Below are 57,113 nucleotides of genomic sequence, written 5' to 3'. Positions count from 1 at the left end.
TCACGAAGATCACCGCATTCACGCCCGAGAACGGAATGTGCTGAACCTGCGCCAGCACGATCAGCGCAATCCCCATCGCACCGATGAACGCACTGCCGACCCACGAATGCTCGATGGTTTGCGCAACGCTCAGCTTGCCTTCGGGGCGCTTGCGCACCGGGGCGTCGGGATGCTTGTCGGTGTCGAGCACGACGGCGTCCTCGTCGCGCGGCTTGAGCCACGTGAGCACGAAGGGCATGACGACGAGCATCACGAGCGTCGGCACGAGGTTGAAGCGCGTGAACACCGTCTCGCCGAACGGCAGGACCGCGCCCGTCAGCTTCTGCACAACGTTCATCGCGCTGCCCGGCGTCGATTGCGCCAGCGCGATGGAACTCGAAATGCCGCTGGCCCACACGACCCAGCCGGAGAAGCCGGCCGCGACGATCCACGCGAAGTCCACGCGCAGGCGCTTGGCCACTTCACGCGCGAGCAGCGCCGCGACGACCAGCCCCATGCCCCAGTTGAAGAACGAGGTCACGGCCACCAGCACGAAGGTCAGCGTGGCGGCCTGCGCGGGCGTGCGCGCGACCGACACGAGCGCCTTGAAGAGACGCTGCACCGGCGGAGCGTGCGCAAACGCATGGCCCGTGACGAGCACGAGCGTGATCTGGAACGCGAACGTGAAGATGCCGAAGAAGCCCTTGTACCAGCCGCCGATCATGCCCGGCACGGACGCATGCGGCGCGAAGATCAGCGAAAGCGCCGCGACGATCGCGGTGATCAGGATCGCGAGCACGAACGGATCGGGAATGGTGCGCTCGAAAAGCCGGATGGTGGCTTCGGTGAAGCGGGTCTTGCGCACGGGCGTCGGCGCGGCGGTGGATTTCATGCGGTGTCTCCTGTAAGTCTTGTTCTTTTTAGATTGCGAAGCCGTACAACACGGCGGGATTGGTTTCGAGAATGCGTTCCCGCGTGCTCTCGTCCTCGGCCCATTCACCGAGCAGATCGAGCAGCATGGCGTCGTCGGGCTTGTGCGTTTCGGTCACGTGCGGCCAGTCGCTGCCCCATACGAGACGTTCGGGCAAGGCATCGACCCAGGCGCGCGCCATCGGCGTGATGTCGGCGTAGCGTTGCTCCAGGCCCGCCGCCGAATCCAGATAAGGACCCGACAGCTTGATCCAGGCGCGGCCCGCGTCGGCGAGATCGCGCACGATGTCGAAGGCCGCGTGGCGCACGCCGTCAGTGAGCGGCAGACGCGCGCGATGATCGAACACCATCGTCGCGGGCAGGCTGCGCAACAGCGCTTCGTGCTCGACGATCTGTTCCGCGGTCCAATGCAACTGCACGTGCCAGCCGAGTTCGGCGACGCGTCGCGCAAGCGGCTCGACCATCTCGAAGCCAACCGCCGCATTCGCCGCCGTATAGAGCGTGAAGCGGATGCCGCGAATGCCGCCCTGGTCGAGCGCGGCGAGTTCGTCGTCGGTCACGTCCGGATGCAGCACGGCAATGCCGCGCGCATGCTCGATGCCGAGCTGGCGGATGGCATCCACGGTGACGGCGTTGTCGGTGCCGTACACGCGCGGCGTCACGATCACGACCCGCTCCGTGCCAATGCGCGCCTGCACCTTGCGGTATGCGGCGACATCGGCGTCGGCGACGAAACCTTGCGCGTCCGGCTGCTTCAGGAACGCGCGGTCATAGATGTGGATGTGGGAATCGCATTTCATCGCGGCGGGTCTCCGTTTACAGCACGGCGCGCTTCGCACGCAATGCTTCGATGTCCGTTTCGCTCAGGCCGGCTTCGCGCAGCAGCGCATCGCTGTGCTGGCCAAAGGCGGGCGCGGCGAACGGCTCGGGCAGGGGCGTCGCGCCGAAGCGCACCGGATGCCTGAAGCCGCGATAGCCGCCCAGACCCGGATGCTCGAAATGCGTGACCATTTCTTCGGCAAGGACTTGAGGATCGTCGAACATGTCTTCCACGCTGCGCGCAGCGGCGCACGGCACCGCGTCGCCGAAGCGCGCTTCCCATTCGAGCGCGCTACGTTGCGCGAGCGCCGCATGCAATTGCGGCACGATCTCATCGCGATGGATCGCACGCTTGCGCACGCTGTCGTAACGTTCGTCGGCGGCGAGCGCGTCGAGGCCGGTCAGCTCGCACAGCGACTTCCAGAAATGCGGCGTGTTCGCGGAGAGATAGAGATAGCCTTCGCGCGTCGGATGAATGCCCGTGATGCCGCCCGAACGCATGTCGCGGCCTACGTCCTTCGGCTCGCCGTCGGCCCAGATGAGACGCGCGGACTGCATCGTCAATGCGCTGCGCAGCAGCGACACGCCCACGTACTGTCCTTCACCGCTCTTCTCGCGTGCGAACAACGCCGACGCCACGCTCGACGCCACCAGCGCCGCCGCATAGTAATCCACCACCGAGCCGTACAGCACTTCGGGCGGCCCGTCGGCCGGGCCTTGCAGCGTGCACATGCCGGTCATCGTCTGAAGGACCTGGTCGTAGCCCGCCTTGTCCCTGTTCGGACCGGTTTCGCCATAGCCCGTGACCGCGCAATAAACGAGTCGCGGATTCACTTCGCGCAGCTGCTCGTAGGCAATGCCGAGCCGCGCCGGCACGCTCGGGCGGAAGTTATGCACGAGCACGTCGGCCTGCTTCACGAGCGCGAGCAACACGTCGAGCGCTTCCGGCTGCTTCAGGTCGAGCGCGAGGCCGCGCTTGCCCCGGTTCACGCCGAGAAACGCGCGGCTTTCCGCTTCGAGCGTCGACGGATACTTGCGCAGGTTGTCGCCCGTGGGCGGCTCGATCTTGATGACTTCCGCGCCCTGGTCGGCCAGCAGCGTGCAGCCATAGGGACCGGCGATATAGGCGCTCAGATCGAGCACGCGCACGCCGGAGAGCGGTCCGCCGCGTCCAGTGTTCTGTTCCATAAACCTTCTCCTTTCAAATTCCGGCAAGGGCGCGTTGCTCATCGGAGAGCAGGCCGAGCCGCGCGGCGTCGTTGACCAGCACGCGCGCGCGTTCGACGAACGGCGGATCGATCATCCGGCCATCGACGACATACGCGCCGACACCGTTCGCATCCGCTTCGCGCGCGGCAACGACGACCCGCACCGCGTGCGCGATGTCTTCGTCGGAAGGGCGGAAGACATCGTTCGCAATCGCGATCTGGCTCGGGTGAATGCAGCTCTTGCCGATAAAGCCGAACGCGCGTGCCAGTTGCGCCTCCGCGCGAAAACCGTCCGCGTCCTTGATGTTGGCGAAGGCGCTGTCATAGGCGAAGACATTCGCTTCGCCCGCCGCGATGCGCAGCGCGAACATCGCCTGTTCGATGGCCGCGTTCTCGCGCCGCGCAATGCCGAGCGGCTCGAACAGGTCGCCGAGCCCCAATTGCAGGCCCGCGACGCGCGGATGCGCGGCGGCCAGTTCGGCGGCGTGACGCAATGCGCGCGGCGACTCGACGTTGAGCAGCAAGCCGATCGGCGTACTCACGCCGTTGGCGCGTTCGGCCGCTTCCAGCGCGGCGGCGGCGGCCAATACGTCGTCGGCCTGTTCGGGCTTCGGCAGGTTGACGAGGGAAACGCCGTTGCGCGCGACGGCGTCGATGTCGGCGGCGAAATGCGGCGTGGACAGCGCGTTGACGCGAACAATCAACGTCTTGTCGCTCGCCAGGGCATCTCTGCTTTCGAGCAGCACGCGCAAGTCCGCGCGCGCCTGCGGCTTGCGCTCGCGCGTCACGCTGTCTTCGAGGTCGAACGAGAGGGCGTCGGCGGCGCTGGCCAGCGCCTTGGCAAAGAGTTCCGGGCGCGATGCCGGCACGAAGAGCTTGCTTCTCATGTGTCTCCCAACTGTTCTGAACTGTATTTGCTTTGCCAAACAGTCTACGCAGGCTCAGGTTTTAGATAAACTATCCGTGTCTATCTTCAAACAAAAGCAAATCTACGCAATGGAGTCCGCCTTTCTTTCAAATCTGCTGCTCGTCGTCGACACTGGCTCGATGGCGGAAGCGGCGCGGCGCGTCGGCGTGACGCCGGCGGCCATTGCGCAGCAAATGGCATCGCTCGAACGCGAACTCGGCATCACGCTGTTCGTGCGCTCGGGCCGCACGGTGATTCCGACCGAGGCAGGGCATCGCGTGATCGAGCGGGCGCGCGGCCTGGTGGCCGATATCGCGGACCTCAAGGCGCACGCGCTGGAAGGCGAGCCGACCGGTGAGCTGCGGATCGGCACCATCACGACGGCGCTGCTGAGTCTGCTGCCCGACGTGCTGGCCAACTTCGCCCGGGCCTTTCCGCGCGCCAAGGTGCTGATTCGCGCGGGCACCTCGATGGAGTTGTACGACACGCTGCAACGCGGCGATCTCGATGTCGCCATTTGTCTGCATCCTTCGTTTGCGCTGCCGAAGGCGTATGACTGGCATTTGCTGCGGGAGGAACCGCTTGTCGTGCTGGCGCCCGGACGGCTGGCTCGCGAGGACCCGCATGAATTGTTGCGGCGCGAACCGTTCGTCCGCTATGACCGAACGCTCGGCGGCGGCAAGCAGGCCGACAACTATCTGCGCGCTGCACGCATCGTGCCGCGCGAACTGTTCGAATTGAATTCGCTGATGGCCATCGCGATGATGGTCGATCGCGGACTGGGCGTCTCGCTCGTGCCGGATATCGTCTCGCCGATGACTGCCGCGCTGTCCATCGCGCGGCTTACCTTGCCGATGCAAGTGGAGCCGCGCCGCTTCGGCATGGTGTGGCAACGTTCCTCGCCGCGCGCGCGGCTGATTCAGGGCTTGCTGCGCTGCGCGGACGAGGCGGTCGCGGCGAGTGTCGCGCAGGGTTGAGCGCAGGGTTGCGAAGAATCAGCGCAGCGATGAGCCATGAAGATTCGCCGTAGGAGAACGTCTTGTCATAGAGACGTCAAGGCAGCAACAATCCGCATGCATACTTTGACTAACTATCGAATGATGCGCGGCATAATGCAGATAATCCGTTTCCGGATTGATAACTGAGCGAGCGCTATCATGAGCGAACCAAAAATAAAGCGAGACCCGGAGGGAACACGGCGGCGCATTCTGGAGGCGGCCACCGAACAGTTCACCCGGTTCGGACTGGCCGGCGCGCGAGTCGACGCCATTGCTACCGCGGCCGAAACCAATGAGCGCATGCTCTATTACTATTTTGCGAGCAAGGAAGGCTTGTACGTTTCGGTTCTCGAAACAATGTACGGGCGCTTCGGAGAGCGTGAAGTCAGTCTGGATCTGACGGGTCTGCCGCCGTCCGAGGCCGTGCGCAAGCTGGCGGAGTCCATCTGGGATCATCTGCGTGAAAACCCCCAATGGCTGAGCCTCATCAATAACGAAAATCTGCATGAAGGACGATACCTGGAGCGTTCGAGCACGCTGCGCGAAACTATCTCCCCGGTCATCGCCATCATGCGCGAGATTCTCGAGCGCGGCATGGCGTCGGGTGAGTTCCGGCCGGGCATCGATCCGCTCGACTTTTACATCACGGTGGTAGGCATGGGCTACTACGTGGTGTCGAACCGGTTCTCGATCAGTGCGTTCACCGGGCGCAACTACAGCGAGCAGCCGCGTCACGAAGCCATCGCCGCGATGCATACCGATATGCTGCTGGCCTATCTCACTTCGCACAAGAAGGCGCAATAAGCTTTGCCGGGGCGATCGCCGTCACGCCTTCTGACGTGATGAATCAGGCGACGCGATGTCGTCGCCCCAGGCCTTGGCGGCCGCCACCGCGCGCCGCCAGTCCTTCAGGTTGGCCGCCACGCATGCGGGCTGCATCGACGGGTTGAAGCGCCGGTCTTGCTGCCACTGCTGCTGCACCGTTTCAATGTCAGGCCAGAATCCCGTCGCCAATCCCGCCAGACAGGCCGCGCCGAGCGCGGTCGTCTCGATGATGCGCGGGCGCACTGCATCGATGCCGAGCAGGTCGGACTGAAACTGCATCAGCAGATCATTTGCGCAGGCGCCGCCATCCACGCGCAGTTCTTCGATGTGCATGCCCGAGTCGGCTTCCATGGCCTTGAGGACATCCGCCGATTGATACGCAATCGAATCCAGCGCCGCGCGCGCGATATGTGCCGAGGTTGTTCCGCGCGTCGCGCCGAACAGCGTGCCGCGCGCGCGGGCGCTCCAGTGCGGCGCACCGAGTCCCGCGAAAGCCGGCACGAAGTAGACGCCGTCGGAGTCCGGAACGCTGCGCGCGAGCGCCTCGACTTCGGCCGCGCTGCGGATGATGCCCAGGCCGTCGCGCAGCCATTGCACCACCGCGCCCGCGATGAAGATGCTGCCTTCCAGCGCGTAATGGACTTCGTCGCCGAGCTTCCATGCAATGGTCGTGACGAGACTGTTCTTCGATTCGATCGGCTGTGTCCCGGTGTTCATCATCAGGAAGCAGCCGGTGCCGTAAGTGTTCTTTGCCATCCCGGAACGTGTACACATCTGGCCGAACAGTGCGGCATGCTGATCGCCGGCGACTCCGGCCAGCGGCACTTCGGCGGTCAGCACGCCGGTTGCCGTGCGGCCCACGCATTCCGATGACGCACGCACGTCGGGCAGCATGTTGCGCGGGATGTCGAAGGCGTCGAGCAAGTCGTCGTCCCAGTCGAGCGTATGGATGTTGAAGAGCATCGTGCGGGACGCGTTGGTGATGTCCGTGACGTGCAGCGCGCCCTTCGTGAAATTCCAGATGAGCCAGCTGTCTACCGTGCCGAATGCGAGCTTGCCGCGCGCCGCCTGCTCGCGCGCGCCCTCGACGTTGTCGAGGATCCAGCGGATCTTGGTCGCGGCGAAATACGCGTCGATGGGCAAGCCGGTCTTCGCGCGCACCGTCGCCGACAAACCGTCCGCCCTGAGCGTGTCGCACAGGTCGGCGGTGCGGCGGTCCTGCCACACGATGGCGTTATGGATGGGCTTGCCGGTCTCCCGATCCCACACGACGGTCGTCTCGCGCTGGTTGGTGATGCCGATCGCCTCGATATCGCCGGCCTCCGCGCCGCCTCGCAACAACGCTTCGGCAGCGACGCCCGACTGGGTCGACCAGAGTTCCCACGGATCGTGTTCCACCCAGCCGGGGCGCGGATAGATCTGCGTGAACTCCTTCTGCGCCGATGACACCAGTCGCCCCTGGACGTCGAACAGCATCGCGCGCGAACTGGTGGTGCCCTGGTCGAGGCTCAGGATGAAGCGCTGTTTCATCGTCCGTCTCCGTATATTGTTCTTGGATCACGCGTGCGCTCTAGGCCGCGTGTTCCGGCGACGGTCCCGCCACGCCGGTCGCCGCTGCGTCCTGTTGGGCGAACCAGGCGTCGATACGGGCGGCGACTGTATCGCGCGAATCCGGCGCGATGTGCAAGCCCAGTTTCGAGCGGCGCCACAGGACGTCTTCCGAGATCCTGGCCCATTCGACGTCGCGCAGATAGCGCAATTCGGCTTCGTGAAGACCGAGGCCCGGCGCGAGTGACGGCCCGAGATCGTCGAGACTGCGCGCCACGCCGATGAGCGTGTCCGCGCGCGTTCCATAGGCGTGCGCGTAACGTAGCGCCAGTGACTCCGGCAGCCATGGATGACGCGATCGAAGCGCCGCGCTGAACGCGTGTATGTCCGCATGAGGCAGGTCGCCGCCCGGCAGCGGCACAGCGGCGGTCCAGGTTCGGCTGTCGTGCCGAAGCGCGCCGCACAGCGTATCCACGGCCTCCTCCGCCAGCTTCCGATACGTCGTGATCTTGCCGCCGAAGACCGAGAGCAACGGCGCTTCGCTATCGGGATGATCGGCTTCGAGCCGGTAGTCGCGCGTTACGGCGGAAGCGTTCTGCGCGTGCTCGTCCTCCAGCAGTGGACGCACGCCCGAGTAACTCCAGACAACATCCGCTGGCGCGATCTTCTGCTTGAAATAGCGGTTGATGGAGTCGCACAGATAGCGCACTTCCTCGGCGTCGATGGTCACGCGCGCCGGGTCGCCATGAAACTCCAGGTCCGTCGTGCCGATCAGCGTGAAGTCGCGCTCGTAGGGAATCGCGAAGATGATGCGCTTGTCCGGGTTCTGGAAGATGTACGCGTCAGCGTGAGAGAAGAGACGGCGCACCACGATATGACTTCCCTTCACCAGTCGCACGCGATGCTGCGGCTTCTCGCGAGTGTGGATGCCGTCGCGCAGCAGCTCGCCGACCCACGGACCCGCCGCGTTGACGATCGCACGCGCCCGCACGGTCGTTTGCGGACCGTTGCCGCCTAAGCGCGCATGCCACACGCCTTCCTGCCGCGACGCGCTGGCGAGGCGCGTTCGCGTCAGCACAGTCGCACCGCGCTCGCGTGCATCGAGGGCATTCAGCACGACAAGCCGGGCATCGTCGACCCAGCCATCGGAGTAGATGAACCCGCGCTCGATGCTGTCGACCAGCGGCGCCCCGGCCGGGTGGCGGCGCATGTCGATGCCGCTCGACCCCTGCAGCAGTTCGCGTTTTGCCAGATGATCGTAGAGAAACAGCCCGGCGCGGATCAGCCAGGCCGGGCGTAGTTCTGGCATGTGCGGCATGACGAAGCGCAGCGGCGAGATGATGTGCGGCGCCGAGCGCAGCAAGGTTTCGCGCTCCTGCAAGGCCTTGCGGACCAGGCGGAACTCGCGGTATTCAAGGTAACGCAGACCGCCGTGAATGAGCTTCGTGCTCGACGACGACGTGTGCGACGCCAGATCGTCCTGTTCGACCAGCAAGACCGAGAGCCCGCGTCCGGCAGCGTCGCGTGCGATTCCCACTCCGTTGATGCCGCCGCCCGCCACGAGCAGGTCGTAGATCAAGGCTTGCATGGTCTCTTTACTCTCAAGTGTTGTCCGGCACGAAATGGATGCGAACGAACCGAAATGTTCGTTTGCGAAAATTTATCGAATATCGGGTCAAAAGTAAAGGGGCCTGCCTGTAGGCTACATTCACGCGAAAGAAGCAAGGAAGGCGCAAAAAATAGAAGCCTGTTCAGCGTATACCCTCACCAAACTTTTCGAAAGTGAACTTTCCGTTTTCGAAAATGTTCCTTATAGTTCGGCTTGTACTTAAAAACCGGGTGCGCCCTGCGCCCGCCAAGGCAAACCACGGCACAAAGGAGACAGCGCCATGCAGGAGCGCACGCAACTCGGACAGGTGGTGTACAGGCAAGGGCCCGACTGGCCCGGCTATGCGCGGCGCGTACTGTTCTGGAACTGGTTCACGTGGCTGCTCAACTTCGCAGACCGCGGGCTCATCGGGCCGTTGCTGCCGCTCATCATCGCGGAGTTCGGCATCTCTTATGCGACGGCTGGCGGTCTCGTGTCGTTCTTCTTCGTCGGCTATCTCTCGACCTTCTTCGGCGGCCTGCTTGCTGACCGCTACGGCCGCAAGCCGATGACCGTGCTCTCCGTGTTCGGTTTCGGCGCGGCCACCTGCCTCACCGGTCTTGTCACCGGCGTCAAGTCCTTCGCCGCCGTGCGCGTGATGACCGGCATCTTCGAGGGACTCCAGTATCCTGCCGCCGCCGCCTGGGTCAGCGAGAGCTTCCCGTACAAGCAGCGCGGCCGTGCGCTGGCCATCTGGGAAACGGGCTACAGCCTCGGCACGCTGGCCGGCATCGCGGCAGCGACCGTCGTCGGCGCGCACATGGGCTGGCGCGCGGTCTGGCCGATCTGCGGCGTCATCACGTTGCTGTCGGGCGTCCTGTTCATGCGCCGTATCAAGGAGCGTCCGCGCACCGAGACGCCGGGCCACGACGAAGCCGTCGCACTGCACATCGAGAAGGGCGGCGCGCGCATCCGCGACGTCATCCGCATGCGCAACGTCTGGGTCGTCTTCGTTATGCACGGGCTCTATAACTTCACCTTCTGGATGGCCGCCACCTGGGTTCCGGCGTACGCGATCAAGGTGCATCACATGTCCTTCCTCAGCGGCGGACTGATGTCGGCGACGCTGTTCGGTGGTGTCTCGATCGGCCTCGTGCTGAGCGGCTTCCTCGCGGACCGCATCGGCCGCAAGCGCACCATCAGCCTGCTCACGCCGGTTTCGGCCATCTGTTTGTGGGGCTTTACGCAGGCGCAAAGCGCACCGATGCTGTTCACGCTGATGGTGCTCGGCGGCGTGTTCGGGGCCTACATCTCCACGGCCATTGCGCTGGTGATGGATTCAACCGATCCGCGTCTCGCCGGCATGGCCTTCGGCGTCGCGCTGTTCGGCGGCGAAGTGGGCGCGGTGCTCGGGCCGCTGTCGGGCGGTATTCTCGCGCAGGAACTCGGCTTGCAGAGCGCCATTCTCGCGCTGCCGGTCTCGCTGATCGTTGCTGCCGTGTTCGTATGGTTCGCGCATGAACCGCAACGCGACGCGCACGGCGCGCTGAAGACCAACCTGAACTCACAGACCTGAAACGGCTTCGCGACAGCGGTGCGGGGACCGACGAACCCGCGCACCTTCATTCATTTCTCGCACCGGGACCAGCATGGCAAGCAAACCGAACATCATCCTGATTCTGAACGACGACATGGGCTACTCCGACATCGGCTGCTATGGCGGAGAAATCGATACTCCGAACCTCAACCGGCTCGCCCGGAACGGCCTGCGCTATTCGCAGTTCTATAACACCGCACGTTGCAGCCCGTCGCGCGCGTCCTTGCTGACGGGGCTGCATCCGCATCAGACGGGCATCGGCGTGCTGACCTACGACTACGGTCCCGAAGGTTACGCGGGCAATCTGAACAAGCAGTGCGTGACCATTCCGGAAGTGCTGAAGACCAACGACTATCGCACCTACATGAGCGGCAAATGGCATGTGGCGAGCAGTCTCGACGAACCCACCGATACCTGGCCGATGCAGCGTGGCTTCGACGCGTTCTACGGCACGATCATCGGCGCGGGCAGCTTCTACGATCCGAACACGCTCACGCGCGGCAACACCAATATCGAGCACGAGGCGAAGGAGCAGGACGACTTCTTCTATACCGATGCCATCAGCGACGAAGCGGTCTCGTTCATCGAGCAACATGTCGCCGAACATGCCGACACGCCGTTCTTCCAGTACGTCGCGTACACGGCGCCGCATTGGCCGCTGCATGCGCATGAGGAAGACATCGCCAAGTACAAGGGCCGTTTCGACGCGGGCTGGGACGCGCTGCGCGAAGAGCGCCTGAAGCGGCTCGTCGATGACGGCATCCTGCGCGACATCTGGCGTCTCAGCGACCGCGACCCGACGCAGCCCGAATGGAGCGAAGCCGATCACAAGGCCTGGCGGCTGCGCTGCATGGAAGTGTATGCGGCGCAGATCGACCGGATGGATCAGGGCATCGGGCGCATCGTCGCGGCGCTCGAACGCACGGGGCAGCTCGACAACACTGTCATCATCTTTCTGTCGGACAACGGCGCGTGCGCCGAGGACATTCCGGAAGGCGTCACGGTCGATGATCTCGTCAACAATCTCAAGATCGCCAAATCGCACACGCGCAAGGGCGCCGAAGTCCAGTTCGGCAATAACCCGGCGCTGATGCCGGGCGGCGAAGACACGTACCAGAGCTACGGCACGGCCTGGGCGAATCTCTCGAACGCGCCGTTCCGGCTCTACAAGCACTGGATTCATGAAGGCGGCATCTCGACGCCGTTCATCGTGCACTGGCCGGACGGCATCGAGGCGAAGGGCGAGATCCGTCACTCGCCGGGCTATTTGCCCGACGTCATGGCGACGGTGCTCGACATCACTCGCACGGACTATCCGCAGCAGCATGGCGGCAACGCCATTGCGCCGCTCGAAGGTCACTCGTTGCGGGCGTCGTTCGAGGAGAAGAGTGTGGAAGCCCGTCCGCCGATGTTCTGGGAGCACGAAGGCAACGCGGCGGTGCGTATCGGACCATGGAAGCTGGTGAGGCGCTATCCGAATCCGTGGGAGCTCTACGACATGGACGCGGACCGCACGGAGTTGAACGATCTCGCGGGCCAGCATCCGGATCGCGTGAAGGACATGGCGGCGCGTTATGACGAATGGGCCGCGCGCTGCGGCGTGATTCCGCGCGAGAAGATCCTGGCGTTGATGGCGGAGCAGGACGAGCCCGCATTCTGGGAAAAGGAAGAGGACAAGTGATGGAGACGCCGGGCTTGCGCGAGGGCGGCACGAAGCGGGCGTGCTGCACGCCGCAGCGTGCTGTTCATGTGGAGTCGCCAGCGCAGGACATCGCGCGGACCGGCGAGCCTGACGCGTTGGTGCAAGTTCGCGGCGGCGAGTTCGAGATGGGCACTGATCTCGCCGAAGGTTTCGCCGACGATGGCGAAGGCCCCGCGCGCCGCGTGCGTGTGAGTGACTTCGCGCTCGAGGCGACCACCGTGACGAACGGCGAATTCAGCGCGTTCGTGCGGGCGACGGGCTACATCACCACCGCCGAGCAACTCGGCACGTCGTTCGTGTTCTATCTCCAGGTGCCGGAAGCGCGGCGCGCCGGGATGCGTCGCGTGGCGCCCGGCCTGCACTGGTGGCTGGATGTCGAAGGCGCCTGCTGGCAACGGCCCGAAGGGCCTGGCTCGCACATTCGCGACCGGGCGCGGCATCCCGTGGTGCATATGTCGTGGGACGATGCGCACGCCTACTGCGTCTGGAAAGGTGGCCGCCTGCCGACCGAAGCCGAATGGGAATTCGCCGCGCGCGGCGGTCTCGAGGGCAAGCGCTATCCATGGGGCGACGAACTCGAACCGGACGGACAGCCCCGCTGCAACATCTGGCAGGGCGATTTTCCGCTCATTACCGCGCCCGGCGGGAACGCCGGTCCGCTGCGCGTCGATGCCTTCGAGCCTAACGGCCTCGGCTTCTACAACATGTGCGGCAACGTCTGGGAATGGTGCGCAGACTGGTACACACCGGGCTATCACGTCGCGAGCAGCGCATTCGATCCGCGCTTCGATACGCCTACGGGCAAGCGCTCGATGCGCGGTGGCTCATTCCTCTGTCACGATTCGTATTGCAACCGCTATCGCGTTGCTGCGCGCAGTTCGAACGTGCCGGGGACGTCGGCGAGCAATATCGGCTTCCGGATCGCGGCGGATGGCGCACAGCGTCAACCCGCCGCCTTCGACCCCGCGAGATAGCCGTCATCCCTGCGACGCATGCATCAGCATATAGCCCGCGACCAGCACGATCACGCCGGCGAATACGCGGTTGAGCGTGCCGCGCCGATGCGCGAGGCGTCCGGCCGCGCGCGCGCCCATCCAGCCGCCGACCGTGCCGCCCAGCACGAACACCGCGGCCACGGGCCAGTCGACGTCGCCGGAAATCGAGTAGTTGATTGCAGTGGTGAGGCCAAAGCTGCCGACCGCAAACAGTGACGTGCCGATAGCCTCGACAATCTGCATCTGCGCGGCGAACATCAGTCCCGGCACGATCAGAAAGCCGCCGCCGATGCCGAAGAATCCTGACAGTCCGCCCGCGCCCAGCCCCGTGCCGCACAGTTGCGGATAGCGTCGCGAGGCGCCGGCGCGCGAGGCTTCTGCGTCAGAGGGTGTGCTGCGCAGCATCAGCACGGCCACGATGCACATGAGACCGGCGAAGTAGTCGAGCAGCCGATGACCGTCGACGAGTTTGCCCAGGCTCGAACCCAGCGCCGCGCCCAGCACGCCGCTCGCCGCGAAGGTGAAGGCCGCGTCCCAGCGCACGCGTCCGGCGCGCGCATGGGGAATCATGTTGAGATAAGCGCTTGCGGCCACGGCGAGCGCCGCCGTGCCGATGGCGGCATGCGCGTTGTGCAGGCCGACCACATAGAGCAGCAGCGGGATGGCGAGGATGGACCCGCCGCCGCCGATCATGCCGAGCATGAAACTGACGAAACCACCGCACAGCAAAGCAAGAAGGATCTGGATGAAAGACGGTTCGGGCATGCGTTCAACCCTGCCGTCGCGGTGTGGACGCGGGCTGGCCGCAGGTCAGGTTCGCGGGCACGGCCACGTCCATCATCTTCGGATAAGGCAGGTCGAGCGACGCCATGATGTGCGCATACTCGTCCTCGGTCTTGCCCGCGATGCGTGGATTCCAGCGCTGTTCCTCGCCGATGCTCGACGCGCTCATGCCCTTGTAGTCGTGCGCCGGATAGACGATCGTAGGCTCGGGCAGACGGAACAGCCGGTTGACGATCGAGTCCCACGAACGGCGCGCATCGCCGCCCTGGAAGTCGGTGCGGCCGCTGCCGCGGATTAGCAGTACGTCGCCGGTGAACACGGCGCGCGGCGCGTCGGGTTCCAGCACGAAGCTGAACGACTCGTCGGTATGGCCGGGCGTATAGAGCGCGCCCAGCGTGATGCCGTCCACGTCGATACGCTCGCCGTCGCGCACATGGCGCGTCACGCATTCGGCGCGCGTGCGTTCGCCCATGATCGTCGTGCAATGCAGCGCGTCGCGTAAATCGCCGAGCGCGGTGATGTGATCGGCGTGCGTATGCGTATCGATGGCATGCACGAGTTCCACGCCGAGTTCCTCGATCAGTTGCAGATACTGGTCGAGCCGTTCCTTCACGGGGTCGATGATCAGCGCCTCGCCGCCCGGCCGCGAGGCGAGCAGGTAGGTGTAGGTGCACGAGGCACTGTCGAAGAGTTGTCGGAAGATCATGGCGTGCTCAGTCCTTCTGTAGCGCCTGGGCGAAGCGCGCGATGAAGTCGCCGACATTCCCGAACTTTTCGAAGCCCAGCACGCTCTTCACGATGCCGTCAACTTGCGCTGCCTCCAGTCGCTCGCCCAATAGCGAACCGGCCTTCGCGCTCAGGTTGCGTTCCTGTCGCGCGAGATCCTGTTCGGGACGGCTGGTGTTGATGTGCTGTTCGAGACGCGTGCCGTCCTTCAGCAGGATCGCGACATCGGCGCTTGCGCGCGGCTGCTGCGGATTCGGCGTGATCGTCACACGCTGACGCAGCCGTCCGACCTGCGCGTCGTCGAGCGCGGCGGGGCCGTACGATGCAGCATCCACGGTGCTCCAGCCCGCGAGCGTCAGCGCGACCATCTGCGCGATGCTGAACTTCGCTTCCAGTCCGTTGGTCGGCGATGGAATGCAGCATACCGAGAGATATTGCGGCTCGACCCGGATCTCGATGCGCTCGATGTCGTCGAGACGCGCGCCCAGTCGCTCGCGCAACAGCTTGGACGCTTCGATCGAACCCTGCGTGCCATAGCACGACGCGTTGTACTTGAAGAGAATCGTGCGCGCCTGATAGTCCGGCGCAGCGGCGAGCGCGCGTGCAATCGCGTCGTTGTCGCGCGCGCTGGCATACAGCTCGATGAAACCGGCCTCGCATTCGAGCATGTCGGTCTGGCTGGTGAAACCGCGCTTTGCGAGACTCGCGGCAAGCACGCCGCTCGCGGCCGCGTGGCCCGCATGCAGCGGCTTGCACATGGTGCCGAAGGCCGCGCGCAGCCCGGCCGATTGCGTCGCGGCAATGCCGAGCGCGTGCTGCGTCTGGGCAAGCGTGAGATCGAGCAGCGTGGCGCTGGCGAGCGCCGCGCCGAACATGCCGAAGGTCGCCGTGTTGTGCCAGCCGCGCTTGTAGTGCTCCTCGCCCATGACGAGCGCGATGCGGCTCTGCATCTCCACGCCCACGACGAAAGCCGCGAGCGCGCGTTGACCGCTCAGGCCGTCGCGTTCGCAGATCGCGAGAATCGCCGACCACAGCGGCACCGACGGATGCACGCGCGAACCCAGATGCACGTCGTCAAAATCGAGCACGTGCGACGCCATGCCGTTGACCAGCGCCGCGTTGCGCACGCTGGTCCGCGCGCCGCTGCCGAGTAGCGTCGCGCGCGGCGCGGCTTCTTCCGCGCGGATCTCGGCCTCGAGCATGCCTACCGATGGGTCTGCCCACCCGGAAGTCAGCGTGCCCAGCCAGTCGAGCAGCGAGTGCTTTGCGATCTCGGTGACTTCGGCCGGCAGCGGGTCGCGAGCGCGCGCGAGACAGGTCTCGGCGAGTTCGCGTGTGAGGGGAAAGCGGGCGCTCGAAGCTTCGCTCATGAAAGGTCTCCGTGGAATGCTGTGACTGGGATGGCGGCGGGTGGCTCAGGTTCGCCGCTCGAATGCCGCCGGATTGACGAGGTTGCGCGGCGTTCCGGCCTGCCAGGCGAGCACGTCGCGAAACGCCGCATCGAAGAGCGTTTCGTAGTTTTCTTTCTGCACGTAACCGAGATGCGGCGTGCAGACGACGTTGGGCATCTGCACGAAGGCATCGCGCAGCGCGGGTTCCTCGTCGAAGACATCGAGTGCGGCGAGGCCCGGCCGCCCGCGCGCCAGCGCTTCGGCGAGCGCGCCCGGCTGCACCAGGCCCGCGCGGCTCGTGTTGACAAAGAGCGCGTCGGGCTTCATCGCCAGAAGGTGATCCAGCGTGACCATGCCGCGCGTGACGTCGTTCTGGCGCACCTGCAAGGTCAGCACGTCGGACCGGGCGAAGAGGTCGTGCGCGTCGGCGGCGAGTTCATGACCGTGCTTCGCCGCGAGCGCGAGCGACTCCGGCCGGCTCCAGACCAGAACGCGCATGCCGAAGGCCGTCGCGTAGTGCGCCAGACGCCGGCCGATGCGCCCATAACCCCAGATGCCGAGCGTGCGGTGCTCCAGCGCGACGCCGAGTCCGTGGCCGCAGGGTGTCGCGTCGTTTTCGAGGCCGCTGCGCTGCCACACGCCCGCCTTCAGATTCGCCGCGTATTGCGGGATGCGCCGCGCCGCCGCGAGCATCAGCCCCCACACGAGTTCCGCCGTGGCGACGCCGGAGAAGCGGCTCTCCGTTACCGGAATGCCGAGTTCCGTCGCCGCATCCAGGTCGATATGCGCACTCGCCTTGCCGGTCTGCGCGATGAAGCGCAGGTTCGGCAGCTTCTCCAGCAGCGCGCGCGGCATCGGCGTGCGTTCGCGGATCAGCACCAGCACTTCCGCATCGGCGATGCGCGCGGCCAGCGTGTCGAGGTCCTTGATGGTGTCGTGCAGCACCTGGACATCGTGACCGTCGAGCAGCCGGAAGCAGTCGAGCTTGCGGACGGCGTCCTGATGGTCGTCGAGGATGGCGATCTTCATCGCGGCCGCGCGCGCCGGTTAAGCCTGTGCGCCGGTGGCGACCGGCGCGCCCTGGCGCGAACTCCACTCGCTCCACGAGCCCGGATAGAGCGCCGCGCCGCGCATGCCCGCAATCTCCATCGCCAGCAGGTTGTGACAGGCGGTCACGCCGGAACCGCACTGGCCGATCAGCGCCGCGCCGTCCGTCGTGCCCGCAATCGCGCCGATTTCCTCTCGCAGCGTTGCTGCCGGCTTGAAGCGGCCGCCGGCGTCGAGGTTGTCGCGGAAGAAGCGGTTGCGTGCCTTCGGAATATGGCCGCCCACTGCGTCGAGCGTTTCGTTCTCGCCGCGATAACGGTCGGCCGCGCGGGCGTCGAGCACCACGCGTTCACCGCTGTCGATGTTGGCGCGCACGGCGTCGAAATCGACCGTCGTGACGAGCGGCGTGCGGACCGTGAAGCTGCCCGGCGCGGATGTCTTGCGCTCGCCGCTTTCCACCGCGTGACCCGCGCCGCGCCAGGCGGGCAGGCCGCCGTCGAGCACCGCGACATCGCGATGACCGGCCCAGCGCGCCAGCCACCACAGACGCGCCGCGTACATGCCGCCCGCGCTGTCGTAGCAGACGATCTGTGTGGCGTCGCTCGCGCCGGCGCGCGCCATCGCGGCGGCGAAGGCCTCGACGGACGGCAGCGGATGTCGGCCGTTCTGGCCGGTTTTCGGGCCGCTCAGTTCGGATTCCAGATGCAGATGCACCGCGCCCGGCACGTGCGCTTCGCGATAGCTCGCGAGGCCCGCGTCCGGGTTGGTCAGGTCGAAGCTGCAATCGCAGACCAGCACGTTGGCCGAGTCATCGGCGAGCAGCGAGGCGAGTTGTTCGGGGGACATCAGCGTGTCGAAGCGCATGGGGTTCCTGTTGCTTGAGAGAATGGAATTGAAGGTTTCGCTCGCGGTGCGTTCAGTGATTGAGCGGCTTGACCACGGCGCGGTAATCCGCGATATCGCTTTCGATGAACTTCGTGAAGGCGTCGCCCGAGGTGTTGGTCAGCACCGCGCCGTTCATCGTCAATAGCTTGACGACGTCGGGCTGCTTGAGGATCTGCTGGATGTTCTGGTTCAGCTTCGCGACCACGTCGGGCGGCGTGCCCGCCGGCGCGGCGACGCCGTACCACTGCGTCGTGCCCACGGCCCAGCCGAGTTCGTGGAAGGTCGGCACGTCCGGGTAAGCAGGATTGCGCTGGGCACCGCTGGTCGCGAGCAGGCGCATGCCGTCGTCGGTCAGTTGCCCGGAGAGCGGTGTATAAGGCGCGAAGAAGCTGTCCACCTGACCGCCGAGCAGCGCCGTGGTCGCCGGACCCGAGCCGGTGAAGGGCACGTTGAGGATGTCGAGGCCCGCCTTCTTCTTGAAGATCTCCATCGTCGATTGCGCTGCGCCGCCCGTGCCGGTGGACGCGTAAGTGAGCTTGCCGCCCTTGGCCGCCGCCACGTAGTCCTGGATCGTCTTGTACTTCGACTTCGCGCTGACCATCAGGCCGAACGGCGTCTCGACCACCATTGAAATGGGCGCGAAGCTGTCCGGCACCTTGTAGCGCAGGTCCGGATGCACCACCGGCGCGACCGAGAAGTTGCCGCTCATCGCCAGCAGCAGCGTGTAGCCATCAGGCTTTGAGTGAGCGACGATATCCGCCGCGATGTTGCCGCCCGCGCCGGGACGGTTCTCGACCACGACAGGATTGTCGAGACTCTTCGACAGCGCGGTAGCGACGACGCGCGCATACGTATCGCCGCCGCCGCCCGGCGGAAAACCGACCAGCAGCTTGATCGGGCCGTCCGGATAGCCGCCCGCGTGCGCCGCCGGCATGGCCGCCATGCCGATACCCAGGCCCAGCACACAGGCCGACAGGGCGCGCAGCAGACGCGCCGGAACTTCGTTCTTCGCATTTCGGGTTGAACGCATGCTTGTCTCCGTTGTTATCGATGGCCTGCTACGCAAGGGCGCGGCGTCACTGCGTCATTGCAGCAACTGCATGTGCCCCTTCTGCACGGTCTGCCGATAGCGGCCGATATCCTCGACGATGTACTTCGAGAACGCGTCGCCGGTGAGCGTGCCCGGCACCACGCCTTCGCGGTCGAACAGTTCCTTCACGGTCGGCGCGGCGAGGGCCTGCATGGTCGCCTCCTCGAGCTTCGCGACGACCGGCGCGGGCGTGCCGGCGGGCGCGGCGAGGCCGTACCACTGGGTCAGCGTCATGTTCACGCCGGCTTCCTTCATCGTCGGCACGTCCGGCATCTGCGCATTGCGCTTCTCGGCCGTGCTTGCCAGCAGACGCAACTGGCCGCCCTTGATCTGGCCGGCGAGCGGCGGATAAGTGGCGAAGAAGGCGTCGACGCGGCCGCTGATCAGGTCGTTGATCGCCGGGCCCGAGCCTTTGTACGGCACGTGCAGCACGTCCACCCCCGCGGCCTGCTTGAACATCTCCATGCCGAGCTGCGCGGCAGAGCCGGTGCCCGTCGACGCATAGCTCAGCTTGCCGGCCTTGGCCGCGTTGATGAAATCGGCGAGCGTGTGATATTTCGATTTCGCCGACACCATCAGCCCTTGCGGCGCCTCGGCCACCAGCGCGATGGGCGCGAAGCTCTCGGGCACCTTGTACGGCAGCCGCTTGCGGATGGCGGGCGCGGTCGCGAGATTGCCGCTCATCGCGAGCAGCAGCGTGTAGCCGTCCGGTTTCGCGTGCGCGACTGTTTCAGCCGCGATGATGCCGCCCGCGCCGGGCCGGTTGTCGACGATCACGGTCTGATGGAGGATCGGGGCGAGCGCCGCCGCGAGCGCGCGGCCGTACAGGTCGCCGCCGCCGCCCGGCGGGAAGCCGACCACGAGGTGGATGGTTTGGGTCGGATAGCCGTCGTCGGCGTGGCTGGTGACCGGCAGGATCGCGCAACAGGCGAGGCCGATTGCGCCGAGCAGGCGGGTGAGTTTCATGCGAGTCGTCTCCGTCCGGTTAGTTTTGTCAGAGCGGCGCACGACCGGCACGCACGCCGCTTTTCTGCACGGCAAGGGTGTTTATTTGCGCGGCTCGGCGCCGCTGCGCGCGCGCGCGCCGCCATTGCGTGCCGCACGGCGCGGGAGCGTCGGCGCGGTATCGGCGGCCAGTTTTTCGAGTGCCTGCACCACGGCATCGCCGAAACGTTCGACCTGCGCCGCCGAGCGTTCCGCGTGCGCCGGCACGACGCGCCAGATGCACGGACGCGGCGAGAAGTCGTCGAGATCGACGGCTTCGAGATCGTCCACATAGGCGCTCGCGGCCAGCATGCAGTCCGGCACGAAGCCGAGGCCCACGCCATGCGCGACAAGTCCCAGTTTCTGCTCCGCGCCGAACGCGCCCACGTTTACCTGCAGCGGCATGCCGCGCTCGCGGAACGCGCTGAAGAGGCCGTCGCGGAAGCCGCAGCCTTCCGGGTTCAGCACCCAGCCCATGCCGCCGAGATCGGCGAGATGCAGCGTATGGGCTGGCATTGCGCCCTTGCGCGCCACCACGACCATGTGCAGCTCGCCCAGGCGCGTGGCGCTCAGGCCCGGATCGAACTGGGTCGTGCCCGGCAACACGACGATGGCGCCGTCGAGTTCATTGGCCTGGAGGCGGGCGATCACGTCGGTGCTCCAGCCCGACGAAATCTGGATGGACAGCCCCGGCGTCTCTTCCATCTGCCGGGGCATGGCGTCGAGCAGCGCGAGTTCGGCAATCACTTCCGACACCCCGACGCGCAGCGTCCCGCCCGGCGGTGAGTCGCCCCGCACCAGGTCGTCGATCGACGCCACCTCGCGCAGCACCGCCTCGCAGCGCTCATACACGCGGCGGCCGAGCGGCGTGGGCCGGGGCGGCTTGGTATGGCGGTCGAGCAGTTCCACGCCGAGATCGCGTTCGAGATTCTGCACGCGCCGGCTGATGAGCGGCTGGCGCGTCAGCAGCGCCTCCGCGGCGCCGGTGACGGATTCGTAGCGGACCACCGCCACGAATGCATTGATGTCTTCGAGTTTCATGCCGAAAAAAGGAGGAGTCAGTCGTTCATCCAGCCCGCCGCCTGTTGAGCGGCGAGCGTCCGGTCGATGCTCGCGCCGGTCTGGCCGAGATAGCCGGCCGGATCGGTCAGGCGCACGATGTCGTTCTCGTCGAGCACCTTCGCGAGACCTTCGTGGGTGCGCATGGCATCGGCGAAATCGAGCTTGTTGGCGATGCCGTGCATCGACGCTTCATACAGCCAGTGATGCGCCGTCTGCTTGCCGACGCGTTCGCCCAGCTCGATCATCACGCGCTCGGTCAGCAGATAGCCGCGCATCTTGTCGAGATTGTGCGACATCGCGTCCGCATCGACACGCAGGCCGGCCAGCAGCTTCGTGGTTTGTTCCAGCAGCGCGCCGGAGATCAGGCAGCATTCCGGCAGCGCCTTCCATTCGGTCTTCCACGCGATGCCGTCGCGCTCGTGTTCCTGCACCATTGCTTCGGTCATCATCGCGGCGTTGTAGCGCAGCGCGCGCGACAGCCCGGCGATGTTCTCGGCGGCAGTCGGATTGCGCTTGTGCGGCATGGTGGAGGAGGCCAGCTTGCCGTCGGAGAACTGCTCTTCCACTTCGCCGAACTCGTTGCGCTGCATGTTGAACAGCTCGTTGCCGATCTTCGACATGGTCGCGCCGATCATCGCCAGCAGGTTCGCGTATTCGGTGACGCGGTCGCGCGACGGGCCCCAGCTGATGGTCGGCACGGCGAGGCCGAGTGCTTCGAGCGTGCGCGTTTCCACCTCGCGCGCCTGGGGTCCGAGCGAGGCCTGCGTGCCCACGGCGCCGATCAGCATGCCGACGAACACGCGCTTCTCGCATTCCTCCATGCGCTGATAGTGACGCGACACTTCGTCGAGCCAGATTGCGCATTTGTGTCCGAAGGTGATCGGCAGCGCCTGGACGCCGTGCGTGCGGCCGACCATCACCGTATCGCGATGTTGCTTCGCGAGACGCGCCAGTTCCCGGCCGATCGCGCGCAACTCGTGCATGAACACCTGGTGCGCGTCCTTCAGTTGCAGGATGGTGCCGGTATCGAGCACGTCCTGCGTGGTCGCGCCGTAGTGCACCCATTCGCCTTCCTTGCCGGCGTGGGCCTGCAACTGCTTGAGCAGCGGCACGAGCGAATGCTTGATGCGGCGGATCTCGCTTGCCATCAGCGGAATGTCGATCTTCTCGACCTTCGCGTTCTCCGCGATGGCCTGCGCCGCCGCCTTCGGAATGATGCCCAGCGCCGCCTGCGCGTTGGCAAGCGCGGCCTCGAAATCGAGCCACTTCTGGATGCGCTGTTCCTCCGAATAGATCTGCCGCAGCCTTTCGCTGCTCCACAGATGTTGCAGCGCAAGCATGTCGAATACGGAAACGCTCATGGATATCTCCTTTACTTTTTGTCGGCGGGCAGCATGCGGCCCGGATTGAACAGAGTGTCGGGGTCGAAGGCGCGCTTCACGCGCGTCATCAGGTCGAGGGCGACCGGGTCTTTGTAGTGCATCAGCGCGTTCTGTTTCAGACGGCCGATGCCGTGTTCCGCCGAGATCGAGCCGCTCAACTTCGCGACTTGCTCGTGCACGATCTCGTGCACCCGCTCGATTTGCGCGCGGAACCCGGCGTCGCTCTGTGCAGCGGGCTTGCTCTGGTTGTAGTGCAGGTTGCCGTCGCCGACATGGCCGAAGGTAATCAGGCGGATGCCGGGAAACGCTGCTTCGAGCGCGGCGCCGGTTTCCTCGATGAAGCGCGGAATCTGCGAGATCGGCACGGACAGATCGTGCTTGATCGACGGGCCGTCGCGGCGCTGCGCCTCCGGCACGTGATCGCGGATATGCCACAGCGCGTGCGCCTGTTCCGACGACTGCGCGATCATCACGTCGCGCACGAGGCCGCGTTCGAAGGCATCGCCGAGCGCGGCTTCGAAGCGTTCGGCCAGTTGCGCGTCGCGCGCGGCTTCCGAGACTTCGACCAGCACGGACCAGGGCGTCGCTTCGGTAAGCGGCGCGCGCGTGTTCTCGATATGCGCGAGCACCTGATCCAGCGTCTTGCTGCCGATCAGTTCGAAGGAAGTCACGCAATCGCCGAGCGTTTCGCGCAGCAGCATCAACACGTCGATGGCCTGTTGCGGCGTGTCGAGCCCGAGCCATGCGGTGGCTTGCTGGCGCGGCAGCGGAAACAGCTTCAGCGAGGCGGCCGTGATGACGCCGAGCGTGCCTTCGCTGCCGATGAAAAGATGCTTGAGGTCGTAGCCCGTGTTGTCCTTGCGCAGCGGCGAGAGGCCGTTCCAGATGCGGCCGTCAGGCAGGACGACTTCGAGGCCCAGGGTGAGATCGCGCGCGTTGCCGTAGCGCAGCACTTGCTCGCCGCCGGCATTGCTCGCCAGATTCCCGCCGATGGTCGCGCTGCCCTCGGCCGCGAGCGACAGCGGGAACAGCCGATTGTGGCGCGCCGCTTCTTCCTGCACGTTCTGCAGGATGCAGCCGGCCTCGACGATCATCGCGTGATCTTCCAGCGACACGCTGCGCACCCGGTTCATGCGCGTGAGGCTCAACACCACTTCGCGGCCCGACTCATCCGGCGACGATCCGCCCGCGAGTCCCGTATTGCCGCCCTGCGGCACCACCGGCACGCGCTCTTGCGCACACAGACGGACCACCGCTGCAACCTGTTCAGTCGTCGACGGACGCACCACGGCGCGCGCGCGGCCCGGGAAATTGCCGCGCCAGTCGCGCTCGTAACGTTCGAGATCGGCGGTTTCGGTCACGACGCCCTGCACGCCGACGATCTCGCGCAGCCCGCTCAGGAAAGCGTCCGCGGTGGAAGTAGAGGAAGTTTCAGCGTGCGGGTCACGAAGCATCAAGGCCACTCGGTTGGTTCGACGATGACCGAACGATATCCCAACTTCCGAAGATTAGCCACTATCGGAATAATCTATTGCATGTTCATCTAATTTGTAGATAATCAATCCTCGTGATCGCGGCGCATCGCAGCGTGACGCGAATCGCACAATCCCTTCACATAAGAACCAGGAGTTTTGAGATGACATCCCATTACTACGACAAGGAAGACAGCGCGCACCGCATGGGCATGGCCAAGGCCGCGCCGGAAGAGTTCAAGGCGTGGGCGAACCTGAACAACATCGTCGGCCGCGAAGACGGCGCGATTCCGTTGAAGTACCGCGAACTGATCGCCATTGCCGTCGCGCACGCCACGGGCTGCCCGTACTGCATCGAATCGCACGCGAAAAAGGGCAAGGCCGCGGGCATGACGAAGGAAGAAATGAGCGAAGCCATCCTGCTGTCGGCGGCACTGTGCGCGGGCGCGGCCGCGGCGCACGGCGGCCTCGCCATGAAGTTCTTCGACGCTGCCTGAGAGCGGCGCGAAACCGGCATCGATCGGGACGCGCCAGCCGCGTTCCTGATCGACAGCCAGCGGGCGCGCACGGCGCGCAATGCCGTCGGCACAGACGGACATGAAAGGAGACAGACGTGGTTGAACAGCATCCAGCAGCGTCGACACAGCGACGCGACTATTACGCGGGCGGGCTGATGATTCTGCTCGGCCTGGGCGCGATCTTCAAAGGCTCGAGCTACGACATCGGCAGCCTGCGCGAAATGGGTCCGGGCTTTTTCCCGGTGGCGGTCGGCGCGATCATGGCGCTGTCGGGGCTGGGCATCGCATTGACCAGCGTGGCCGTCGAACCGGCCGCCGACAAGCAGAAGCCCGAATGGCGCGGCTGGATCTGCATTCTGCTGGGCATCGTCGCGTTCATCGTGCTCGGCAATCACGGCGGCCTGGTGCCCGCCACCTTTGCGACGGTGTTCATCGCCGCGCTCGGCGACCGCAAGAACACCCTGCGCGATGCCTTCCTGCTAGCCGCCGCCATGTGCGTGGTTGCGGTGGTGGTGTTCTGGTGGTTGCTGCAAGTGCAACTGCCGCTGTTCCAGTGGAGCTGAGCCATGATCGGACAATCGCTGGCTGATCTGTGGCATGGCTTCGGCGTCGCGCTGGAGATGCACAACCTGATGTGGTCGTTTGTCGGCGTGCTGGTCGGCAATCTGATCGGCGTTTTGCCCGGCATGGGCGCGCTGTCGGCCATTTCCATTCTTCTGCCGCTCACCTATTCGATGGGCCCCGTGCCCGCCGTGCTGATGCTGGCCGGCATCTTCTACGGCTCGCAGTATGGCGGCGCGATCGGCGCGATCCTGCTGAACCTGCCGTGCCATCCGCCGCATGCGGTCACCTGTCTCGACGGTTATCCGCTCGCCAAGCAGGGCCGGGGCGGGACGGCGCTTGGCATCACGATGGTGGCGTCGTTCTTCGCGGCGTCGTTCGGCATCATCGTGATGATCTTCGCCTCGCCGCTGCTCGTGCAGATGGCCTTCAAGTTCGGCCCGACCGAGATCTTCGCGATCATGCTGCTCGGCCTGCTGGCCGGCGCCACGATGAGCCGCGGCTCGGCGCTCAAGGGCGTGGCGATGACGTCCGTCGGACTGCTGGTCGGCGTGGCCGGCACCGATGTCAACACCGGCATCTCGCGCTTCACGTTCGGCATGGTGGAGCTGTCGGACAAGGTGGAGCTGGTGGCGCTCGCGCTGGGCATCTTCGGCGTGGCGGAGTTCCTGCGCAGCGTGAACCGCATTCAGGCAGTGGGCGGCAAGACCCACATCCGCCTGCGCGACATGCGGCCGAGCCGCGCGGAACTGCGCGAGGCGTTCTTCCCGCTGCTGCGCGGTACGTTCATCGGCACGCTGTTCGGCGCGATGCCCGGCACCGGGCCGACCATCACGACGTTCATCGCCTACACGCTGGAGCGCAAGGTATCGCGCAATCCGGAGAAGTTCGGCACGGGGATGATCGCGGGCGTCGCGAGTCCCGAAGCGGCCGCGCATTCGAAGACGCAGGTCGATTTCATCCCGACCATGAGTCTCGGCATTCCCGGCGACGCAACGATGGCGCTGATTCTCGGCGCGCTGCTGATTCACGGCATCCAGCCGGGCCCGCGCCTCATCACTGAACATGCCGACCTGTTCTGGGGGCTCATCGCGAGCTTCTGGATCGGCAACGTGCTGCTGGTGATCCTGAACGTGCCGCTGATCGGCGTGTGGGTGCGACTGTTGCGCGTGCCGTATCGCTTCCTGTATCCCGCTGCGTTGTTCTTCATTGCGATCGGCGTGTACAGCACCAACAACAGCCTGTTCGAGATCGGCGAAGTGCTGGTGTTCGGCGTCGCGGGCGCGATCTTCGCGTCGCTCAAGTTCCCGGTGGCGCCCATCCTGCTCGGCTATGTGCTCGGACCGATGGTGGAAGAGAACTTCCGCCGCGCATTGCTGCTCTCGCGCGGCGACCTGCTGGTGTTCGTCGAGCATCCGATCAGCGCGGTGTTCATGGGCATCAGCGCCGTGCTGATTCTCGTGCAGGTATGGCTCGGCATGCGTGCCATGCATCGTGAACGCAGACAGCGTCAGCAGATGGCGCAGTTGCGCACCACGAGCTGACCTCCCGGGGCCGCGCCGCCGCGTCATGAGGCGGCGCCGGCTCGTGCCGCTGGATGCATCGCGCATCGGGGCGGACATTCCATCGCTATTCGAACGAAGCGCGCCGGGTTGTTGAACCGGTGTGCGCGTCGTCTCGTCTCGTCATCTCCCGATGACTTCCCTTTGCCCGCCCGGTTTCGCACCGACGCGAGGCGCTCTCTTTCCGACAACCACAATGGAGACACCTGGATGCACACAACCACGAACGACCGACGACCCACGGGGGCGCTGCGCATCACGGCAATGACAGGCGCGCTGCTCTGCGCCGCAGGTGCGCATGCGCAGAGCAGCGTTACGCTGTACGGGATCGTCGATGCAGGCGTGGAACACGTCAACAACACGGCCGCGGGCGGCGCGCAGACGCGCGTGGTGTCCGGCAATTCGTCGGGATCGCGCTGGGGGCTGAAGGGCGTCGAGGATCTCGGCGGCGGCGTCAAGGCCGTGTTCACGCTCGAAGACGGCTTCAACATCAACGATGGTGCAACGGCGCAATCCACCAAGGGCCTCGGCGCGAACGCCGCGACCACGACGCGGCTGTTCGGCCGGCAGGCGTGGGTGGGCATCGCCGCAAAAGGCCAGCGCCTGACGCTGGGCCGCCAGAACACGCTGCTGTATGACCAGGCCATTGCCTTCGATCCGATGGCGGTGTCGTCGCGCTATTCGGCGCTGTCGGTGGACTACGCGATGTCGGCGCGCGCCGATAACTCGGTGAAGTATCTCGGCAGCTTCGGCGCGTTCAAGGCGGCGGCGATGTATAGCACGCGCTACGACACCGGATATGGCGCCGAAGTGCCAGGCGCGCAACTGACCGGGCGCTACTTCGGCGGTTCGCTGACATACGGCGCGGGGCCGCTGGCCGCCAGCGTGTCGTACGAGCAGCGCAACAGCAACACGGTGACGACCAATACGGCCCGCGAGCGGCGCGCGACGGCGGCGCTGAGCTATGAGATCGGTGCACTCAAGGCGTTCGCGGGCTATCGATACTTGCAGGCGTCGCGGCAGTTCCTGCCCGCAAGCCCGATTGCGCTGGCGAACGGCTCCGATGCAAGCTCGGCGAGCATGTACTGGCTGGGCGGCCGTTACCCCGTGACACCGGCGTTCTTCGTCAGCGCGGCGGGCTATCTGCAGGACGTGAATTCGTCGGATGCGGATCCGTGGCTGCTCGTGCTGCGCGCCGACTATCTGCTTTCCAAGCGCACGGATATCTACGCCACCGCCGGGTATACGCACAACGAAGGCAACTCGGCGCTCGGCGTCGGCGGTTACAGGACCGTTGCGGCGGGATATGACCAGACGGGGTTTGTCATTGGGATGCGGCAGCGGTTCTGATGAAGGGCGGCGACACTCGGCACGCCAGGTGTCGCCGCAAGGAAACGGCGCGCTTCGCCGCTCGATCAGCGCGCAAATATCGTTTATCGAAGAGGGCGCGAACGTGCCGACCTTAATGCAGCAGCGTGAAGACCAAGTGCGGACCGAAGCGGCCAGAAGCGCGAACCGGGACGACGCCGAGCTATGGCGCTGGTTCTGTCTGGCCTATCAGGAAGGCCGCATCCGCTGGTGCCGTTCAAGCGAGGGCTGGCTCGTCAGCGTGAATCACCGGCACCTCGCCACCGAGCCGGATTTCGATGCCGCGATCCGGCAGGCTCACGCGAAACATCTGGCCCGGGCGACGCGGCCCGCACCGTCCCTTTTCTCTAAGCCATCTGCGATACGAACTTCGTGACGAGATACGCTTCCATCGCTTCGGTGCCACCTTCCGACCCGTAACCGGATTCCTTCACGCCGCCGAACGGCGTTTCCGGCAGGCCCAGTCCGTGATGGTTCAGCGAAATCATGCCGCTTTCGATATCGCGCGACAGCGCGGCGAGCGTGCCGGCCTCGCTGCTGTACGCATACGCCGCGAGGCCCACAGGCAGGCGATTGGCCTCCGCGATGACTTCATCGTAGCTGCGGAACGAGACGATCGGCGCGACGGGCCCGAACGGCTCCTCGTTCATCACACGCGCCGCGAGCGGCACGCCGGTCAGCACGGTCGGCTCGAAGAAAAAGCCGCGCCGCTCCGGACGATGCCCGCCGAGCGCGAGCTTTGAGCCGTGGCCGAGGGCATCTGCCACCAGCCGTTCCATCGCATCGACACGCCGCGCGTTCGCGAGCGGTCCCATCTGCACGCCTTCATGCAGCCCATCGCCGGTTTCAAGCGCGCGCGCTGCCGCGACGAAATGCTGCGTGAAGGCCTCGCATGCCTTCTCTTCGACTAGAAAGCGCGTCGGCGAAATGCACACCTGTCCAGCGTTGCGGAACTTGGCGGCCGCGAGCAGCTTGGCCGCGCGCGGCAGGTCGGCGTCGGCGAAGACGATGGCCGGCGCATGACCGCCCAGTTCCATCGTCGCGCGCTTCATGTGCTGGCCGGCCATCGACGCAAGCAGCTTGCCGACCTGCGTCGACCCGGTGAATGAAATCTTGGCGACCGCAGGATGGGCGATCAGATAGCTCGACACGTCCGCCGGCACGCCGAAGACAAGATTGAGCACGCCCTCGGGCAAGCCGGCATCGACGAAAGCCTGCACCAGCGCCGCGCAGCTCGCGGGCGTTTCCTCTGGGCCCTTGAGGATGATCGAGCAACCCGCCGCCAGCGCCGCCGACACCTTGCGCACTGCCTGATTGAGCGGAAAATTCCACGGCGTGAAGGCGGCGACGACGCCCACCGGCTCGCGCGTGACGATCTGCGTAACGCCGCCGGCGCGCGCCGGGATCACGCGGCCGTAGGTGCGGCGCGCTTCTTCCGCGAACCACTCGATGGTGTCCGCGGCAGCGAGCGTCTCCAGACGCGCTTCGGCGAGCGGCTTGCCTTGCTCCATCGTCATCGCCACGGCGATGGCTTCCGCGCGCGATCGCACGTTCTGCGCGGCCTGGCGCATCAGCTTGCTGCGCTCGAACGCGGCGGTCTTGCGCCAGACTGCGAAGCCGCGCTGCGCCGCGCGCACCGCGTCCTCCAGTTCGCGCTCCTCCGCGAGCACGACGCTGCCGATGATGTCTTCCGTCGCCGGATTGACGACCGGCCGCGTGCGGCCGCTCGTGCACCATTCACCGCCAATGTGAAGCAGCGTGTCGGAATACGCGCGATTCGATTGGTGTGCTGCCATTGCCTGAATGTCTCCTTAAGTACGCGACGCCGAGACTACCTTGGGCGCCGCATGGGTGTCTTCGTAGATCGGATCCCAGTTGATCATCAGCGCGATCACGAGCCCGATGACCGGCACCACCGAGATGTACAGCAGCGTGGTGGCCATGCCCGCCGACGCCATGATGATCGGGAACAGGAAGAAGCCGAAGATGCTGCCGCCGCGCGCCATGCCCTGGCCCCAGCCGGAACCCAGGCCGCGCAGTTCGGTCGGGTAGGAGAGCGTCGCGAGCGTCATGCCCTGGCCCGGTCCGATCGAATGGCCGAAGATCATCGCGGCGAGCAACAGCGCCATGACGTACGGGCTCAGATGCGCGTGCATCGTGCCGAACAGGAGCAGGCTCAGCGCGACGATGCAGTAGCCGAGCATCGACATGCGCCGCACGCCGACTCTGCCCGAATACTTCGCGCCGAGCGCCGCGCCAATGATGCCGAACACGTTGAAGCACACGGCGCCGAGTATCGCGTTCTCCATGGAGTTGCCGAAAATGGCCTGCGACATCGACGGGATGTTGAAGCCCACCGAGAAGTATTCGATGGCTTGCGTGATGCACACGGCCGACGCGAGGATGGTGCGCGGCAGGTACTTGCCCTGGAACAGCGCCGACAGGCTCTGCTTCGCTTCGCGTTTCTCCGCGAAGCCGGACGGCTGCAGATCGACGCGAATGTTGTAGGTCTTCTCGAGGATCTTCGCGGCCTGGTCCAGCGGCAGATTGTGCGCGGCCCAGCGCGGGCTTTCATCGGCGAAGAAGTAGCGCGCCAGCAGGATGATCAGCGCCGGGATCGCGCCGAAGCCAATCGCGAAGCGCCACAGATGATCGCCGAACATGCCGGTGTCGAATGGCAGGATGACGAGACCGCTGCACGATGCCGCGACGTACCACATGACCTGCCATGCGCCGACGCTCGCCGTCTTCGACTTCTTGTTGACGATCTCGGCGACATACGACAGCGCGACCGGAAAGTCGAGACCGACGCCGATGCCCATCAGCAGACGGAACGCCAGCAGCATGTCGAAGCTGGTCGAGAGCGCTGCGCCGATGGCTGCCACCACCAGCAGCGCCACGTTGATGATGAGGATCTTGAAGCGCCCGATCCGGTCGATGTAGCGCCCGCCGACGATCCCGCCGAGACACGCGCCCAGCGCCATGATCGCGGTGATGAGGCCGACTTCCGCCGGCGTGAGATGGAACGCCTGCCGCAATTGCACGATGCCGACGCCCAGGCTCGCGAAGTCGTAGGCGTCCACGAAGATGCCGCCGAGCGCGACCAGCGTGAGCAAGAGGGTGCGCTTGTCCGAAGGGTGCGCATCCACGAAGCGCTCGATGTCCTGCGCCGATTTGACGACCAACCTGTCCATGTCCTGTGTCTCCTGTCTGTCCACGTCTGATGTGTTTGTTTATGACGCTTGCTTGAGCTGTGCCGCCAGTTCGTCGAGCGGCGGCACGAAACCGATGCCGGGTGATTCGCCGAGCGCCACGCGCCCGTCGTGTGGCTGGGCAATCGGCCCGCACAGCAAGGTGCGCAGCGGGTTGGGATTGGCGTCGACTTCGAGCATGCCGTCGCCGCCCGCCGCCGCCAGCAGGTGCGCCGAGGCCAGCAGACCCACGCCGCCGCCGAGATAGTGCGGACAGTAGCGCAGGCCCGCCGCGCGCGTCGCCTGGATCACCGGCCAGCAGCCGGAGACGCCGCCCCACTTGGCGGCGTCAGGCTGCACGACGTCGTAGGCGCGTTGCTCGATGTGCGTCGCGAAGCTTTGCGCGTCGGCGAGATTCTCGCCGCCCGCAATCGGCACCGGCGATTGCTCGATCAGCGCGCGCCATTCGGCCACCGGACGGTTGCAGCGCAGCGGCTCTTCCAGCCAGCCGAGATCGAACGGGGCGAAGGCATGCGCCATCTCGATCGCGGCAGGCAGGTCCCATGCCTGGTTGGCATCGACTTGCAGCGTGCAGCGCTCGCCGATGATCTCGCGCAGGCGCGCCAGATTGCCGAGATCGCGCTCGCGCCCGAAACCGACCTTCAGCTTGAACGAGCGATAACCTTCGGCGGCCTTCTCGCGCACCAGCGCTTCCGCGCCAACCGGATTCAGGCCGCTCGCATACACCTCGATGTCGCCGGATGTGCCGCCAAGCAGTCGCCACAACGGCAGCTTCGCCTTGCGCGCCCACAGATCCCATAGCGCCAGATCGAGTCCCGCAATCGCCTGCGCGAACGGTCCCGGCTCGCCGGATTGCAGCGCGAGGACTTCGGTGCGTTGCGTGAGCATGTGGAAGGTATCGACGGGATGCACGACCGGATGCTCGACGAGCATCGGCGCGAACACGGACTCCACCAGACGCGCCCGATGCTCCGCGCCCACCGACGGGAAATTGCACCAGACTTCGCCGAAACCCTGGACACCGTCCGAATCCGTGATGCGTACGAACACGGCGGGACGATTCGTCATCGTGCCGAAGGAGGTGCGCACCGGTGTCGCTATCGGCGCGCGGAACACGAACGCCTCCACCCGCGTGATACTCACCGGCTCAATGCCGTGCGGGTCCAGCCGTGGAAACGCTCCGCGTCGCATTTCGGTCATTGCCTGCCTCCTGGGGGTTTTTCAAGTTAGAAAGTATGGTTTATAGTACTACCATGTTTTAGAATTTTGCAATCGGTATCGATGCGGGCTTTCCCGCAGGGTCCACCGGTTCACAATCAAAGGAACAGGAGACACGCCATGCAGAACAAACAGGATGCTTATGACTATGTGATCGTCGGCGCGGGATCGGCGGGATGCGTATTGGCCAACCGGCTGTCCGCGGATCCGGCGTGCCGGGTATTGCTGCTGGAGGCCGGCGGGCATGACCGTCACTTCTGGCTGAAGCTGCCGGTCGGCTATTTCCGCAGCATCTACGACTCGCGCTTTTCCTGGCAATTCGCGGTCGAGCCGGAAGCCACCACGGGCATGCGGCCCATCGTCTGGCCGCGCGGGCGCGTGCTCGGCGGATCCAGCGCGATCAACGGCCTGCTGTATATCCGTGGCCAGCGCGCCGATTACGACGACTGGGACGCGCTCGGCGCGCACGGCTGGTCGTATCGCGACGTGCTGCCGTTCTTCAAGCGCTCGGAGAAGTACGCGGGCGGCGAGACGGCGTATCACGGCGCGACGGGCGAGCTGGGGGTCTCGGACCTGCGCAACGATCATCCTTATTGCGACGCTTGGATGCGCGCGGGTGAGGAAGCAGGCTTCTCGCGTACGCACGACTTCAACGGCGAAAAGGACGACGGGCTCGGTCCTTATCAATTGACCATCGCGGGGCATTGGCGCTGCAGCGCAGCGACGGCGTTCCTGCATCCGGTCCGGCAGCGCCCGAATCTCACGGTGAAGACGGGCGTGCATGTGACGCGCGTGCTTTTCGAAGGCGACGATGCGGTGGGCGTCGAATATGTGCTCGACGGCGTCGCGCATCAGGCGCGCGCCAGCCAGGAGACGCTGCTTGCGGCGGGCGCGCTGCAATCGCCGCAACTGCTGCAACTGTCGGGTATCGGCGATGCGGCGCTGCTCCGGCAGCATGGCATCGGCGCGCGCGTGCATGCGCCCGAAGTCGGGCGCAATCTGCGCGATCACTATCAGGCGCGCGTCATCGTCAAGCTCAAGCACCGCATGTCCCTGAACGACGACGTGCGCAATCCGTTCAAGCTCGCGGGCATGGGCGCGCAATGGCTGTTCGGCAAGCGCGGCCCGCTGACGGTCGGCGCGGGACAGGTGGGCGGGCTCGTCGCGACCGAGCATGCGGAACGCGGCCGTCCCGATGTCCTGTTCAACGTAATGCCGCTGTCGGTCGACAAGCCCGGCGACCCGCTGCACGGCTTCTCGGGCTTCTCCGCTTCGGCGACGCAATGCCGCCCGGAATCGTCGGGCACCGTGGGGTTGCGCAGCGGCGATCCGTTTGCGCCGCCGCTCATCCACGCAAACTATCTGCGCGAGGCGAAGGACGTGAAGACGCTCGTGGCGGGGTTGAAGCTTCTGCGCGAGATCTACGATCAGCCGAGCTTCCGCTCGCTCGTGACCGGCGAGGAACATCTGCCGGGCGGGGGTCTGCGCGGCGACGCGGAACTGGAGGCGTTCGCGCGGCAGAAGGGCGGCACGGTGTTTCATCCGGTTGGCACCTGCCGCATGGGTTCCGACGACCGGTCAGTCGTCGATGCCGAACTGCGCGTGCGCGGCGTGAACCGTCTGCGCGTGATCGATGCATCGGTGATGCCCAACATGATCTCGACCAACACGAACGCGGCCGCGATCATGATCGGCGAGAAGGGCGCGGCGCTCGTGCAGGGACGTATCGCAGCGCCCGCGCTTGCCGAGGCACTATAGTAGAGGCTCTATAGTCCAGACATGCTGACAATGACACGTGCCTCGCTGGCGAGCCCCATCCCGCTGTACCTTCAGATCGCCGACGCGCTGCGCGACCGCATCGCGCGCGGCGTCTGGCAGCAGGGGCAACTGATCCCGACGCTCGAACAGATCGCCGACGAGTTCGACGTCGCGCGCGTGACCGCGCGGCAGGCCGTGCAGATGTTGATGACCGAAGGCGCGCTGACGCCGCAGCGCGGACGCGGCACGTTCGTGACGGCGGCAGCGCCTTCCATCAAGCCGGTGCAGGTCGTGACCAACCTGCAGGAACTGGCGGAGATGTACCGTTCGACCACGCCCGAACTGCTCACGGTGGACGAGAACAGCCGGGCGCCGGCGGTGGGCGCTTCGCTCGGCGCGCTCGCGCCCGCATACACGCACATGAAGCGCGTGCATTCCACCGAGGGGGCGCCGTATTGCGTCATTTCGCTCTATCTGGACGAGCGCATCTTCTCGAAGTCACCTGAGCGCTTTCGCGCGCAAACGGTCATTCCGCTGCTGATGGATCTGAAGCCGTGTCCCATTGCGAAGGCGCATCAGACCCTGACGATCGGGAGCGCCGACGCGGAAACCGCGCGGCTCCTGCGCGTGCCCGCTGAATCGCCCATTGCGCGCGTGGAGCGCGTGTTCAATGATCGTGACGGCACAGTGATCTATTACGCCGATGTCGTCTATCGCGGCGACGTGGTGCGCCTCGAGATGGATCTGGGCGGAACGCTCGTCAAGAAGAAGTGACGGCCGGCCGGTCCATCAACTCTCCCCATTCCTCGCACCGCCCGCCAGATACTCGTACTCTTCCGTGTTGATATGCGTGATCCGGTACTCGACCGGCTTCTGGTTGATCGAGTAGGCCACGCGTTCCACTTCCAGCACGGGCGCGCCCGTTTCGAGTTCGAGCAGCTTGCCTTCCAGTTCGCTCGCGCGCCCGACCCGCAGACGTTCATCCGTGCTGGTCACGTTGATGCCGAACGCGTCCTGATAGAAGTTGTAGAGCGTGTTCGGACGGCTGCGCAACATGCTTTCGGTCAGGCCGGGGAATTTGGTTTCCGGCAGCATGACCGTATCCACCACCACGACCTTGTCATGCAGCGCGAGCGCGTTCGTGAAGACGAACAACCGCGTTCCCTCGGCGATGCCAAGCCGCGCGGCCACGGCCGGTGGCGTCTTCGCGCGCTTGAAGTTGACCAGCGTCACGACGGGATAGGCGCGGTCGCCATCGCGCCGCGCCACGCGGAAATAACGGAAGAAGTGCCGGTCGCGCCGATGCTGCGCGACGAAGGTGCCCAGCCCCTGATGCCGGATCAGGATGTTCTCGGCGCATAACTCGTCGATCGCCTTGCGCAAGGTGCCGATCGACACGCCAAACCGCTCCGCCAGCTTCTTCTCCGATGGAATCACCTCGCCGCCTTTCCATTCCTGCGCGGTGAGCGCGGCCAGCATCGCTTCCTTGACTTCCTTGTATCGCGTACCGCCGGGACCGACCGGCATGCCCATGACCGTGCTCATCGCGCCTCCCTCGACCTTCTCCTGAACTGTCCGCGCATTGTAACCCGCGTCTCCAGAAACATGAAACACATATAGATGATCTAGTTGACATGGATGATATCGACGCCTACCATGCATTTCAACGAACGGCGCGGGGCATCCCGGGCAGGCCATCGGAACATCACCAACAGGAGGAGCACATGAGTCACGCAGCAGCGGGAGCAAGCAGTGCAGCCAAGGCGGACGCGGGTGAACGCAGGACCATTCATATCGTGCTGCACGAAGCCAAGGACACGGTGGGCGTCGCGGTGGTCGAAGGCATCAAGGCCGGATCGCAGCTGAACGCGTGGATCATGGACGAGGACGAGATCGTCACGGTGCCCGCGAAGCAGGACATTCCCATTGGTCACAAGGTCGCGCTGAAGGACATGAAAGTGGGCGACACGGTGTTCAAGTACGGCGTGGATATCGGCAAGGTGGTCGCGCCCATCACGGCGGGCGAGCACGCGCACGTGCACAACATCAAGACGAAGCGCTGGTAAGCCGCCGCGCGGCATCGGCCCCTTCACCCCACATCGAGAGAGAGACAACATGAGCGCGATTCAACTGGATACCATCTTCCGCGGCTATCGCCGGGACAACGGCCGCGTCGGCGTGCGCAACCACGTCATCATCCTGCCCGTGGACGACCTGTCCAATGCCGCAGCGCAAGCGGTCGAGTCGGCTATCAAGGGCACCATGGCCATTCCGCATCCTTATGGCCGCCTTCAGTTCGGCGCGGATCTGGACCTGCACTTCCGCACGCTGATCGGCGCGGGCTCCAATCCGAATGTCGCGGCAGTGATCGTGATCGGCATCGAGGAAGGCTGGACCAAACGCGTCGTGGACGGCATCGCCAAGTCGGGCAAGCCGGTGATGGGCTTCGGTATCGAGTTGCATGGCGATCACGACACCATCATGCGCGCCTCGAAGGCCGCGAAGGAAATGGTTCAGTACGCCACCGCGCTCGAACGCGAGGAATGCCCGATCAGCGAACTGTGGGTCTCCACCAAGTGCGGCGAATCGGATACGACGTCAGGCTGCGGCGCGAATCCCACGGTCGGCAATGCCTTCGACAAGCTCTATGGTCTCGGCAACACGCTCGTGTTCGGTGAGACTTCCGAGCTCACGGGCGGCGAGCAGATCGTCGCGGCGCGCTGTGCGAATGACGGCGTGCGCGAGCGCTTCCAGTTCATGTTCGACCGCTATCAGGACATGATCAATCGCTGGAAGACGGACGACCTGTCCGAGTCGCAGCCGACCAAGGGCAACATCGCGGGCGGGCTCACGACCATCGAGGAAAAGGCCCTCGGCAACATCCAGAAGATCGGCAAGAAGTGCATGGTGGACGGCGTGCTCGACAAGGCCGAAGAGCCGACGCACTCGGGCCTGTGGTTCATGGATTCGTCATCGGCGGCGGCGGAGATGGTGACGCTGTGCGCGGCATCGGGCTTCGCGGTGCATTTCTTCCCGACGGGTCAAGGCAATGTGATCGGCAATGCCATCGTGCCGGTCATCAAGATCTGCGCGAACCCGCGCACGGTGCGCACGATGGGCGAGCACATCGACGTGGATGTCTCGGGCATTTTGCAACGCGAGCAGAACCTCGACCAGACGGGCGACAAACTCCTCGAATGCATGCTCGCCACCGCGAACGGCCGCTGGACCGCTGCTGAAACGCTCGGTCATCGCGAGTTCGTGCTGACGCGTCTGTTCGAAAGCGCATGACGCAACGGTAGTTCCAGCAGCAAGGATTGCAGAGGCATACAGAAGTCCCCGCCCGATGTGCGCTGCGGTTCGGCAAGCCGTCACAGAAACGGCGCGAACCGCAGCGGTGCGCATCGCAAGTCATCTGGCAGCAAGTGGAGGAGACACCATCTTGCGCGTGCTCAAGCATCTCTATGTCCAGGTCCTGATCGGCCTGGCAGCCGGCATTCTCGTCGGCTATTTCGCGCCGACACTCGGCGTGCAGTTCAAGCCGCTCGGCGACACCTTCATCCGCCTCATCAAGATGCTCATCACGCTGCTGATCTTCTGCACCGTGTCGATCGGCATTGCGCGCATGGAGAGCCTCAAGCAGGTGGGACGCGTCGGCTTCAAGACCATCCTGTACTTCGAGGTGGTGACGTCCATCGCGCTCGTCATCGGTCTGGTGGTCGCGAACGTGGTGCATCCGGGCGCGGGTCTCGACATCGATCCGAAGACGCTTGATCCCGGCGCGGTCTCACACTTCGTCACCGAGGTGCATAGCGCCGAGCACAGGAGTCTGCTGGAAGAGCTCGTGCCGAACTCGGTGGTCGGGGCGTTCGCGCGCGGCGATCTGTTGCAGGTGCTGCTGTTCTCGGTGTTGTTCGGCGTCGCGCTTTCGCTGATGGCCGAACGCAGCAAGTTCCTCGCGCAGGCCATCGAGCAACTGGGCGACGCGTTGATGCGCATCGTCGAGATGATCATGCGTCTCGCGCCGCTCGGCGCATTCGGCGCAATCGCGTTCACGGTGGGCAAGTACGGCATCGGCACCTTGCAGCAACTCGGCCTGCTGATCCTGTGCTTCTACGTGACGAGCATCCTGTTCGTCGTGCTCGTGCTCGGCACCGCGTGCCGCTGGGCAGGCGTGAGCCTGTGGCCGTTGCTGCGCTATCTGCGCGGGGAATTGCTGATCGTGCTGGGCACGTCCACGACGGAATCCGTGCTGCCCCGGTTGATGGAGAAGCTCGAACGGCTCGGCTGTCCGAAGTCGGTGGTGGGTCTCGTGCTGCCCACGGGCTATTCGTTCAATCTCGACGGCGCGGCCATCTATCTGACGATGACTTCGCTGTTCATCGCACAGGCCACCAACACGCATCTCTCGCTGATGCAGCAACTCGGCCTGCTGGCGATCCTGCTGCTGACGTCGAAGGGCGGCGCGGGCGTGGCGGGTGCGGCACTGGTCGCGCTGACGGCCACGCTGTCCTCGCACAACATCATTCCGGTGGCGGGCATTACGTTGATCATCGGGATCGATCGCGTGCTCAACGAGATCCGCGCGCTCGTCAACATGATCGGCAATGCGGTGGCGACGCTGGTGGTCGCGCGCTGGGAAGGCGTGTTCGATGTCGAAACCGCGCGTGCGATACTCGCAGACCCGCGCGCGGCCCTCCAGGAGGACACGCGCATGTTGATCGAACCCGCGCAGGATCTGCAGAAATGACCGCTTCAGAAGACATCACGCTCGCTCCCGCCACCTTGCACGCACTGGCACGCCGCGCCTTGCTGGCGGCAGGCGCGACGGCATCGACCGCGGAGGCCACCGCGAAGGCGCTCGTCTATGCCGACGCGCGCGGCCTCTCGTCACACGGCGTCGCGCGCCTGCCGATGTACCTCGCGCAACTGCGCAACGGCCGCGTGGATGCGGCGGCGGTGCCGTCTATCGTGCGCGACCGGGGCGCGGCGTTTCTCGTCGATGCCGCCGATGGCCTCGCTTTCGACGCCTGCTCGCTTGCCATCTCGACCGCCATCGAACGCGCCCGCACCTTCGGCACGGCGGCGGCGAGCGTCACGCGCAGTCATCACTTCGGCGCGGGTGCGTATCACCTCGAAGCAGTGGGGCAGGCGGGCCTCGTCGGTCTCGCGTTCAGCAATGCGCCCGGTTCCATGCCCGTGTGGGGCGGCAAGCGCGCGTTGCTGGGCACCAATCCGATCGCCGCTGTGTTTCCGCGCGCGCAGGCCGAGCCGCTGATGATCGACCTTTCGCTGTCGCACGTGGCGCGCGGCAAGATCATGGTGGCGGCCCGCGACGGCAAGCCCATTCCGGAAGGCTGGGCGACCACCGCCGATGGCGTGCCGACCACCGACGCGCACGCCGCGCTCGGCGGCATGATGCTGCCCTTCGGCGGCGCAAAGGGCGCCGTGCTGGCGCTGATGGTGGAACTGCTGGCGGCGGCGTTGTCGGGCGCGCAGTTCGGTTCGGAGGCGGGTTCGTTTCTGACCGAGGACGGTCCGCGCTCGGGCGTCGGCCATCTGTTCTGGCTGCTCGATCCGGATGCGCTCGCGGGCTCGCAGGTGTATCAGGCGCGCATCGAGACGCTGATCGACCTGATGCTCGCGGATGACGACGTGCGCCTGCCGGGTTATCGGCGGCACGAGATTGCGGCCGCCAGCGAACACTCGGGCATCGTGCTGAACCGCAAGCTGTTCGAGCAACTCAGCGCACTGGCGAACGATAACGGCGACGCGCGCTGATATCCGTCCCGCATAAGAAAAACTTGTCAGTAAAGGCAACACACCGCACGAACACCTTCCCCAGCGATACCCGAACAGGCGCCTACAAGACGCCCCGGAGACAAGCATGCGCAAGATCTTTCGTCAGATTTACGTGCAGGTTCTCATCGCAATCGTCGCCGGCGCGTTGCTCGGCCATTACTTCCCGCATGCGGGGCAGAGCGTGGCGCCGCTGAGCACGGCGTTCATCAAGCTGGTGAAGATGGTGACCGCGCCGCTGATCTTCGTGACCATCGTGCTCGGCGCGAAGGAGATGGGCGGCGCGGGCGCGCTCGGGCGCATCGGCGGCAAGTCGATCATCCTGTTCGAACTGACCACCACCCTCGCGCTGCTGTTCGGGCTCTGGGCGGTCAATACGATCCAGCCCGGCGCGGGCCTGAACCTGACGCCCAGTTCCATCGATGCGAGCGTGCTCAACGGCTATGAACACTCGATGCATGCATCGGGCGGCTTTATGGGCTTCCTGCTGGGCATTATTCCGGACAGCGCGGTCTCGGCGTTCGCCAACGCGGACATGCTCCAGGTCGTTCTGTTCTCGACGCTCTTCGCGGTCGGCCTGTCGCATGCGGGCAAGACCGGCGAGACGGCCTACAAGTTCTTCGAAGGCGTCGGCAGTGCGCTGTTCGGCATCGTGCGCATCGTCATGCGGCTTGCGCCCATTGGCGCGTTCGGCGCGATGGCGTATGCCGTGGGCAAGTTCGGCTTCGGCACGATGAACTCGCTGCTGATGCTGCTCGTCACGGTGTATGTCGCGACGCTCGCCTATATCGTGCTGATTCTCGGCGGCATCTGCCTGATGTGCGACGTGAGTCTCTGGCGCCTGCTCAAATACATTCGCGGCGAGATCCTGCTGGTGATCGCGACGGTGTCATCGGAAGCCGCGTTCCCGCAGCTCGTGAAGAAGCTCGAAGCGCTGGGCTGTCCGACCGGCGTCGTCGGCATCGTCATGCCAATGGGCTACACCTTCAATCTCGCCGGAACCTGCGTCGCGCAGGTGATCTGCGCGGTATTCATTGCGCAGGCCTTCGGCATTCAGCTTTCGGTGGCGGAGCAGGCGGTGCTGGTGGGCATCTCGATGCTGACCTCGCGCGGCATGGCGGGCGTGGCCGGCGCGAGCTTCATCTGCCTGCTCGCGACGCTCGCCGCGTTCAAGCACATTCCGATAGAAGGCGCGGCGATCGTGCTGGGCGTCGATCGCTTCATCGCGGAGGTCCGCGCGACGACCAACATGATCGGCAATGCGGTGGCGACGGTGGCGGTCGCGCACTGGGAGCGTCAGCGCGATGACGTGTGCATGCGCGAGACGCTCGGCATGCGGCCGAAGGTGGTGACGCGTTGAAGAGGCGCTCAAGCGGGCGCGGGACCGCTGGTGCCGCGCACGACGAGTTCGATCGGCAGGCAGACATCGGCGGGAGGGCGCTCTGTGCTCAGCCATTCGAGCAGGCCGAGCGCCGCGCGCTGGCCGAGTTCATAGGTGGGCAGCAAGACTGTCGAGAGGCCGGGTGTGATCTGCGAGGAAATCGGGAGGTTGTCGCAACCGACGATCGACAACGCGTCCGGCACGCTGATTTCAAGCGACTGCGCTTCGAACAAGGCGCCGAGCGCGAGTACGTCGTTGCCGCAGAACACGGCGGTGGGGCGCGGGCGCAATTGCATCAGATGCTTGAGCCCGGCGCGGCCGCCGTCGAAGCCGAAGGGCTGTTCGATCACGTTGGCTTCGGGCAGGCGCACGCCGGCATCGGCGAGCGCGGTGCGAAAGCCGTTCAGACGATGACGCGCGCGGTCGTTCTGACGCGTCATGCCGGAAATCATGCCGAAGGTGCGATGACCGAGCGAGAGCAGATGCTCCGCCGCGAGCGTGCCGATCAAGCGGTTGTCGAAACCGATGAGCGGCGCGGTCGTGGTCAGGATCTCGCTGGCGGCAGCGGCATTGGTCCAGGTGATGAGCACCGGAATGCGGCTGGCCCGCACCATCTCCCAGGTTTCATGGGCGTGTTCGGCTCCGACGAGAACGAGCGCGTCCACGGCCCGTTCGAGCAGCGCGCGCGTCGCTTCGGTTTCGGAAGCGAGGCTGTATTCGTGGGCGGAGATCAGCAGTTGATAGCCCGCGTTCGCGAGCGTGCTTTGCAGTCCCTGGACCGCGCGCGCGAAGATGGCGTTGTCGAGCGTCGGCACGATGGCGCCCACCATGCGCGCCCGTCCCGACGCCAGCGCGCGCGCCGCGCCGTCCGGCACATAGCCGAGCTGCGCGATGGCCTGCAGGATCCGGTCGCGCGTGCCGCCTTTTACCTTGTCCGGATTCGAGAGCGCGCGCGATACGGTGGCGGTGGACACGCCCGCGAGCGCGGCGACGTCGGAGAGCCTGGGCCGGTCTTCCTGATTCAATGCAGTCGTGTCGTTCATGCAGGATGCCTTGCATCTTCGGGCCGGGACGCCAGCATCACATTCGCATCCCGACGCAGCCTCTAGGTATCAATACCGATTCTTTGCAACCAGCGCTTGTCTATTATAGATGCAAGCGCTTGCATTATGAATTTTGCATACGTTAAACCACCGCCGGACATGACCGGCGTATTTTTTAAACCAAAATGCAAGCGCTTGCATTTTGGCCGGAACGAGAGAACTTCAATCCAGGAGCAGAGCGATGACGGTGTTTTATCTGAAGAAGGCCACCAAGACCCCGGAAACCGAGACCGGCACGGCACAGCGCGTGGTCACGGACATGCTGGCTGAAATCGAGACGAACGGCGAAGCGGCCGTGCGCGAGTACGCCCGTAAGCTGGATCGCTGGGAGGGCGACATCATCGTGCCGCGCGACGAGATCGAGCGCCGTGCGCGGGAAGTACCGCAAGCCGTGCGCGACGACATCGACTTCGCGGTGAAGCAGGTGCACGACTTCGCGGTCGCGCAGCGCCGTTCGATTGAAGATTTCGCGGTGGAACTGTATCCGGGCGTCACGGCGGGGCAGCGGGTCATTCCCGTCAACGTAGTGGGCTGCTATGCACCGGCGGGCCGTTATGCGCATATTGCGTCGGCCTACATGGGCGTCGCGACGGCGAAGGCGGCGGGCGTGAAGACCGTGATCGCGTGTTCGAGTCCGTTTCGCGGCGGCGGCATTCATCCGTATGTGCTCTACGGTTTCAAGGCAGCGGGCGCGGACGTGGTGATGACCCTGGGCGGCGTGCAGGCCATCGCGTCGATGGCCTACGGGCTGTTCACCGGCAAGCCCGCCGACGTGGTCGTCGGGCCCGGCAACAAGTTCGTTGCGGAGGCGAAGCGGACCTTGTTCGGCAAGGTGGGCATCGATGTCTTCGCGGGGCCGTCGGAAGTCGCGGTCATCGCCGATGACAGCGCGGATCCGGCCATTGTCGCGAGCGATCTCGTGGGGCAGGCGGAACACGGCCACGAATCGCCGGCATGGCTCTTTACGACATCGCGGGCGCTGGCCGCTGAAGTGACGGCGCTCGTGCCGCGCCTGATCGACGATCTGCCGCCGACCGCCCGCGATGCCGCCGCTGCCGCATGGCGCGATTACGGCGAGGTGATCGTCTGCGATACGCGTGAGGAAGTGGTGGAAGTGTCGGACCGTTATGCGTCGGAGCATCTCGAAGTGCATGCCGCCGATCTGTCGTGGTGGCTCGACAACCTGACCTGCTACGGCTCGCTGTTTCTGGGCGAGGAGACGACCGTCGCGTTCGGCGACAAGACGAGCGGCCCGAATCACGTCCTGCCGACCAAGGGCGCGGCGCGCTACTCCGGCGGGCTCTCTGTTCACAAGTTCGTCAAGACGCTGACGTGGCAACGCATGACGCGCGAGGCGTCGCGGCGCATCGGTGAAGTCACCGCGCGCATCTCGCGCCTCGAAGGCATGGAAGCGCACGCGCGCACGGCGGACGACCGGCTGAAGAAGTACTTTCCGGACGAGGCTTTCGAGAAAGGTGAAGCCGTCCGCGTCTGAGCCCTGCACGCACTCAATGGAGCGATCGATGGAACTCGCAAGCATGTTCAGTCTGCAAGGGCGCGTGGCGCTGGTGACCGGCGGCAGCGCCGGCATCGGCCTCGCGATCGGCAGCGCACTCGGTCGAGCCGGCGCGCGCGTGCTGCTGGCCGCGCGGCGTGAAGGCGCGCTGCGCGATGCCGCGGCCACGCTCGCGGCCCAAGGCATCGCGGCAAGCGTCGTCGTGGCCGACGTGAGTTCGCCCGAAGCCGCGATGCAGTGCGCGCACACCGCACTCGCGCAACACGAACGCATCGACATTCTCGTGAATGCGGCTGGCGTGAATCTGCGTCAGTCTTTCATGGAGGTCACGCCCGAGACCTGGCAAACGCAGCTCGCGCTTCATCTGGGCGCGCCGTTCTTTCTCACTCAGGCGCTCGCTCCGCAGATGAAGGCGCGCGGCTGGGGGCGCATCATCAATATCGCCTCGCTGCAGTCGTATCGGGCGTTCGCGAACAGCGCGCCTTATGGCGCCGGCAAGGGCGGCGTGGTGCAGCTCACGCGTGCGATCGCACAGGAGTGGGGCCGTCATGGCATCACCTGCAATGCGATTGGTCCGGGATTCTTTCCGACCGCGCTGACGGCATCCGTGTTCGCGGACGAAGCGCTTGCCCAAAGACATGCCGAACAGACCTGTCTCGGCCGCAATGGTCGAATGGAGGATCTGGACGGTCTTGCTGTGTTCCTTGCAAGCGATGCATCGGGCTATATCAGTGGTCAGACAATCATGATCGACGGCGGATACACCGCGCGTTGAGCAACGATGGCGGAGACAAGCATGTTGATACAGGACAGTCGTGGTGCAGGGGCGACGCCCATCGAGCAGGACGCACCGCAGGGCCGCGCGGCATCGGGCGCGGACAATCTACGGGCCGTGACGCTTTCCAGCGTGCTGGGCGCCGTGATCGAGTGGTACGACTTCTTTCTTTATGGCGTGGTCGCCGGTGTCGTGCTGAACCGGCTGTATTTTCCGCAGGCCGATGCCGTGGTCGCCACCATGCTCGCGTATTCGACTTTCGCGCTGGGGTTCGTGGCGAGGCCGGTCGGGGGCGTGATCTTCGGTCACTTCGGCGATCGACTCGGACGCAAGAAGATGCTGATGCTGACGCTGCTTCTGATGGGCGGCGCGACGATGTTGATCGGCGTGATACCGACCTATTCCTCGATCGGCATCGCGGCGCCCCTGCTGCTGCTTGCCTGCCGCATCGTGCAGGGGATCGGTCTGGGTGGCGAGTGGGGCGGCGCAGTGCTGATGACCTACGAGTCGGCGCCCGTGGAGCAGCGAGGTTTCTATGCGAGCCTGCCGCAGATTGGCATGTCGCTCGGACTCGTGCTGGCCTCCGGTGTGGTCGCCGTGCTGTCCTACACGCTCGACGACGCCCAGTTCCTCGCATGGGGCTGGCGTTCGGCGTTCATCGCGAGCGGCGTGCTGGTGATCGTCACGTTCTACATGCGCAAGCATGTCGCCGAGACCGACGACTTCAACAAGGCGAAGAAGAGCCGGCATGAGACCTTGCCGATCGTCGACGTGTTCCGCCGCTATCCGCGCACGGTGCTGGCGTGCATGGGCGCGCGCGTGATCGATGGCGTGTTCTTCAACGTGTTCGGCGTCTTCTCGATTCACTATCTCACCGAGACGCTGCACTTTCCACGCACGACGGCGTTGCTCGGCGTGCTGTTCGGCGCCGCCGTGATGACCTTCTTCATTCCCTTCTGGGGCCGTGTTTCTGACAAGCTGGGGCAGCCGCTCGTGTACGGCATGGGCGCATTGCTGGCGGGGCTGTCCGCGTATCCCGCGTTCATGTTGATGCAGGGCGCGAACGGCTCGGCGTGGCCTGTCTGGATCGCGATCATCATCCCGTTCGGGGTGTTTCATGCGGCCGTGTTCGGCACGATGTCGTCGTTGTTCTCGGAGGCATTCGAACCCGACGTGCGCTACAGCGGCATCTCCTTCGTCTATCAGTTCGCCGGCGTGTTCGCGGGCGGCCTGACACCCGTGGCCGCAACTTACTTCACCGGTCTTCAGGCCGGCAAGCCGTGGTACCTGTGCGCGTATGTCCTGGTCGGCGGCCTTCTGAGCGCCTTGTGCTGCGCGTGGCTCGCGCGGCATCGCAAATCGCCGCAGTGCGAACGCGTGCGCGCCCGCGCGCTGGCTGAAGCCCGCTAACGTCATTGGAGCCCTTGTCATGAAAGCGCTGGTCTATACACAACCCAACGAGATGCAGTTGCTCGATCGGCCGGAGCCCGTCGCGGAAGAAGGCGAGGTCGTGCTGAAGATCGATGCCGTCGGCATCTGCGGATCGGACATGCATGCCTTCCACGGACACGATCCACGCCGTCTGCCGGGTCTCGTCCTGGGGCATGAGTTCGCTGGCACCATTGCGCACAGCCGCGCCGCAGGCTGGACGGAAGGGATGCGCGTGACCGGCAATCCGCTCATCACATGCGGTACGTGCGAATACTGCGTGCAGGGCAGGGATAACCTGTGTGCGAACCGGACGATGGTCGGCATGACGCGTCCGGGCGCCTTCGCCGAATACATGTCGATACCGGCAGCGAGTCTGGTCGCCATTCCGTCCGGCATGCCCGCGCACGTGGCTGCGGCCACTGAACCGGCGGCCACCGCGCTGCACGCCGTGAACCTGACGATGCGCGCGTTGAACCGGCCGCTTCCCGAATGCCGGGTTCTCATCATCGGCGGCGGGGCGATCGGGCTGTTCTGCGCGCTGCTGCTGCGGTCGTATGGATGTCGTGAGGTGACGGTCGCCGAGACCAACGCGGCGCGGCGCGCATCGGCGGAACACGAGGCGAAGTGCGCGACTTACAACCCGCTGGAGCAAGAAGCCGCAACGGATCGCTTCGATTGCGTGATCGATGCAGTCGGCGCCCGCGCGACGCGCAACAGCGCGCTCGCGGCGCTCAAACCGGGCGGCGTCATGATGCATATCGGCCTGCAGGACTGGGCGAGTGAGATCGACATGCGCAAGCTGACGCTCGCGGAGATCACCTTGCTGGGCACCTATACCTACACGATGGCCGATCTCCGAGCGACGGTGCGCGCGCTGCACGAAGGCGCGTTCGGCAGTTTGTCATGGCTCGAACATCGGCCGCTGGCGGAGGGTGCGCAGGCTTTCATGGATCTGCATGCCGGTCGCGCGAAGTCGAGCAAGATACTGCTGATTCCCGAGACGGCCTGATCTGTTCGATGACGCGTCACTTCGTGGAATGAAGCGGTCGCCAGCTTCCGGTGTTCGGGCATAAGCCAGCTGGCGCACCGTCCACCCACACTTGCTCATCATCGAGTTGCAGGGCGGTGGAGGGGGCCGTATCGAAGACCACGTTCAGTGCCCGCGCGACCTGTGCCTCTTCGATGGGAAGCTCCCAGGTCAGGAACACTTGAGTGAGGTCCTGATCCGGCGCGAAGTCCGATTCACGGAAGCCGCTGTTACCACGCGGGATGACCGCATGCGGCTGCCCCGTATCGAAGATCATGGCGGTCCCGCGCACCAATGGAATGCGCTGGCCGGTGTGCGGGAAATGCACGTCCAGCCCTTTGTCCTCGCTGAGGAACAGATTGCAGAACGCCGCGCCGCCGTATTGCGCGCCGTCATGGTGATAGCGCGCGCCACGGCAGGCCATGAGCGCCACGTCGCTCGAAGCCAGCACGCCGGGCAATCCGAGCGCATCCGTCCACGCGGTAATGGCTTGCACGCAGCGGCGGTAATCCGGCCAGCGCGCCTGCGTGCGTGCAAGCGACATCGGTTCGACATCGCCTGCTTCCAGATCCAGTTTCGACGCGATCTCCCGCTGCCAGTCCGCGAGCACGCGCGCCGAAGGCACGGGCACGTCGAGCGTATCTGACAGCACCATGCGGCTGACCGAGCGGCTGCGCAACGTGTCGCCGCTCCAGAAGAAGGAGGTCAGGTCGCGGGGCATGGCATGACGGAAAAAGGTGAGCGCATGTCGGTCCCTGCTTCACTCACTGCGCGCATGCATGCGCTTGCGGATTTCGGAATCGAGAATCAGCCGCCCGCGCAGCTTGCCTTTCATGCGCTTCACATATCGCGGCGCTTCCGTCATGTGAATCACCATCAGCTCGCGCACTTTGTCGGCGTCCCGTGCGCGCGCCGCTTCGGTGATCGCTTTATGGATCTTCACATTGGCGCGCCCGAAGCGTTCGTGTTCGGCCTGCGGCGTATCGTTCCGGTATTCGATCAACTGGCGGATCATCTCGTTGATCAGTTCGCAACTGAAGCGCAGGAACGGGTTGGGATTCGCGGCGGCAAGGATGTCGTGAAAGTTCACGTCTTCCTGACGCTGCTTGACGATATCCTGGCCCGCCAGCGCCGAGGACGGCTCGTCGCAACACGCGATATTGCTTTCGAGCGCCGCGAAGTCTTCTTCGGTGAGATGCGGCACCGCACCGGCCGCCAGTTCGGGTTCGAGCAACTGGCGCACGGTATAGATGTCGTCGATGGTCACGTCCTTGAAGAACAAATAGTTCTGCAGCAACTGCAAGGTACGGTCGAGCGGCACCTCGACGATCGTGCCGCCGCCCGAAGGCCCGGTCGTCACCTTGATGAGCCCTTGCACTTCGAGCGACTTGAGCGCCTCGCGAATCGTGCTCTTGCTTACCGTGAAGAGCTGCTGCAACTCGACTTCGCGCGGCAGCTTGTCGCCGGGCTTCAGGTCCTTCTCCGTGATCAGCCGCTTGATTTCCTCGGCGACCAGATCCGCGCGCTTGGGCTGCTTGATCGATTGCCGCGCGAGCTCGATTCCCGCGCCGGCGCGCTTGGCACGCTCCATCACCATTCCTTGCTCCTCTCGATTCGCCGGCCGTTCAATCTGTCCCGGGCACCTTCGTTCGCATGCGCTTTCGGGCAGACCGGAATATTGCCTTATTGACACCCGAATTTATTGTTCCTAGCATCAGGTTCATCCTATTTATCATGATAAATAGGATGAAGCCAGCCGATGCCTGAACGTATCACGAAAAAAAAGCGCGGCGGTCGCGAAGGTCATCTCTCAAGGAGCGTCAATTTTGAATCGCCGAAACATGTTGAAGCTGGCCGCACTGTCGGCCATTCCTGGATCGTTCGAAGCGCTCGTATCAAGAAGCGCGCTGGCGCAGGGGTCGCCGCTCCAGTTCGCCTGTCCGGTGCCGATGTCCGGCCCCTTCGCGGCCAACGGCAAGTACGCCGATCTCGGCATGAAGCTCGCCATCGAACAATATGGCAAGGTGCTCGGCCAGCCGCTCGCCTACACGACGCTCGATACCGAGGGAAAACCCGCAACCGCGGTGCGGCGCGTTCAGGAAATTGCGCAGCAGAAGAACGCGCACTTTTTTGCGGGCGGCATTCTGTCGTCCGAGGCGCTGGCCATGGGCAAGGAAGCCGAGAAGGCTGGCGGCATCTTCATCACGACGGCGGGCGCGGATGAACTCACCGGCAAGGACTGCAACAGCGCCACGTTCCGCTGGTCCGTGCCGACCTTCGGCGCCATCGAACAGACCGTGCGGCCGCTGATCCAGACGATGCCCAACGCGAAGCGCTGGTACACGATCACGCCGCAATACGTGTTCGGCGACGGCCTCTTGTCCGCCGCGAAGAACATCTTCAAGGAGAAGGGGATCGAGCATGTGGGCAACAGCTATCACTCGCTCAACGAAAAGGAGTTCAGCGGCTATCTGACGAACGCCGTGGCCGCCAAGCCCGATGTCCTGCTGATCCTGAACTTCGGCTCGCAATCGTCGGACACGTTGCGGCAGGCCGTGAGCTTCGGCATGAAGAACAACTGCACGATCCTGATGGCGTGGGCATCGGGCCTCGAACAGTTCGAGGCGCTCGGGCCGGACATCTGCGAAGGCGTGTACTTCGGCGCACAGTACTGGCATGCCATCGACTCGCCGCTGAATCATGACCTCGTCAAGCGCGTGAACGCGGCCTACAAGTCGAACCCGAACTACAGCCTCGCCGGGTCGTACATCTGCACGAAGATCCTGCTGGACGGCATCGTGAAGGCGGGCAGTGCGGATCCGAAGAAGGTGATCGCGGCGCTCGAAGGCATGAAGTACGCCGGGCTGACGGGTGCTGAAGAGATCCGCGCGGGCGACCATCAGGTGTTGAAGAACTACTATCTGCTGAAGGGCAAGGCCAAGGGCAAGATGAAGGACAAGGACGATTACGCGGATATCGTCAGCTCCGGCCAGTCGTTCCTGCCGCTCGACAAGACGCAGTGCAAGCTCGCGTAACACGCATCGCGCTGGCGTTTTCCAGGCGAATGCGGCGCGGCCCGCATTCGCTCCGTCACTCTTCTGACGCAAGGCCATGAACGTTTATCTGTTGCAGGTCGTGAACGGCATCGGCGTGGGCATGCTGTACTTTTTGCTCGCGGTCGGCTTGTCGATCGTGTTCGGGCTACTGCGCTTCGTGAACTTCGCCCACGGCGCGTTCTATCTGCTGGGCGCGTATTTCTGTTATCAGGCCATGCAATGGTCGATGAACTTCTGGACCGCGCTCGTCATCGTGCCCGTGGTGGTGGGCGCGCTGGCGTGGGTTGTCGAGAAGGTCGTGCTGCGGCACGTCTATGCGCAACAGCATGAGTTCCATATCCTCGCGACGGTCGGGCTCGCGCTCGTGATCCAGGAATGCTCGATCATCACGTGGGGGCCAATCGGCGACAACGTGGCCGTGCCGGACATCCTCAACGGCGTGGTGATGTGGGGCAGCTTCATCTACCCGAAGTACCGGCTCTTCGTGATCGCTTTCACGGCCGTGCTCGCGGCGCTCCTCTGGTGGGTGCTCGAAGGCACGCGGCTCGGCAGCGCGGTGCGCGCGGGCAGTGAATCGAGCGAGATGGTGTCGCTGCTCGGGATCAATGTGACGCGTATCTTCAGTCTCGTGTTCGCGCTGGGCGCGGGCACGGCGGCGCTCGCCGGCGTGCTGGCGGCGCCGATTCGCGGCGTCGATCCCTTCATGGGCATCGAGGCGCTCGGCGTGGCTTTCGTCGTCGTGGTGGTGGGGGGCATGGGCAATTTTCTCGGCGCGCTCGTCGGCGGCTTGCTGGTGGGCATCGTGCAGAGCGTGATGAGCACGCTGTGGCCCGAAGGCGCGCGGCTCATGATCTATGTCGCCATGGCGGCGGTGCTGTTGCTGCGTCCGAACGGACTGCTCGGGAGGGCCGCGTGAATTCGAAACCGACATCGGAGGCGTTGAACGTGAGCGAGCCACGACGTTCCCCGCGGCATGCATTGCACCGCTACCGCTTTCTTCTGCTCGCGGCTGTCGTCGTCTGCATCCTGCCGATGACCATCCGCTCCGGATCGCTCGCTACAGAAGTGCTGGTCTTCGCGCTCGCGGCGCTCGGCTGCAATCTGCTGCTGGGACATACCGGGCTGCTCTCGTTCGGGCAGGGCATCTTCTTCGGCCTCGGCAGCTATAGCGCCGGTTTGATCCTGACGAAAGCCGGACTCCAGGTTCCCGCTGCGCTGCTTGGCGCAATCGTAGTGGGCGCCGTGGCGGCGGCTGTAGTCGGATGGTTCTCCATTCGTCAACGCGGCGCGTACTTCGTGATGCTCACGCTGGCGTTCGGGCAGATGTTCTACTTCCTCGCCTATACGACGCCCGATCTCACCGGCGGCGACAACGGCCTCCTCGACATTCCGCGTCCCGCGCTGTCGGTTTTCGGGCATCCGCTTTTGTCCATCGCTTCGCCGTGGCAGTACTACGCGTTCGTCGCGGTGCTGTTTCTGATCGCGTTCTGGCTCATGCTGCGCGTGTCGCATTCGGTGTTCGGCCGCACGCTGCTCGCGATCCGCGACAACGAAGCGCGCGCCGCCGCCGTGGGCTACGACGTGAAGCGCTTCAAGCTCGCGGCGTTCGTCGTGTCGGGTGCGGTCACGGGCCTGGCGGGCGCGCTGCACGCGCTGATGACCGGCATCGCACCGCTCTCCAACATCGACTATCACACGAGCGAGATGATCCTCGTGATGACGGTGATCGGCGGGACGGGCAATCTCTTTTCTTCGGTGCTGGGCGCAGCCTTCTACGTGTTGTTTGCCGACTGGCTCGCCACGCTGTGGCCGCGCTGGCTGCTGTTGCTGGGCCTCGTGCTGATCGCCGTGAGCCTGTTCATGCAGCGCGGCCTGTGGGGCTTGGGCGCGCGCATCTGGCGCGCGGTGAAGCGTGAAGGAGGAGAGCCGGTATGAGCGTGTTACTGGAGGCAAAAGACCTGGGCAAGCGCTATGGCAAGTTCGCGGCGCTCACCGATGTGAACCTGCGCATCGCGAAGAACACCGTGCATTCGGTGATCGGTCCGAATGGCGCAGGCAAGACCACGCTGTTCCATGTGCTCACCGGCACCGTGCCGAGCAGCGCGGGGCAGATCGTGTTCGACGGCCATGACGTGACGCGCGAGCCGGATCATCGGCGTGTGAAGCGCGGCATCGCGCGTTCGTTCCAGGTGACGAGCCTGTTCGCGAACCTGCCGGTGCGCGAGAATCTGCGGCTCGCCGCGCAAGGCGTCGATTCGAAGCGCGCGCTCAATGTCTGGACGCCGCCGCGCGGCGCGCTCGAACATCGCGACACGGTGGACGATATTCTCGAACGCCTCGCGCTGCAACGGTTCGCACAGACGCAGGCCGGGGTGCTGTCGCATGGTCAGCAACGTCGTCTGGAAGTGGGCATGGCGCTGGCGGCACGCCCGAAGGCGATCTTCCTCGACGAGCCGACCTCGGGCATGGGTATCGACGATCTCGACGACATGAAGCATCTGATCCGCAGCCTTCGTGACAACTACACGGTGGTGCTGATCGAGCACAACATGGACATCGTGATGGATATCTCGGACACCATCACGGTGATGCAGCAGGGCCGCGTGCTGGTGGAAGGCAAGCCTGCCGAGGTTCGCGGCGATCCGCGCGTGCGCAGCGCTTATCTCGGCAACATGATCACCGGAGGCCGCGCATGATGCTCGAGGTCCAGAACCTTCACGGCTACTACGGCAAGAGCCATATTCTGCAAGGCGTAACGCTGAAGATTGCCGAGGGCGAGACGGTCACGCTGCTGGGCCGCAACGGCGCGGGTAAATCGACGACGCTCAAGAGCATCGCGGGCGTCGTGATGCCGAAGCAAGGCAGCGTGAGTTTCAACGGCATGCAGCTCGAAAAACTGCCGCCGCACAAGATCGCGGCGCGCGGGGTGTGCTTCGTGCCGGAGCATCGCGGCATCTTCAAGCTGCTGTCGGTGGAAGAGAACTTGAGGCTCGGCGCGCGCAAGGACTCGCCGTGGCAACTCGCCGATATCTATCGCATCTTCCCGCGCCTCAAGGAGCGCAGGACGAACGGCGGCGGTCAGCTCTCGGGCGGCGAGCAACAGATGCTCGCGATCGGCCGGGCGCTAATGAATCATCCGCGCCTGTTGATGCTCGATGAACCTGTGGAAGGGCTCGCGCCGGTGATCGTCGAGGAGATCGTCGCGCAACTGAAGCTGATTCGTCAGGCAGGCGTGACGATCCTGCTGGTCGAACAGAACCTCGAAGTCTGCACGCAACTCGCGGATCGCCACACCATCATCGAGCAGGGACGCATCGTCTACGAAGGCTCGAATGCGGACTTCATCGCGGATGAATCCGTCAAGGATCGTTATCTCGGTGTCGGCGTCGTCTGAGCGCCGCCTACATAGCACACAGCGAAGGAAACCTGGCATGCAAGCTCACGATCTGCCGGCGCACGCCGGCTTGCGCATCGATGGTGCGCGTCTCTGGAACAGCCTGATGGAACTCGCGCGGATCGGCGCGACGGAGAAGGGCGGCGTGTGCCGTCTGGCGCTGACGGACCTGGACCGTCAGGGCCGCGATCTGTTTGTGTCCTGGGCGAAGGACATGAGCTGCACGGTGCGTGTCGATGCGATCGGCAACATCTTCGCGCGCCGCGCGGGATTGCGCGACGATCTTCCGCCCGTGATGACCGGCAGTCATATCGATACGCAACCGACCGGCGGCAAGTTCGACGGAAACTATGGCGTGCTCGCGGGCCTCGAAGTGCTGCGCACGCTGAACGACAACGACGTGCGCACGCAGGCGCCGCTCGAAGTCGCGGTATGGACCAACGAGGAAGGCTCGCGCTTCGTGCCGGTGATGATGGGCTCGGGCGTGTTCGCCGGCGCGTTCACGCTGGACCATGCGCTGGCGCAGGCGGATCGCGAAGGCATGACGGTGAACGATGCGCTCGCGGCAATCGGTTACGCGGGCGAGCGCGTTGCGGCGCATGCGGTGGGCGCGTATTTCGAGGCGCATATCGAGCAGGGCCCGGTGCTGGAAGCGAATGACAAGGTGATCGGCGTCGTGCAGGGCGCGCTCGGGCAGCGCTGGTATGACGTGACCATCGAGGGCATGGAAGCGCATGCCGGCCCGACGCCGATGGAACTGCGTCGCGATGCGCTGCTCGTCGCGGCAGACCTGATTCGCGCGGTCAACGGTATCGCGCTTGCGCATAAGCCGCATGCGCGCGGTACGGTCGGCTGGGTGGATGTGCATCCGAACTCGCGTAACGTGATTCCTGGGCGGGTGAAACTGACCGTCGATCTGCGCGCACCCGACGATGCCACGCTGCACGCGATGGATCGCACGCTGCGCGATCTGTGCGCTCAGGCGGACTTACCGGTGACGGTAGACGAAGTGGTCTACTTCGCGCCGCAGCCTTTCGAAGCATCGCTGGTGGCATCGGTGCGTGAAGGCGCGGGAGCGCTGGGTTTGACATCGATGGACGTGGTGAGCGGTGCAGGCCACGATGCCGTGTATCTGGCACGCGTCGCGCCTGCAGCGATGATTTTCGTGCCGTGCAAGGACGGTATCAGTCACAACGAGATCGAGGACGCGCGCGCCGATCATCTGGAAGCGGGCTGCAACGTGCTGCTTCAGGCGATGCTGCGGGCCGCGAATGCATCGGTTGAAGGAGCGAGCGCATGAAGATCCTGATCGCCCGGATGAATCACGAAACCAACACGTTCTCGCCGGTGCCGACGCCGCTCGAAGCCTTTGGCCGCGATGGTCCATGTTTTGATGCGGAGGCTTACCGCGAGAACGCCGGCATGCGCACGGCGATGTCCGCGTTCATCGATGCCGCCGAGCGCGAGCAAGCCGAGATCGTCACGCCGATCTCGGCTTCGGCGAATCCGAGTGGACGCGTGGGTGCCGCGGCCTACGATGCGATCTGGCAGTCCATCGTCGATGCCGCCGAAGGCTGCGACCTCGTAATGCTCGATCTGCATGGCGCGATGGTCGCCGAGAATTCGCCCGATGGCGAAGGCGATCTTCTCGAACGCGTGCGGCGAGCGCTGCCGCATGCGCCGATTGCGGTATCGCTGGATCTGCATGCGAACGTCACACAGAAGATGATCGACAACGCGGATGTCATCACGAGCTTCAAGACCTATCCGCACGTGGATATGTACGAGAGCGGCGAGCTTGCGGCGCGGCTGGTGTTCGATCTGGTTCATGCGAAGGCAAGGCCGGTCATCGCATGGGCGCAGCCGCCGCTGCTGACGCACACGCTCAAAAGTTCGACCGCAGCAGGCGCGATGAAGCGCGCCGTCGATGCTGCGCGCGCCGCTGAAGGACACGACGGCGTGCTGGCTGTCTCGGTGTTGTCGGGCTTTTCGCTGGCGGACATCGCGTCGCCGTGCATCAGCGTGGTGGTGGTGGCGGACGGCGATCGGACCAAAGCGCAGGACGTGGCGGACCGTATCGCGCGGCAGATCTGGGACGAGCGCGAAGACTTCGTGTATCGCAGCGCGCCGCTTGCGCAATCGATCGCTGAAGGGGCGGCGCTTGCGCGCGATGCGACGAAGCCCATCCTGCTGCTCGATCATGGCGACAACTGCATGTCCGGCGGCACGTGCGACACGACCGACGCTTTCGAGGAAGCCTTGCGGCAGGGACTCGAAAGCATCGTCGTCGGGCCGCTGTGCGATCCGGACGCGGTGGCGAAGTTGTTCGCGGCAGGCGAAGGCGCGACAGTCACGCTCGGCATCGGCAACAAGTTGGCGAGTGTGACTTCGCGGGGCAAGCCGCCGTTTGAAGTGACCGGCATCGTGCGTGCGCTGACGAACGGCGAGTATGTCATCAGCGGCCCGACTTATACCGGACAGCGCGCCTACATGGGACGCGCTGCCGTCATCGAAACGCCGGCAGCTCGCATCCTCCTGACCGAACGCACGCATGAGCCGTGGGATCTGGGCGTGTTCGAAAGCGTGGGCATCGATCCGCGCGGCGCCCGGTTTCTGATTCTCAAGTCGCGCATGTATTGCCGGCCGGTGTTCGTGCCCATCGCTGGGGGGCTGGTCGAGTGCGACAGTCGCGGGCCGACGAGTTCGGACTATGCGCTGTTCCCGTTCGTCGATCTGAAGCGTCCGGTGTTTCCGCTGGATGCGGATGCGGGGTATTGACAGGCTGCAGGCGGGCCTCTGCATGCAGAAAACAACACGTTCTGCATGCAGGAAGCACAAGAAAGCGCATGCTTCAGGCCGGCTCTCTCGTGCTGTTGGTGTCGGAAATCGCTTGATGGAGCACCCTTGCGATGCTCCGCTATGCCAGCGTTACTTCGCCGCGCCGACCAGCGAGAAGGCGTCGAAAGCCGGATCGACCGGCGTGTGTGCCAGATGCTGAAGCGCTTCTTCCACGAGCGGTTCGCATGCGCTGTAGTCGGAATTCATGCTGTCGCTGTGTGCCTGGGGAAAGTTGACCGAAAGGACTTTGCCACCCCAGCGGTCGGCGGTGGCGGTCATGCTGCACTTGCCCGCGCCGCCGATCTTCAGATCGAGCAAGATCACGTTCAGGTCGAATGCGGCATCCGAGTTGGAGAAGTTCCACTGCATGACCATGCGGTCATTCGGGGAGTTCGCGTCCACGAGCTTCATGGTCTTGTCGGGAATGCCGACAGCGGCCACGAGGTCGAGCACGTTCGAGCCGATCAGCGCGCCCGAGTCCTGGCGGGCTTCGTGGGTCCGGTAAGCCGCGCAGCCGGAGAACAGGGTGACAAACATCAGGAGGAGGGAGGTGTAGCGTCGCACGAAGGCTCCTTGGCGAGTGGAAGGATGATGAATCGCAAGGCGTGCCAGCAAGAACGTGGCCCGGCTCAGCGCCGCCCGGGTGTACGACTGTCAATGCTTTCAGCGTGGTTTCCG

The 57,113-nt window shown here is 65.0% G+C and carries 52 protein-coding genes (1 of these 52 running past the window's edge); 28 read left to right on the top strand and 24 right to left on the bottom strand.

Annotated elements, in window-relative coordinates:
* The 4 genes in view from QCE63_RS36715 to QCE63_RS36700 are tightly spaced (at most 28 nt apart) and all read right to left on the bottom strand, a layout consistent with a single transcriptional unit that may run on beyond the window.
* Window positions 1–871: the 5' portion of a TIGR00366 family protein gene (locus QCE63_RS36715; RefSeq protein ID WP_309840362.1), read on the bottom strand. 494 nt of this gene lie to the left of the window's left edge; 871 of the gene's 1,365 nt are visible here — the first part of the coding sequence; the start codon lies at window positions 869–871; the stop codon falls past the left edge of the window.
* A gap of 28 nt (window positions 872–899) precedes the next feature.
* Entirely contained in the window at window positions 900–1,709 is an 810-nt protein-coding gene (locus QCE63_RS36710; RefSeq protein WP_309840360.1) for an amidohydrolase family protein, read from the bottom strand.
* Window positions 1,710–1,725: 16 nt separating this feature from the next.
* On the bottom strand, window positions 1,726–2,916 hold the full coding sequence (locus tag QCE63_RS36705) for a CoA transferase (RefSeq protein WP_309840356.1): 1,191 nt from the start codon (window positions 2,914–2,916) through the stop codon (window positions 1,726–1,728).
* A gap of 13 nt (window positions 2,917–2,929) precedes the next feature.
* Window positions 2,930–3,823, bottom strand: a complete 894-nt coding sequence (locus QCE63_RS36700) for a CoA ester lyase (RefSeq protein ID WP_309840353.1) — start codon at window positions 3,821–3,823, stop codon at window positions 2,930–2,932.
* Between the two features lie 109 nt (window positions 3,824–3,932).
* On the opposite strand from QCE63_RS36700, the gene QCE63_RS36695 reads away from it, so the two are divergent.
* Both QCE63_RS36695 and QCE63_RS36690 read left to right on the top strand, forming a co-directional pair.
* Entirely contained in the window at window positions 3,933–4,820 is an 888-nt protein-coding gene (locus tag QCE63_RS36695) for a LysR family transcriptional regulator (RefSeq protein WP_309840350.1), read from the top strand.
* Window positions 4,821–5,000: 180 nt separating this feature from the next.
* A complete protein-coding gene (locus QCE63_RS36690) occupies window positions 5,001–5,645 on the top strand; it encodes a TetR/AcrR family transcriptional regulator (RefSeq protein ID WP_309840348.1) in 645 nt (214 codons plus the stop codon).
* 21 nt (window positions 5,646–5,666) lie between these two features.
* On the opposite strand, the gene glpK is transcribed toward QCE63_RS36690, so the two are convergent.
* On the bottom strand, window positions 5,667–7,196 hold the full coding sequence (gene glpK / locus QCE63_RS36685) for a glycerol kinase GlpK (protein ID WP_309840346.1): 1,530 nt from the start codon (window positions 7,194–7,196) through the stop codon (window positions 5,667–5,669).
* Between the two features lie 40 nt (window positions 7,197–7,236).
* Entirely contained in the window at window positions 7,237–8,802 is a 1,566-nt protein-coding gene (glpD, locus tag QCE63_RS36680; protein ID WP_309840345.1) for a glycerol-3-phosphate dehydrogenase, read from the bottom strand.
* A gap of 301 nt (window positions 8,803–9,103) precedes the next feature.
* On the opposite strand from glpD, the gene QCE63_RS36675 reads away from it, so the two are divergent.
* The 3 genes from QCE63_RS36675 (at window position 9,104) to QCE63_RS36665 (ending at window position 13,075) form a co-directional block, all read left to right on the top strand.
* Window positions 9,104–10,378, top strand: a complete 1,275-nt coding sequence (locus QCE63_RS36675) for an MFS transporter (RefSeq protein WP_309840343.1) — start codon at window positions 9,104–9,106, stop codon at window positions 10,376–10,378.
* Between the two features lie 73 nt (window positions 10,379–10,451).
* On the top strand, window positions 10,452–12,080 hold the full coding sequence (locus tag QCE63_RS36670; protein ID WP_309840340.1) for an arylsulfatase: 1,629 nt from the start codon (window positions 10,452–10,454) through the stop codon (window positions 12,078–12,080).
* Complete coding sequence (locus QCE63_RS36665) at window positions 12,080–13,075, top strand: formylglycine-generating enzyme family protein (protein WP_309840338.1); 996 nt, start codon at window positions 12,080–12,082, stop codon at window positions 13,073–13,075. Before QCE63_RS36670 ends, QCE63_RS36665 begins: the two co-directional genes overlap by 1 nt.
* 3 nt (window positions 13,076–13,078) lie before the next feature.
* On the opposite strand, the gene QCE63_RS36660 is transcribed toward QCE63_RS36665, so the two are convergent.
* The 10 genes from QCE63_RS36660 to QCE63_RS36615 form a co-directional block, all read right to left on the bottom strand.
* Entirely contained in the window at window positions 13,079–13,861 is a 783-nt protein-coding gene (locus QCE63_RS36660) for a sulfite exporter TauE/SafE family protein (RefSeq protein ID WP_309840335.1), read from the bottom strand.
* Window positions 13,862–13,865: 4 nt separating this feature from the next.
* Entirely contained in the window at window positions 13,866–14,585 is a 720-nt protein-coding gene (locus QCE63_RS36655; RefSeq protein ID WP_309840330.1) for an MBL fold metallo-hydrolase, read from the bottom strand.
* A gap of 7 nt (window positions 14,586–14,592) precedes the next feature.
* Window positions 14,593–15,975 carry an MmgE/PrpD family protein gene (locus QCE63_RS36650; RefSeq protein WP_309840328.1) on the bottom strand — a complete coding sequence of 461 codons (1,383 nt, stop codon included), beginning with the start codon at window positions 15,973–15,975 and terminating at the stop codon, window positions 14,593–14,595.
* 45 nt (window positions 15,976–16,020) lie between these two features.
* Window positions 16,021–17,025, bottom strand: a complete 1,005-nt coding sequence (locus QCE63_RS36645; RefSeq protein WP_309840324.1) for a D-2-hydroxyacid dehydrogenase family protein — start codon at window positions 17,023–17,025, stop codon at window positions 16,021–16,023.
* Between the two features lie 18 nt (window positions 17,026–17,043).
* Complete coding sequence (locus QCE63_RS36640) at window positions 17,044–17,907, bottom strand: sulfurtransferase (RefSeq protein WP_309840321.1); 864 nt, start codon at window positions 17,905–17,907, stop codon at window positions 17,044–17,046.
* Window positions 17,908–17,959: 52 nt separating this feature from the next.
* Complete coding sequence (locus QCE63_RS36635) at window positions 17,960–18,958, bottom strand: tripartite tricarboxylate transporter substrate binding protein (RefSeq protein WP_309840319.1); 999 nt, start codon at window positions 18,956–18,958, stop codon at window positions 17,960–17,962.
* 54 nt (window positions 18,959–19,012) lie between these two features.
* Window positions 19,013–19,984, bottom strand: a complete 972-nt coding sequence (locus QCE63_RS36630) for a tripartite tricarboxylate transporter substrate binding protein (protein WP_309840316.1) — start codon at window positions 19,982–19,984, stop codon at window positions 19,013–19,015.
* A gap of 81 nt (window positions 19,985–20,065) precedes the next feature.
* Window positions 20,066–21,043, bottom strand: coding sequence for a LysR family transcriptional regulator (locus QCE63_RS36625; RefSeq protein ID WP_309840313.1), 978 nt, complete (start codon window positions 21,041–21,043; stop codon window positions 20,066–20,068).
* Window positions 21,044–21,060: 17 nt separating this feature from the next.
* Window positions 21,061–22,425 (bottom strand): adenylosuccinate lyase, encoded by a 1,365-nt coding sequence (purB, locus tag QCE63_RS36620; protein ID WP_309840310.1) that lies wholly within the window; start codon window positions 22,423–22,425, stop codon window positions 21,061–21,063.
* Window positions 22,426–22,436: 11 nt separating this feature from the next.
* A complete protein-coding gene (locus QCE63_RS36615) occupies window positions 22,437–23,900 on the bottom strand; it encodes an FAD-binding oxidoreductase (protein ID WP_309840308.1) in 1,464 nt (487 codons plus the stop codon).
* A 182-nt stretch (window positions 23,901–24,082) separates the two neighbouring features.
* On the opposite strand from QCE63_RS36615, the gene QCE63_RS36610 reads away from it, so the two are divergent.
* From QCE63_RS36610 to QCE63_RS36590, 5 genes are all read left to right on the top strand, one after another.
* Window positions 24,083–24,415, top strand: a complete 333-nt coding sequence (locus QCE63_RS36610; RefSeq protein ID WP_309791174.1) for a carboxymuconolactone decarboxylase family protein — start codon at window positions 24,083–24,085, stop codon at window positions 24,413–24,415.
* A 176-nt stretch (window positions 24,416–24,591) separates the two neighbouring features.
* Entirely contained in the window at window positions 24,592–24,999 is a 408-nt protein-coding gene (locus QCE63_RS36605; protein WP_309840408.1) for a tripartite tricarboxylate transporter TctB family protein, read from the top strand.
* Window positions 25,000–25,002: 3 nt separating this feature from the next.
* The gene (locus QCE63_RS36600) at window positions 25,003–26,541 is read left to right on the top strand and encodes a tripartite tricarboxylate transporter permease (protein WP_309840306.1); all 1,539 of its coding nucleotides are present in this window, start codon (window positions 25,003–25,005) and stop codon (window positions 26,539–26,541) included.
* A 228-nt stretch (window positions 26,542–26,769) separates the two neighbouring features.
* Window positions 26,770–27,909, top strand: coding sequence for a porin (locus QCE63_RS36595; RefSeq protein WP_404990252.1), 1,140 nt, complete (start codon window positions 26,770–26,772; stop codon window positions 27,907–27,909).
* Window positions 27,910–27,937: 28 nt separating this feature from the next.
* Entirely contained in the window at window positions 27,938–28,303 is a 366-nt protein-coding gene (locus tag QCE63_RS36590) for a hypothetical protein (protein ID WP_309840303.1), read from the top strand.
* On the opposite strand, the gene QCE63_RS36585 is transcribed toward QCE63_RS36590, so the two are convergent.
* The 3 genes from QCE63_RS36585 to QCE63_RS36575 are packed head-to-tail and all read right to left on the bottom strand — an operon-like array spanning window position 28,275 to window position 32,339.
* A complete protein-coding gene (locus tag QCE63_RS36585; protein ID WP_309840299.1) occupies window positions 28,275–29,723 on the bottom strand; it encodes an NAD-dependent succinate-semialdehyde dehydrogenase in 1,449 nt (482 codons plus the stop codon). The two genes, QCE63_RS36590 and QCE63_RS36585, sit on opposite strands and share 29 nt — an antisense overlap.
* A 15-nt stretch (window positions 29,724–29,738) precedes the next feature.
* Window positions 29,739–31,121, bottom strand: coding sequence for an MFS transporter (locus QCE63_RS36580; RefSeq protein WP_309840296.1), 1,383 nt, complete (start codon window positions 31,119–31,121; stop codon window positions 29,739–29,741).
* 39 nt (window positions 31,122–31,160) lie between these two features.
* Window positions 31,161–32,339: a mandelate racemase/muconate lactonizing enzyme family protein gene (locus QCE63_RS36575; protein ID WP_309840293.1), complete on the bottom strand. Its 1,179-nt coding sequence runs from the start codon at window positions 32,337–32,339 to the stop codon at window positions 31,161–31,163.
* A gap of 138 nt (window positions 32,340–32,477) precedes the next feature.
* On the opposite strand from QCE63_RS36575, the gene QCE63_RS36570 reads away from it, so the two are divergent.
* Both QCE63_RS36570 and QCE63_RS36565 read left to right on the top strand, forming a co-directional pair.
* Window positions 32,478–34,115 carry a GMC family oxidoreductase N-terminal domain-containing protein gene (locus tag QCE63_RS36570; RefSeq protein WP_309840291.1) on the top strand — a complete coding sequence of 546 codons (1,638 nt, stop codon included), beginning with the start codon at window positions 32,478–32,480 and terminating at the stop codon, window positions 34,113–34,115.
* Window positions 34,116–34,145: 30 nt separating this feature from the next.
* Entirely contained in the window at window positions 34,146–34,889 is a 744-nt protein-coding gene (locus tag QCE63_RS36565; RefSeq protein WP_309840288.1) for a GntR family transcriptional regulator, read from the top strand.
* 15 nt (window positions 34,890–34,904) lie between these two features.
* Here the strand turns inward: QCE63_RS36565 and QCE63_RS36560 are convergent, their stop codons facing one another.
* Window positions 34,905–35,660 carry a GntR family transcriptional regulator gene (locus QCE63_RS36560; protein ID WP_309840285.1) on the bottom strand — a complete coding sequence of 252 codons (756 nt, stop codon included), beginning with the start codon at window positions 35,658–35,660 and terminating at the stop codon, window positions 34,905–34,907.
* Window positions 35,661–35,911: 251 nt separating this feature from the next.
* Here QCE63_RS36560 and QCE63_RS36555 point away from each other — a divergent pair, with 251 nt between their 5' ends.
* From QCE63_RS36555 to QCE63_RS36535, 5 genes are all read left to right on the top strand, one after another.
* Window positions 35,912–36,181 (top strand): UxaA family hydrolase, encoded by a 270-nt coding sequence (locus QCE63_RS36555; protein ID WP_050451961.1) that lies wholly within the window; start codon window positions 35,912–35,914, stop codon window positions 36,179–36,181.
* A gap of 49 nt (window positions 36,182–36,230) precedes the next feature.
* A complete protein-coding gene (locus QCE63_RS36550) occupies window positions 36,231–37,406 on the top strand; it encodes a UxaA family hydrolase (protein ID WP_309840283.1) in 1,176 nt (391 codons plus the stop codon).
* A 151-nt stretch (window positions 37,407–37,557) separates the two neighbouring features.
* Entirely contained in the window at window positions 37,558–38,865 is a 1,308-nt protein-coding gene (dctA, locus tag QCE63_RS36545) for a C4-dicarboxylate transporter DctA (RefSeq protein ID WP_404990251.1), read from the top strand.
* Window positions 38,862–39,896, top strand: a complete 1,035-nt coding sequence (locus QCE63_RS36540) for an Ldh family oxidoreductase (protein WP_309840281.1) — start codon at window positions 38,862–38,864, stop codon at window positions 39,894–39,896. The genes dctA and QCE63_RS36540 overlap by 4 nt, the downstream gene beginning before the upstream one ends.
* 106 nt (window positions 39,897–40,002) lie before the next feature.
* Entirely contained in the window at window positions 40,003–41,274 is a 1,272-nt protein-coding gene (locus QCE63_RS36535; protein WP_309840279.1) for a cation:dicarboxylate symporter family transporter, read from the top strand.
* Window positions 41,275–41,282: 8 nt separating this feature from the next.
* Here QCE63_RS36535 and QCE63_RS36530 read toward each other — a convergent pair whose 3' ends face one another.
* Window positions 41,283–42,338: a LacI family DNA-binding transcriptional regulator gene (locus QCE63_RS36530; protein WP_309840277.1), complete on the bottom strand. Its 1,056-nt coding sequence runs from the start codon at window positions 42,336–42,338 to the stop codon at window positions 41,283–41,285.
* 241 nt (window positions 42,339–42,579) lie between these two features.
* Here QCE63_RS36530 and hisD point away from each other — a divergent pair, with 241 nt between their 5' ends.
* The 4 genes from hisD to QCE63_RS36510 are packed head-to-tail and all read left to right on the top strand — an operon-like array spanning window position 42,580 to window position 47,129.
* Window positions 42,580–43,893 carry a histidinol dehydrogenase gene (gene hisD / locus QCE63_RS36525; protein ID WP_309840276.1) on the top strand — a complete coding sequence of 438 codons (1,314 nt, stop codon included), beginning with the start codon at window positions 42,580–42,582 and terminating at the stop codon, window positions 43,891–43,893.
* Between the two features lie 28 nt (window positions 43,894–43,921).
* Entirely contained in the window at window positions 43,922–44,689 is a 768-nt protein-coding gene (locus tag QCE63_RS36520) for an SDR family oxidoreductase (protein ID WP_309840273.1), read from the top strand.
* A gap of 21 nt (window positions 44,690–44,710) precedes the next feature.
* Entirely contained in the window at window positions 44,711–46,099 is a 1,389-nt protein-coding gene (locus tag QCE63_RS36515) for an MFS transporter (RefSeq protein WP_309840271.1), read from the top strand.
* A 19-nt stretch (window positions 46,100–46,118) separates the two neighbouring features.
* Window positions 46,119–47,129, top strand: a complete 1,011-nt coding sequence (locus QCE63_RS36510; RefSeq protein WP_309840270.1) for an alcohol dehydrogenase catalytic domain-containing protein — start codon at window positions 46,119–46,121, stop codon at window positions 47,127–47,129.
* A gap of 16 nt (window positions 47,130–47,145) precedes the next feature.
* On the opposite strand, the gene QCE63_RS36505 is transcribed toward QCE63_RS36510, so the two are convergent.
* Together QCE63_RS36505 and QCE63_RS36500 are read right to left on the bottom strand one after the other, a co-directional pair.
* Entirely contained in the window at window positions 47,146–47,868 is a 723-nt protein-coding gene (locus tag QCE63_RS36505; protein WP_309840269.1) for a hypothetical protein, read from the bottom strand.
* A gap of 39 nt (window positions 47,869–47,907) precedes the next feature.
* On the bottom strand, window positions 47,908–48,744 hold the full coding sequence (locus tag QCE63_RS36500; RefSeq protein ID WP_309840266.1) for an FCD domain-containing protein: 837 nt from the start codon (window positions 48,742–48,744) through the stop codon (window positions 47,908–47,910).
* A gap of 229 nt (window positions 48,745–48,973) precedes the next feature.
* On the opposite strand from QCE63_RS36500, the gene QCE63_RS36495 reads away from it, so the two are divergent.
* From QCE63_RS36495 to QCE63_RS36465, 7 genes are all read left to right on the top strand, one after another.
* On the top strand, window positions 48,974–50,182 hold the full coding sequence (locus QCE63_RS36495; protein ID WP_309840263.1) for an ABC transporter substrate-binding protein: 1,209 nt from the start codon (window positions 48,974–48,976) through the stop codon (window positions 50,180–50,182).
* A 76-nt stretch (window positions 50,183–50,258) separates the two neighbouring features.
* Window positions 50,259–51,119 (top strand): branched-chain amino acid ABC transporter permease, encoded by an 861-nt coding sequence (locus QCE63_RS36490; protein WP_309840260.1) that lies wholly within the window; start codon window positions 50,259–50,261, stop codon window positions 51,117–51,119.
* 29 nt (window positions 51,120–51,148) lie between these two features.
* Window positions 51,149–52,138 (top strand): branched-chain amino acid ABC transporter permease, encoded by a 990-nt coding sequence (locus QCE63_RS36485; RefSeq protein WP_404990250.1) that lies wholly within the window; start codon window positions 51,149–51,151, stop codon window positions 52,136–52,138.
* Window positions 52,135–52,899 (top strand): ABC transporter ATP-binding protein, encoded by a 765-nt coding sequence (locus tag QCE63_RS36480; protein WP_309840255.1) that lies wholly within the window; start codon window positions 52,135–52,137, stop codon window positions 52,897–52,899. Before QCE63_RS36485 ends, QCE63_RS36480 begins: the two co-directional genes overlap by 4 nt.
* A complete protein-coding gene (locus tag QCE63_RS36475; RefSeq protein ID WP_309840253.1) occupies window positions 52,896–53,597 on the top strand; it encodes an ABC transporter ATP-binding protein in 702 nt (233 codons plus the stop codon). Before QCE63_RS36480 ends, QCE63_RS36475 begins: the two co-directional genes overlap by 4 nt.
* A gap of 37 nt (window positions 53,598–53,634) precedes the next feature.
* Window positions 53,635–54,897 carry a Zn-dependent hydrolase gene (locus tag QCE63_RS36470; RefSeq protein ID WP_309840251.1) on the top strand — a complete coding sequence of 421 codons (1,263 nt, stop codon included), beginning with the start codon at window positions 53,635–53,637 and terminating at the stop codon, window positions 54,895–54,897.
* Window positions 54,894–56,375, top strand: coding sequence for a M81 family metallopeptidase (locus QCE63_RS36465; RefSeq protein ID WP_309840248.1), 1,482 nt, complete (start codon window positions 54,894–54,896; stop codon window positions 56,373–56,375). The genes QCE63_RS36470 and QCE63_RS36465 overlap by 4 nt, the downstream gene beginning before the upstream one ends.
* Window positions 56,376–56,525: 150 nt before the next feature.
* Here the strand turns inward: QCE63_RS36465 and QCE63_RS36460 are convergent, their stop codons facing one another.
* Window positions 56,526–56,999, bottom strand: a complete 474-nt coding sequence (locus QCE63_RS36460) for a hypothetical protein (RefSeq protein ID WP_309840245.1) — start codon at window positions 56,997–56,999, stop codon at window positions 56,526–56,528.
* Window positions 57,000–57,113 lie beyond the last annotated feature (114 nt).

The sequence above is a fragment of the Caballeronia sp. LZ065 genome (genome assembly GCF_031450975.1).
Taxonomy (GTDB): Bacteria; Pseudomonadota; Gammaproteobacteria; order Burkholderiales; family Burkholderiaceae; genus Caballeronia.
Note: the sequence above shows the minus strand (reverse complement) of the source record. Positions and strands in the feature narration are given on the sequence as shown.

Bases quoted from the DNA above. Each gene is read 5' to 3' on its own strand.
- QCE63_RS36710 (WP_309840360.1), bottom strand. From the start codon at position 1,709: ATGAAATGCGATTCCCACATCCACATCTATGACCGCGCGTTCCTGAAG.
- QCE63_RS36705 (WP_309840356.1), bottom strand. From the start codon at position 2,916: ATGGAACAGAACACTGGACGCGGCGGACCGCTCTCCGGCGTGCGCGTG.
- QCE63_RS36700 (WP_309840353.1), bottom strand. From the start codon at position 3,823: ATGAGAAGCAAGCTCTTCGTGCCGGCATCGCGCCCGGAACTCTTTGCC.
- QCE63_RS36695 (WP_309840350.1), top strand. From the start codon at position 3,933: ATGGAGTCCGCCTTTCTTTCAAATCTGCTGCTCGTCGTCGACACTGGC.
- QCE63_RS36690 (WP_309840348.1), top strand. From the start codon at position 5,001: ATGAGCGAACCAAAAATAAAGCGAGACCCGGAGGGAACACGGCGGCGC.
- glpK (WP_309840346.1), bottom strand. From the start codon at position 7,196: ATGAAACAGCGCTTCATCCTGAGCCTCGACCAGGGCACCACCAGTTCG.
- glpD (WP_309840345.1), bottom strand. From the start codon at position 8,802: ATGCAAGCCTTGATCTACGACCTGCTCGTGGCGGGCGGCGGCATCAAC.
- QCE63_RS36675 (WP_309840343.1), top strand. From the start codon at position 9,104: ATGCAGGAGCGCACGCAACTCGGACAGGTGGTGTACAGGCAAGGGCCC.
- QCE63_RS36670 (WP_309840340.1), top strand. From the start codon at position 10,452: ATGGCAAGCAAACCGAACATCATCCTGATTCTGAACGACGACATGGGC.
- QCE63_RS36665 (WP_309840338.1), top strand. From the start codon at position 12,080: ATGGAGACGCCGGGCTTGCGCGAGGGCGGCACGAAGCGGGCGTGCTGC.
- QCE63_RS36660 (WP_309840335.1), bottom strand. From the start codon at position 13,861: ATGCCCGAACCGTCTTTCATCCAGATCCTTCTTGCTTTGCTGTGCGGT.
- QCE63_RS36655 (WP_309840330.1), bottom strand. From the start codon at position 14,585: ATGATCTTCCGACAACTCTTCGACAGTGCCTCGTGCACCTACACCTAC.
- QCE63_RS36650 (WP_309840328.1), bottom strand. From the start codon at position 15,975: ATGAGCGAAGCTTCGAGCGCCCGCTTTCCCCTCACACGCGAACTCGCC.
- QCE63_RS36645 (WP_309840324.1), bottom strand. From the start codon at position 17,025: ATGAAGATCGCCATCCTCGACGACCATCAGGACGCCGTCCGCAAGCTC.
- QCE63_RS36640 (WP_309840321.1), bottom strand. From the start codon at position 17,907: ATGCGCTTCGACACGCTGATGTCCCCCGAACAACTCGCCTCGCTGCTC.
- QCE63_RS36635 (WP_309840319.1), bottom strand. From the start codon at position 18,958: ATGCGTTCAACCCGAAATGCGAAGAACGAAGTTCCGGCGCGTCTGCTG.
- QCE63_RS36630 (WP_309840316.1), bottom strand. From the start codon at position 19,984: ATGAAACTCACCCGCCTGCTCGGCGCAATCGGCCTCGCCTGTTGCGCG.
- QCE63_RS36625 (WP_309840313.1), bottom strand. From the start codon at position 21,043: ATGAAACTCGAAGACATCAATGCATTCGTGGCGGTGGTCCGCTACGAA.
- purB (WP_309840310.1), bottom strand. From the start codon at position 22,425: ATGAGCGTTTCCGTATTCGACATGCTTGCGCTGCAACATCTGTGGAGC.
- QCE63_RS36615 (WP_309840308.1), bottom strand. From the start codon at position 23,900: ATGCTTCGTGACCCGCACGCTGAAACTTCCTCTACTTCCACCGCGGAC.
- QCE63_RS36610 (WP_309791174.1), top strand. From the start codon at position 24,083: ATGACATCCCATTACTACGACAAGGAAGACAGCGCGCACCGCATGGGC.
- QCE63_RS36605 (WP_309840408.1), top strand. From the start codon at position 24,592: ATGATTCTGCTCGGCCTGGGCGCGATCTTCAAAGGCTCGAGCTACGAC.
- QCE63_RS36600 (WP_309840306.1), top strand. From the start codon at position 25,003: ATGATCGGACAATCGCTGGCTGATCTGTGGCATGGCTTCGGCGTCGCG.
- QCE63_RS36595 (WP_404990252.1), top strand. From the start codon at position 26,770: ATGCACACAACCACGAACGACCGACGACCCACGGGGGCGCTGCGCATC.
- QCE63_RS36585 (WP_309840299.1), bottom strand. From the start codon at position 29,723: ATGGCAGCACACCAATCGAATCGCGCGTATTCCGACACGCTGCTTCAC.
- QCE63_RS36580 (WP_309840296.1), bottom strand. From the start codon at position 31,121: ATGGACAGGTTGGTCGTCAAATCGGCGCAGGACATCGAGCGCTTCGTG.
- QCE63_RS36575 (WP_309840293.1), bottom strand. From the start codon at position 32,339: ATGACCGAAATGCGACGCGGAGCGTTTCCACGGCTGGACCCGCACGGC.
- QCE63_RS36570 (WP_309840291.1), top strand. From the start codon at position 32,478: ATGCAGAACAAACAGGATGCTTATGACTATGTGATCGTCGGCGCGGGA.
- QCE63_RS36565 (WP_309840288.1), top strand. From the start codon at position 34,146: ATGACACGTGCCTCGCTGGCGAGCCCCATCCCGCTGTACCTTCAGATC.
- QCE63_RS36560 (WP_309840285.1), bottom strand. From the start codon at position 35,660: ATGAGCACGGTCATGGGCATGCCGGTCGGTCCCGGCGGTACGCGATAC.
- QCE63_RS36550 (WP_309840283.1), top strand. From the start codon at position 36,231: ATGAGCGCGATTCAACTGGATACCATCTTCCGCGGCTATCGCCGGGAC.
- QCE63_RS36540 (WP_309840281.1), top strand. From the start codon at position 38,862: ATGACCGCTTCAGAAGACATCACGCTCGCTCCCGCCACCTTGCACGCA.
- QCE63_RS36535 (WP_309840279.1), top strand. From the start codon at position 40,003: ATGCGCAAGATCTTTCGTCAGATTTACGTGCAGGTTCTCATCGCAATC.
- QCE63_RS36530 (WP_309840277.1), bottom strand. From the start codon at position 42,338: ATGAACGACACGACTGCATTGAATCAGGAAGACCGGCCCAGGCTCTCC.
- hisD (WP_309840276.1), top strand. From the start codon at position 42,580: ATGACGGTGTTTTATCTGAAGAAGGCCACCAAGACCCCGGAAACCGAG.
- QCE63_RS36520 (WP_309840273.1), top strand. From the start codon at position 43,922: ATGGAACTCGCAAGCATGTTCAGTCTGCAAGGGCGCGTGGCGCTGGTG.
- QCE63_RS36515 (WP_309840271.1), top strand. From the start codon at position 44,711: ATGTTGATACAGGACAGTCGTGGTGCAGGGGCGACGCCCATCGAGCAG.
- QCE63_RS36510 (WP_309840270.1), top strand. From the start codon at position 46,119: ATGAAAGCGCTGGTCTATACACAACCCAACGAGATGCAGTTGCTCGAT.
- QCE63_RS36505 (WP_309840269.1), bottom strand. From the start codon at position 47,868: ATGCCCCGCGACCTGACCTCCTTCTTCTGGAGCGGCGACACGTTGCGC.
- QCE63_RS36500 (WP_309840266.1), bottom strand. From the start codon at position 48,744: ATGGTGATGGAGCGTGCCAAGCGCGCCGGCGCGGGAATCGAGCTCGCG.
- QCE63_RS36490 (WP_309840260.1), top strand. From the start codon at position 50,259: ATGAACGTTTATCTGTTGCAGGTCGTGAACGGCATCGGCGTGGGCATG.
- QCE63_RS36480 (WP_309840255.1), top strand. From the start codon at position 52,135: ATGAGCGTGTTACTGGAGGCAAAAGACCTGGGCAAGCGCTATGGCAAG.
- QCE63_RS36475 (WP_309840253.1), top strand. From the start codon at position 52,896: ATGATGCTCGAGGTCCAGAACCTTCACGGCTACTACGGCAAGAGCCAT.
- QCE63_RS36470 (WP_309840251.1), top strand. From the start codon at position 53,635: ATGCAAGCTCACGATCTGCCGGCGCACGCCGGCTTGCGCATCGATGGT.
- QCE63_RS36465 (WP_309840248.1), top strand. From the start codon at position 54,894: ATGAAGATCCTGATCGCCCGGATGAATCACGAAACCAACACGTTCTCG.